At 33.6% G+C, this 57,671-nt stretch carries 52 protein-coding genes, 4 tRNA genes, 2 rRNA genes and 1 pseudogene (2 of these 59 only partly in view); 33 read left to right on the top strand and 26 right to left on the bottom strand.

Going from position 1 to position 57,671, the window contains the following annotated elements; genetic code table 11:
- On the top strand, window positions 1-245 hold the end of the coding sequence (locus tag SPB_RS10160; protein WP_003103158.1) for a DUF1700 domain-containing protein. 337 nt of this gene lie to the left of the window's left edge; 245 of the gene's 582 nt are visible here — the last part of the coding sequence; the start codon falls outside the window, past its left edge; the stop codon is at window positions 243-245.
- Window positions 242-1,153 carry a DUF4097 family beta strand repeat-containing protein gene (locus SPB_RS10155; RefSeq protein ID WP_003102484.1) on the top strand — a complete coding sequence of 304 codons (912 nt, stop codon included), beginning with the start codon at window positions 242-244 and terminating at the stop codon, window positions 1,151-1,153. The genes SPB_RS10160 and SPB_RS10155 overlap by 4 nt, the downstream gene beginning before the upstream one ends.
- Window positions 1,154-1,179: 26 nt before the next feature.
- On the opposite strand, the gene SPB_RS10150 is transcribed toward SPB_RS10155, so the two are convergent.
- Window positions 1,180-1,539: a DUF1304 domain-containing protein gene (locus SPB_RS10150; protein ID WP_003105391.1), complete on the bottom strand. Its 360-nt coding sequence runs from the start codon at window positions 1,537-1,539 to the stop codon at window positions 1,180-1,182.
- A gap of 166 nt (window positions 1,540-1,705) precedes the next feature.
- On the opposite strand from SPB_RS10150, the gene SPB_RS10145 reads away from it, so the two are divergent.
- A complete protein-coding gene (locus SPB_RS10145; protein ID WP_003104678.1) occupies window positions 1,706-2,242 on the top strand; it encodes a TetR/AcrR family transcriptional regulator in 537 nt (178 codons plus the stop codon).
- A 32-nt stretch (window positions 2,243-2,274) separates the two neighbouring features.
- Here SPB_RS10145 and SPB_RS10140 read toward each other — a convergent pair whose 3' ends face one another.
- The 12 genes and pseudogenes from SPB_RS10140 to mnmA all read right to left on the bottom strand — a co-directional run bounded on the left by SPB_RS10140 (window position 2,275) and on the right by mnmA (window position 12,812).
- The gene (locus SPB_RS10140; protein WP_003103499.1) at window positions 2,275-2,541 is read right to left on the bottom strand and encodes a DUF4298 domain-containing protein; all 267 of its coding nucleotides are present in this window, start codon (window positions 2,539-2,541) and stop codon (window positions 2,275-2,277) included.
- A 76-nt stretch (window positions 2,542-2,617) separates the two neighbouring features.
- Window positions 2,618-3,245: pseudogene (locus tag SPB_RS11150) on the bottom strand (NUDIX hydrolase N-terminal domain-containing protein).
- A gap of 112 nt (window positions 3,246-3,357) precedes the next feature.
- On the bottom strand, window positions 3,358-3,564 hold the full coding sequence (locus tag SPB_RS10125; protein WP_003104918.1) for a TM2 domain-containing protein: 207 nt from the start codon (window positions 3,562-3,564) through the stop codon (window positions 3,358-3,360).
- Between the two features lie 111 nt (window positions 3,565-3,675).
- Window positions 3,676-3,840, bottom strand: coding sequence for a CsbD family protein (locus SPB_RS10120; protein WP_003104062.1), 165 nt, complete (start codon window positions 3,838-3,840; stop codon window positions 3,676-3,678).
- Window positions 3,841-4,001: 161 nt separating this feature from the next.
- On the bottom strand, window positions 4,002-4,613 hold the full coding sequence (gene rpsD, locus SPB_RS10115) for a 30S ribosomal protein S4 (protein WP_003105882.1): 612 nt from the start codon (window positions 4,611-4,613) through the stop codon (window positions 4,002-4,004).
- A 232-nt stretch (window positions 4,614-4,845) separates the two neighbouring features.
- Window positions 4,846-5,118, bottom strand: a complete 273-nt coding sequence (locus tag SPB_RS10110; protein WP_003104380.1) for a Veg family protein — start codon at window positions 5,116-5,118, stop codon at window positions 4,846-4,848.
- A gap of 17 nt (window positions 5,119-5,135) precedes the next feature.
- Window positions 5,136-6,494 (bottom strand): replicative DNA helicase, encoded by a 1,359-nt coding sequence (dnaB, locus tag SPB_RS10105; RefSeq protein WP_003103546.1) that lies wholly within the window; start codon window positions 6,492-6,494, stop codon window positions 5,136-5,138.
- Window positions 6,495-6,528: 34 nt separating this feature from the next.
- A complete protein-coding gene (gene rplI, locus SPB_RS10100) occupies window positions 6,529-6,981 on the bottom strand; it encodes a 50S ribosomal protein L9 (protein WP_003102592.1) in 453 nt (150 codons plus the stop codon).
- Complete coding sequence (locus tag SPB_RS10095; RefSeq protein WP_003105670.1) at window positions 6,982-8,955, bottom strand: DHH family phosphoesterase; 1,974 nt, start codon at window positions 8,953-8,955, stop codon at window positions 6,982-6,984.
- A gap of 90 nt (window positions 8,956-9,045) precedes the next feature.
- Entirely contained in the window at window positions 9,046-10,944 is a 1,899-nt protein-coding gene (mnmG, locus tag SPB_RS10090) for a tRNA uridine-5-carboxymethylaminomethyl(34) synthesis enzyme MnmG (RefSeq protein ID WP_003105852.1), read from the bottom strand.
- A 232-nt stretch (window positions 10,945-11,176) separates the two neighbouring features.
- Window positions 11,177-11,326, bottom strand: a complete 150-nt coding sequence (locus tag SPB_RS11400) for an NUDIX hydrolase (RefSeq protein WP_003104968.1) — start codon at window positions 11,324-11,326, stop codon at window positions 11,177-11,179.
- A 331-nt stretch (window positions 11,327-11,657) separates the two neighbouring features.
- Window positions 11,658-12,812, bottom strand: coding sequence for a tRNA 2-thiouridine(34) synthase MnmA (gene mnmA, locus SPB_RS10080; RefSeq protein WP_257865982.1), 1,155 nt, complete (start codon window positions 12,810-12,812; stop codon window positions 11,658-11,660).
- A gap of 212 nt (window positions 12,813-13,024) precedes the next feature.
- Between mnmA and sdaAB the strand changes: the two genes are divergently transcribed.
- Genes sdaAB through SPB_RS10065 form a run of 3 tightly spaced genes read left to right on the top strand, consistent with a single transcriptional unit; the run spans window position 13,025 to window position 15,237 of the window.
- Window positions 13,025-13,696 carry an L-serine ammonia-lyase, iron-sulfur-dependent subunit beta gene (gene sdaAB, locus SPB_RS10075; protein ID WP_003105469.1) on the top strand — a complete coding sequence of 224 codons (672 nt, stop codon included), beginning with the start codon at window positions 13,025-13,027 and terminating at the stop codon, window positions 13,694-13,696.
- A gap of 11 nt (window positions 13,697-13,707) precedes the next feature.
- Complete coding sequence (sdaAA, locus tag SPB_RS10070) at window positions 13,708-14,580, top strand: L-serine ammonia-lyase, iron-sulfur-dependent, subunit alpha (protein WP_003105129.1); 873 nt, start codon at window positions 13,708-13,710, stop codon at window positions 14,578-14,580.
- Between the two features lie 24 nt (window positions 14,581-14,604).
- Window positions 14,605-15,237: an HAD hydrolase-like protein gene (locus SPB_RS10065; protein WP_003104487.1), complete on the top strand. Its 633-nt coding sequence runs from the start codon at window positions 14,605-14,607 to the stop codon at window positions 15,235-15,237.
- 44 nt (window positions 15,238-15,281) lie between these two features.
- On the opposite strand, the gene SPB_RS10060 is transcribed toward SPB_RS10065, so the two are convergent.
- The 8 genes from SPB_RS10060 to yfmF all read right to left on the bottom strand — a co-directional run bounded on the left by SPB_RS10060 (window position 15,282) and on the right by yfmF (window position 22,608).
- The gene (locus tag SPB_RS10060) at window positions 15,282-15,917 is read right to left on the bottom strand and encodes a transglycosylase SLT domain-containing protein (protein ID WP_003105347.1); all 636 of its coding nucleotides are present in this window, start codon (window positions 15,915-15,917) and stop codon (window positions 15,282-15,284) included.
- A gap of 125 nt (window positions 15,918-16,042) precedes the next feature.
- On the bottom strand, window positions 16,043-16,849 hold the full coding sequence (locus SPB_RS10055) for an energy-coupling factor transporter transmembrane component T family protein (protein ID WP_003102771.1): 807 nt from the start codon (window positions 16,847-16,849) through the stop codon (window positions 16,043-16,045).
- Complete coding sequence (locus SPB_RS10050) at window positions 16,842-17,684, bottom strand: energy-coupling factor transporter ATPase (RefSeq protein WP_003103733.1); 843 nt, start codon at window positions 17,682-17,684, stop codon at window positions 16,842-16,844. Before SPB_RS10050 ends, SPB_RS10055 begins: the two co-directional genes overlap by 8 nt.
- Entirely contained in the window at window positions 17,660-18,499 is an 840-nt protein-coding gene (locus tag SPB_RS10045) for an energy-coupling factor ABC transporter ATP-binding protein (protein WP_003104392.1), read from the bottom strand. The genes SPB_RS10050 and SPB_RS10045 overlap by 25 nt, the downstream gene beginning before the upstream one ends.
- Window positions 18,500-18,501: 2 nt before the next feature.
- Window positions 18,502-19,044 carry a CDP-diacylglycerol--glycerol-3-phosphate 3-phosphatidyltransferase gene (pgsA, locus tag SPB_RS10040; protein WP_003105484.1) on the bottom strand — a complete coding sequence of 181 codons (543 nt, stop codon included), beginning with the start codon at window positions 19,042-19,044 and terminating at the stop codon, window positions 18,502-18,504.
- Between the two features lie 12 nt (window positions 19,045-19,056).
- Window positions 19,057-20,034: a helix-turn-helix domain-containing protein gene (locus SPB_RS10035; RefSeq protein WP_003103025.1), complete on the bottom strand. Its 978-nt coding sequence runs from the start codon at window positions 20,032-20,034 to the stop codon at window positions 19,057-19,059.
- 49 nt (window positions 20,035-20,083) lie between these two features.
- Complete coding sequence (gene yfmH / locus SPB_RS10030) at window positions 20,084-21,364, bottom strand: EF-P 5-aminopentanol modification-associated protein YfmH (protein WP_003103837.1); 1,281 nt, start codon at window positions 21,362-21,364, stop codon at window positions 20,084-20,086.
- Window positions 21,364-22,608: an EF-P 5-aminopentanol modification-associated protein YfmF gene (gene yfmF, locus SPB_RS10025; RefSeq protein ID WP_003105281.1), complete on the bottom strand. Its 1,245-nt coding sequence runs from the start codon at window positions 22,606-22,608 to the stop codon at window positions 21,364-21,366. The genes yfmH and yfmF overlap by 1 nt, the downstream gene beginning before the upstream one ends.
- A 376-nt stretch (window positions 22,609-22,984) precedes the next feature.
- Between yfmF and yaaA the strand changes: the two genes are divergently transcribed.
- Together yaaA and recF are read left to right on the top strand one after the other, a co-directional pair.
- Window positions 22,985-23,389 carry a S4 domain-containing protein YaaA gene (gene yaaA, locus SPB_RS10020; protein ID WP_003103342.1) on the top strand — a complete coding sequence of 135 codons (405 nt, stop codon included), beginning with the start codon at window positions 22,985-22,987 and terminating at the stop codon, window positions 23,387-23,389.
- Between the two features lie 2 nt (window positions 23,390-23,391).
- Complete coding sequence (gene recF / locus SPB_RS10015; RefSeq protein WP_003105355.1) at window positions 23,392-24,486, top strand: DNA replication/repair protein RecF; 1,095 nt, start codon at window positions 23,392-23,394, stop codon at window positions 24,484-24,486.
- A gap of 187 nt (window positions 24,487-24,673) precedes the next feature.
- Here recF and guaB read toward each other — a convergent pair whose 3' ends face one another.
- Window positions 24,674-26,155, bottom strand: coding sequence for an IMP dehydrogenase (gene guaB / locus SPB_RS10010; RefSeq protein ID WP_003104758.1), 1,482 nt, complete (start codon window positions 26,153-26,155; stop codon window positions 24,674-24,676).
- Window positions 26,156-26,397: 242 nt separating this feature from the next.
- On the bottom strand, window positions 26,398-27,420 hold the full coding sequence (gene trpS / locus SPB_RS10005) for a tryptophan--tRNA ligase (protein ID WP_003103593.1): 1,023 nt from the start codon (window positions 27,418-27,420) through the stop codon (window positions 26,398-26,400).
- A gap of 395 nt (window positions 27,421-27,815) precedes the next feature.
- Between trpS and SPB_RS10000 the strand changes: the two genes are divergently transcribed.
- From SPB_RS10000 to SPB_RS09990, 3 genes are all read left to right on the top strand, one after another.
- Window positions 27,816-28,688, top strand: a complete 873-nt coding sequence (locus SPB_RS10000) for a YitT family protein (protein ID WP_003104058.1) — start codon at window positions 27,816-27,818, stop codon at window positions 28,686-28,688.
- Window positions 28,689-28,769: 81 nt separating this feature from the next.
- Window positions 28,770-30,389 (top strand): ATP-binding cassette domain-containing protein, encoded by a 1,620-nt coding sequence (locus SPB_RS09995; protein WP_003105751.1) that lies wholly within the window; start codon window positions 28,770-28,772, stop codon window positions 30,387-30,389.
- Window positions 30,390-30,444: 55 nt separating this feature from the next.
- On the top strand, window positions 30,445-33,024 hold the full coding sequence (locus tag SPB_RS09990; protein WP_003106083.1) for a YfhO family protein: 2,580 nt from the start codon (window positions 30,445-30,447) through the stop codon (window positions 33,022-33,024).
- 21 nt (window positions 33,025-33,045) lie between these two features.
- Here SPB_RS09990 and SPB_RS09985 read toward each other — a convergent pair.
- Window positions 33,046-33,119: transfer RNA gene (locus tag SPB_RS09985), tRNA-Asn, on the bottom strand.
- A gap of 33 nt (window positions 33,120-33,152) precedes the next feature.
- Window positions 33,153-33,224 (bottom strand) — tRNA-Glu (locus SPB_RS09980).
- A 200-nt stretch (window positions 33,225-33,424) separates the two neighbouring features.
- On the opposite strand from SPB_RS09980, the gene SPB_RS09975 reads away from it, so the two are divergent.
- Window positions 33,425-33,498, top strand: a tRNA-Arg gene (locus SPB_RS09975).
- A gap of 53 nt (window positions 33,499-33,551) precedes the next feature.
- Here SPB_RS09975 and rlmH read toward each other — a convergent pair.
- Window positions 33,552-34,031, bottom strand: coding sequence for a 23S rRNA (pseudouridine(1915)-N(3))-methyltransferase RlmH (rlmH, locus tag SPB_RS09970; RefSeq protein WP_013794545.1), 480 nt, complete (start codon window positions 34,029-34,031; stop codon window positions 33,552-33,554).
- Between the two features lie 203 nt (window positions 34,032-34,234).
- Here rlmH and SPB_RS09965 point away from each other — a divergent pair, with 203 nt between their 5' ends.
- From SPB_RS09965 to SPB_RS09870, 21 genes are all read left to right on the top strand, one after another.
- Window positions 34,235-35,443 carry a S1C family serine protease gene (locus tag SPB_RS09965; RefSeq protein WP_003108843.1) on the top strand — a complete coding sequence of 403 codons (1,209 nt, stop codon included), beginning with the start codon at window positions 34,235-34,237 and terminating at the stop codon, window positions 35,441-35,443.
- A gap of 75 nt (window positions 35,444-35,518) precedes the next feature.
- On the top strand, window positions 35,519-36,292 hold the full coding sequence (locus SPB_RS09960) for a ParB/RepB/Spo0J family partition protein (protein WP_003102468.1): 774 nt from the start codon (window positions 35,519-35,521) through the stop codon (window positions 36,290-36,292).
- 236 nt (window positions 36,293-36,528) lie between these two features.
- The gene (dnaA, locus tag SPB_RS09955; RefSeq protein WP_003103926.1) at window positions 36,529-37,890 is read left to right on the top strand and encodes a chromosomal replication initiator protein DnaA; all 1,362 of its coding nucleotides are present in this window, start codon (window positions 36,529-36,531) and stop codon (window positions 37,888-37,890) included.
- 155 nt (window positions 37,891-38,045) lie between these two features.
- A complete protein-coding gene (dnaN, locus tag SPB_RS09950) occupies window positions 38,046-39,182 on the top strand; it encodes a DNA polymerase III subunit beta (protein ID WP_003103000.1) in 1,137 nt (378 codons plus the stop codon).
- A gap of 70 nt (window positions 39,183-39,252) precedes the next feature.
- A complete protein-coding gene (locus SPB_RS09945; protein ID WP_003104619.1) occupies window positions 39,253-39,450 on the top strand; it encodes a DUF951 domain-containing protein in 198 nt (65 codons plus the stop codon).
- Between the two features lie 120 nt (window positions 39,451-39,570).
- Complete coding sequence (locus SPB_RS09940; RefSeq protein ID WP_003103744.1) at window positions 39,571-39,939, top strand: helix-turn-helix domain-containing protein; 369 nt, start codon at window positions 39,571-39,573, stop codon at window positions 39,937-39,939.
- 104 nt (window positions 39,940-40,043) lie between these two features.
- A complete protein-coding gene (ychF, locus tag SPB_RS09935; RefSeq protein WP_003103347.1) occupies window positions 40,044-41,159 on the top strand; it encodes a redox-regulated ATPase YchF in 1,116 nt (371 codons plus the stop codon).
- Between the two features lie 71 nt (window positions 41,160-41,230).
- The gene (gene pth / locus SPB_RS09930) at window positions 41,231-41,800 is read left to right on the top strand and encodes an aminoacyl-tRNA hydrolase (RefSeq protein WP_003105422.1); all 570 of its coding nucleotides are present in this window, start codon (window positions 41,231-41,233) and stop codon (window positions 41,798-41,800) included.
- A gap of 2 nt (window positions 41,801-41,802) precedes the next feature.
- The gene (mfd, locus tag SPB_RS09925) at window positions 41,803-45,306 is read left to right on the top strand and encodes a transcription-repair coupling factor (RefSeq protein WP_003105125.1); all 3,504 of its coding nucleotides are present in this window, start codon (window positions 41,803-41,805) and stop codon (window positions 45,304-45,306) included.
- Window positions 45,266-46,777, top strand: coding sequence for an oligosaccharide flippase family protein (locus SPB_RS09920; protein ID WP_003104276.1), 1,512 nt, complete (start codon window positions 45,266-45,268; stop codon window positions 46,775-46,777). The genes mfd and SPB_RS09920 overlap by 41 nt, the downstream gene beginning before the upstream one ends.
- A 28-nt stretch (window positions 46,778-46,805) precedes the next feature.
- A complete protein-coding gene (locus SPB_RS09915) occupies window positions 46,806-47,078 on the top strand; it encodes an RNA-binding S4 domain-containing protein (protein WP_003105662.1) in 273 nt (90 codons plus the stop codon).
- Complete coding sequence (locus SPB_RS09910) at window positions 47,065-47,436, top strand: FtsB family cell division protein (protein ID WP_003105764.1); 372 nt, start codon at window positions 47,065-47,067, stop codon at window positions 47,434-47,436. The genes SPB_RS09915 and SPB_RS09910 overlap by 14 nt, the downstream gene beginning before the upstream one ends.
- Before the next feature lies 1 nt (window position 47,437).
- A complete protein-coding gene (locus SPB_RS11550) occupies window positions 47,438-47,554 on the top strand; it encodes an SP_0009 family protein (RefSeq protein WP_003103229.1) in 117 nt (38 codons plus the stop codon).
- A gap of 15 nt (window positions 47,555-47,569) precedes the next feature.
- Window positions 47,570-48,856, top strand: coding sequence for a serine hydrolase (locus tag SPB_RS09905; protein WP_003104314.1), 1,287 nt, complete (start codon window positions 47,570-47,572; stop codon window positions 48,854-48,856).
- A complete protein-coding gene (tilS, locus tag SPB_RS09900) occupies window positions 48,853-50,136 on the top strand; it encodes a tRNA lysidine(34) synthetase TilS (protein ID WP_003105008.1) in 1,284 nt (427 codons plus the stop codon). The genes SPB_RS09905 and tilS overlap by 4 nt, the downstream gene beginning before the upstream one ends.
- Window positions 50,137-50,140: 4 nt before the next feature.
- Window positions 50,141-50,683 carry a hypoxanthine phosphoribosyltransferase gene (gene hpt / locus SPB_RS09895; RefSeq protein WP_003105926.1) on the top strand — a complete coding sequence of 181 codons (543 nt, stop codon included), beginning with the start codon at window positions 50,141-50,143 and terminating at the stop codon, window positions 50,681-50,683.
- Window positions 50,684-50,704: 21 nt separating this feature from the next.
- A complete protein-coding gene (ftsH, locus tag SPB_RS09890; RefSeq protein WP_003103251.1) occupies window positions 50,705-52,711 on the top strand; it encodes an ATP-dependent zinc metalloprotease FtsH in 2,007 nt (668 codons plus the stop codon).
- A gap of 116 nt (window positions 52,712-52,827) precedes the next feature.
- Window positions 52,828-54,219 carry an APC family permease gene (locus tag SPB_RS09885; protein ID WP_003104347.1) on the top strand — a complete coding sequence of 464 codons (1,392 nt, stop codon included), beginning with the start codon at window positions 52,828-52,830 and terminating at the stop codon, window positions 54,217-54,219.
- Between the two features lie 351 nt (window positions 54,220-54,570).
- Window positions 54,571-56,119 (top strand): 16S ribosomal RNA (locus SPB_RS09880).
- A 108-nt stretch (window positions 56,120-56,227) separates the two neighbouring features.
- Window positions 56,228-56,300 (top strand) — tRNA-Ala (locus SPB_RS09875).
- 239 nt (window positions 56,301-56,539) lie between these two features.
- Window positions 56,540-57,671: ribosomal RNA gene (locus SPB_RS09870) — 23S ribosomal RNA — on the top strand (it continues 1,773 nt past the right edge of the window).
- Together the 16S and 23S rRNA genes with 1 tRNA gene alongside form the textbook arrangement of a ribosomal RNA operon.

Here is a 57,671-nt window from a genome sequence, read left to right as displayed (position 1 = left end):
CAGCACTCATCTTTACCTTGATTGCATTAGGATTAACTTTCCTTATCAATGGAGGATACATGATTATGGATAGCTTTTCATATCTGTCTACCTCTTTATCAAGCACATTGTTAAGCTTTGGAATTGGCCTAGCCTTGGTAGGAGGATCTTTTCTTTCTATTATGTTAGGTTTTGATGCAGTAAGGGAAGTTATTCAAGCTAGCGCACGCGTAATTAACTGGTTGATTAAGAGAGGTAGAAGATGATGAAAACTTGGAAAAAAGTAGTATATGGTTCTTCACTTGTATGTCTTATTTCAGGAATAGCATTAGGTACATATGGCTATCAAACTGGGGGGATGGATCATGTTGCACAATCAAAAATTGAAAAAAGCAATATAAAAGAAAAATTTAAAACATTGGATAGTGTCAACCAGATTGACATCACAGCAAATGTTTCTAGTGTGAAAATTGTAGAGACTAATGAAAAGAAACCGAGTGTTCTATATTATTCTGATAAAAAGGTCCCAGTTGAAGTTACCAATACTGATGGCACTTTATTAGTTAAAGAAACATCTAAATTAAAACATTTCAAAGGAAAATTTAACTTCATCAACTTGAGAGATATTGCTAACTTTACAGGAGAGTTTACAATTGGGATGGACAGTCCTTATCACATTACCGTAAAAATTCCCAAAGATACAAAATTAAAATCATTAAAAACAAAAATTGCATTAGGCGAACTTTACCTGAAAAATATAAGAAGTCAAGTAAATAGTCTCAGTTTAAATGTTGGTGAATTAACTCTTACTAATTGTATACTTACAAATGGTGATGTTGATCTTAAAGTAGGAGATGTCAATGTAAATGACTGTCAACTAACAGACTTAAACTTTACACAACAAACTGGTGGCGCTTCAATTTCCGATTCCCAATTGGATAATACCACCTATAAACTCCAAATGGGCGATTTTGATGGTAGTGCATTAACTTATCTCAATAAAAATAGTCTAAAATCTCAAACCGGAGATATTTTCATTGCATTAGACAAACTTGATTTGACTGTAAATCTAACCAATACAGTCGGTGATACAAGTATAACCCCTAGCTTGAAAGATAGTTCAATTAACAAACTTGATATTAAAGCACAAGTAGGGGATGTTGAAGTCCAATAAAAAACAAGGAATAATTTCCTTGTTTTTTACAATATTAGTAAACTAATTAATGCTAGTATTGCAAATCCACCCTGTTTAACGAGTATCTTATAGTCTACAGTGATAGCACCATAAATAGCTGCTAGAATAACATTTATCAAAAATAGTGCAACAATTTCACCACTATGAGCAAAAAACAAACCATATAAAATAAATGCTCCTATGATGCCATTGTAGATTCCCTGGTTCATAAAAAGTGAAACTACTGTTTCATTAGCAATTTCTTTCTCAGATAAATTAAAAACTCTTTGTGTAGCTTTTGACTGCGTAGCAAACGTTTCGATATACATAATATATAATTGCTCAACAGCAGCAAGACTTGCTAAAATAATTGTTATAGTTGACACTATATTTCCTCTTCCTAAATTATCTTTACCATTTCAATAAAATTAAGAAAAAAGAAAAGACAATAGATATGGTAAAATATATTATACTAGGAAGTTAAAAGATAGCAAGTAAATTGCATTAAAAAGACAACTAACCACAGTATTAACAAGTTTAAAGGAGATTCCCTTGTCAAATAGAAAAGAAAATACAAAAAAAGCACTACTTGATGCGATGGTTGAATTACTCTCAAAAGAAAGTTTCGATGACATTACTACTAAACGACTTGCTGAAACTGCTGGTATAAGTCGATCAAGTTTTTATACACATTATAAAGACAAATATGAAATGATTGATTCCTATCAACAAATGCTTAGTCATAAATTGGAGTTTGTTTTTGAGAAAGACTATGGTAATAGAGAGCAGATATTCCTTGAAATATTTAAATTTTTAGCGAGAGAAAAGTTATTATCTGCACTAGTATCTGCAAATGGAACTAGGGAGTTGCAAAGTTTTATCATTAATCGTGTAAGATTGCTAATAAAAACCGATTTACAAGAAAAGATTACCAACCATAATATGACCGAACAAGAAAAGGATTATCAAAGTATATATCTGGCTTATGCATTCTTTGGAACCTGTCAAGCATGGGTTGCAAAAGGAAAAAAAGAAAGTCCGGAAGAAATGACACAATTTGTATTAAAAATGTTATCTATAACTGATTAAAAGGTTGACAGTTTACAATTCTGTCAACCTTTTTAGATTTCTTTATACATCGTAGCAGATAATTCAAGTAAGTCCCCTAAACAGTCATTGTGTTGACCAATCAAATCGAATAATTGATTTTCATCTAAAACATCAAGTCGATTGTTCTCGGTTGTTTCTTTGTAAAGAGATTGCCATTCGACACTATCATAAAAAGTACGCAACTCTCTATAATCTTCATATACTGCCTGTAAACCTTCGATACTCTTCATCAATTTTTCAATTTTTTTTACTATGTTTATGTTTTTTTTATAAATCATTCATTTCTGATTTATTATATAGTTTCATCCAGAACTCCTTTACAACCTTAGATAGAAGGTATTGTTTACAGTCTTGTCAATCAAAATAGACTTCCCAATTAATATTATTTTTAGTTTTGAAGCATAATTCAATTTGTTTAAAAGTATTTTTTTCCGTAGCTAATTTTGGTAACTGATTTATAGTAAAATATTCAGATTCAGTCGTTTCACTATTAGATGTAAATTTACCGCCAAGAACTTGACTCTCCACAAAGACTTTTGTAACTCCATATGGGTATAAAGGTTGGTTATGTTTAGCACGATCCATTATAGCGATAATTCTATCAGCTTGGACATCCATCTAGTCCTGCTTCTTCTTTAACTTCCTTAATTGTACTTTCCATAATGGATAAATCTACATCTACCCAGCCACCTTACAAAGACCAAGTTCCATTATTTTCTTTAACCAGAAGAATTTTATCCCCTTCAAAAATAACTGCTCGTGTATCAAGCTTTGGAGTTTGGTAGCCAATCTCATTACAGAATAAATCGGAAACTTTTTCAGGTGATAAATCGGTTTGATTTACAATCATATCTCTTGCTATATCTCTAATAGCTTGATAGCGTTCCAAATCAAATTCTTCCTTACTATAATATAAGCCCGCTTGTGCGATACTCTGTAATGAAATGGCCCAATCTACCCATCTATTTTTTTCCTCAGTCATATACTTCACTCCAAGAGAAATTATCCGATACTGTCAACTTGACAGCAAAAAAACTAATTTAATGGCATTAATAGGTTTACAGTTTACAAATTGACATAAGACTCTTAATTAATTATACGTAAAAATTACCATCTGAATCGGCTGGTTGCAAAATAGCCATTATTCCCTCAATAAACCCAATAATACCAGGTATTGCTGTCCAGCAGAAGATTAAGTATAATATTCCAGTTGATGTTTTTCCAGCATAAAATTTGTGAAGCCCAAATTCTCCTAAAAATAAGGCTAATAAGACATAAATAACTTTATTTACTTTTCTCATAGTAATCTCCTTTAGTTTGTTATATTAGTTCTTCAATTGACCTTATTATACAACAAAACAATCAAATTTCCTTAAATAAAAATTCCACAAAAATTAGTGGAATTTTTATTTTTATAGTTTATTTTTCAAATCTTCCACAGGTTCTTTTTCTTTACCAAGTTCTTTTTCAATTAGACCTTCGACTTCTAATTTTTTATCACCAAGAACTTTACCAGCTGCTTCTTTAGCTTCCCCTTTGACTTCTCCAAACTTAGCTTGTTTTTTATCTTCAGTCATACAAAATCCTCCTTTTTCTATATATTAACACCATATTTAGGAGTAGACAAATATTAAACACAATTTATAGAGGCTTTTTTTTATTTTTAAAAAGCTGATATTGTATTATATAAAACAAAAAAAGCCTATTAAATAGACTTTTAAAGTGTTTAATGTAAGAATTAAAGAATTTTGTTGTAGAATTCAACGACAAGTGCTTCATTGATTTCTGGATTGATTTCATCACGTTCTGGAAGGCGAGTTAATGAGCCTTCAAGTTTTTCAGTATCGAATGAAACGAATGCTGGACGTCCAAGAGTAGCTTCAACAGCTTCAAGGATAGCAGGTACTTTCATTGATTTTTCGCGAACAGAGATCACTTGACCTGGATCAACGCGATATGAAGGAATATCAACACGTTTACCGTCAACAAGGATATGACCATGGTTAACGAATTGACGTGCTTGTCGACGAGTAGTTGCTAAACCTAAACGGTAAACAACATTATCAAGACGACGTTCTAAAAGAACCATAAAGTTGAAACCTAGAGTTCCTTCTTTAATTTTTATTGCCTGAACGAATAAGTTACGGAATTGTTTTTCACCTAAACCGTATGAGAAACGTAATTTTTGTTTCTCAGCAAGTTGCAAACCATATTCAGAAAGTTTGCTACGGTTGTTAGGACCGTGTTGACCAGGTACGTAGTTACGACGTGCCAATTCTTTACCTGTGCCTGTAAGTGACAAGCCAAGGCGACGTGATTGTTTCCATGATGGACCAGTATAACGTGACATATTTAATGTCCTCCTCTAAATTTTTGAGGAAATAACTGTTTAAAAAATCCTGATTCGTGCAGGGGGTTTTCGCCTAAACAGCAAAGGTTACTTGATTAGATAACCACCTGTTGACGAGCTTCATATTTTTCTGCTGTTATTTCGCACAAAGAATATTATAACATAGTATTTTTACTTTGTAAATGTAATATTTGATTAAACGATAAAAGTAAGCTGTGTTTACTTTTATCGTTTAATCAAAATAGCGGATTAATGTTTTTTCAGTTAATATATCTGAATATGTATAAGATTCTACATATGAATTACTAATTGCTCCTGGTTGATCCGCCCTGTCATTGTATTGGATGATAAATAATGAAGGATAAACTTCGATTAGACGACCAATCTTAGTTTTTTCACGTTTTCTACCATTTTCTAGAGTCAATTCAACTAATTGACCTTCATGAGATTTAATATCTTGTTTAATTTTCTTCATTTTTGCTACGTCTGCAAATGCATCACTCATTATTTATACTCTCCTATTTATCCTTCATCAAATTGTGCAATTGTTGAGAATTTATTATATTCTTTTTGAAACATTAATTTAACTGTTCCACGGGCACCCGACCGGTTTTTTTCTAAAATTACTTCAATTGTATTATCTTCTACAGCATCCTCTGGATCTTCACCTTCTTTACGGTAGTAATCATCCCTATATAAGAAAGCAACAATATCAGCATCCTGTTCAATTGATCCTGATTCGCGAATATCTGAAAGAACTGGTCTTTTATCCTGACGTTGTTCAACACCACGTGAAAGCTGACTGAGGGCTATCACAGGCACCTTCAACTCTTTCGCTAAAATTTTTAATTGTCTTGAAATATCTGAAACTTCCTGTTGTCGATTTTCAGGCTTTGTACCAGTTATCAATTGGAGATAGTCAATTACAATCAAACCAAGTCCATCAACTTCTTGAGCTAATTTTCTTGAGCGTGATCGGATTTCGGTAATTTTTATACCAGGTGTATCATCAATATAAATTGGGGCTTCTGCCAAAGCACCTTGAGCAATGGTCACATTATTCCAATCTTGTTCGGTTAATTGACCAGTTCTTAAACTATGAGAATCAACCATTCCTTCAGCTGCTAACATCCGGTCAACTAAACTTTCAGCTCCCATTTCTAAAGAGAAAACAGCTACTGGTTTCTTTTGTTTAGTTCCAACATTCTGAGCTATATTTAAAACAAAAGCAGTTTTACCAACAGCTGGTCTGGCTGCAAGAATAATTAACTGATCAGGGTGTAAACCTGTTGTAATTTTATCAAGATCTCTAAATCCTGTCGGTAAACCAGTTACATCACTTGTTTGTTTTGAACGAACTTCTAGATTTTCATAGTTAACTTTTAGAACATCTGAGATTTTTCTGAAACCACTACGATTACTATGTTCATTAATCTCAATCAAAGATCGTTCTGCACCAGCTAAGATATCCTCGGAATCATTTGCACCTTCATATGCTAAGTTGACAGACTCTGTCAACCTAGAAATGATATTTCGAAGCATAGCTTTTTCGCCAACAATCTTAGCGTAATACTCAGCATTGGCACTAGTTGGCACACTGTTGACAAGTTCGACAATGTAAGATAAACCACCGATGTTTTGTAAGTCACCTTGGTCATCTAATATAGTTCGAACAGTTGTTGCATCAATTGCATCATTTCGGTCACTGAGGGTAATCATTGCCCGAAAAATAATTTTGTGAGAATACTTATAAAAATCATCTGGGCCAATAAATTCTCTGACCGTGATCAGTTTATCAGGGGAAATAAAGATTGACCCTAGAACAGATTGTTCGGCAAGTAAATCTTGGGGTTGAACGCGTAGTTCTGGAACTTCAGGCAAGTTTAACACCTCCTTTATCATTTAATATATACGATTAGGCTTGATCAATTTTTAATTTTATTTCAGCAGTGACTTCTTTGTGTAATTTTACAGGAACCTCAATTAACCCAATTGCTCTAATTGGGTGATCAAGAACAATATGTCTTTTATCAACTGTAATTCCAAATTGTTTCTTCAATTCTTCTGAGATTTTCTTAGCAGTAATTGATCCAAAAGTACGACCGTCTGGTCCAACTTTTTCTGTAAATAAAACACGAGTTTTTTCTTCGTCTAATACTTTTTTTGTTGCTTTAGCATCAGCTAAGATTTCTGCCTGCGCTTTTTCTTCAGCTTTTTGTTTACCTTTTAATTCACCAATTGTTTGAGTCGTTGCTTCTTTAGCTAGATTTTTTTTCAATAGGAAGTTTTGAGCATAACCAGTTGGTACTTCTTTAACCTCGCCTTTTTTTCCTTTTCCTTTAACATCTTGTAAAAAAATTACACGCATTTATTCTACCTCACTTGTTTCTTTCATTGTATTTTCGATTGTTTCAATTAACATTTCTTTTACATCAAGTAAACTATCATTGTCAATTTGACATGCAGCTAAATTAAAGTGTCCACCACCGCCAAGTTTTTCCATAATACGTTGAACATTGATTTTACTTCTACTTCTTGCTGAAATAATCACTTTATTTTGTTTTGTTTTGACAATAGCAAAGCTAGCTTCCACGCCTGCCATCAATAACATGGTATCTGCAGCTTTACTAGCAATGACATTTGTGTAAAGTGAATTGTCAAGTCCAGTTGCTACCATGATAGTATCATGTAGACGATTTGCTCGCAAAATAATTTCATTAATTTGACGATACTCATCAAAGTCAGTAGCTGAAATTTGTTGAATTTCAACACTGTCACTACCTTTATTGCGCAAATAACTTGCCACATCAAAGGTACGACTAGTAACCCGAGTTGAGAAATTTTTTGTATCTAACATGATACCAGCCATCAAGATACTTGCTTGAATTTTACTCAAACGTTTCTTAGAATTTTGGAACTGAATTAATTCTGTTACTAACTCGGCAGCGCTACTTGCTCCACTTTCAATAAAAGTTAAGATAGCATTTTCTGGGAAATCATCATCACGTCTGTGATGGTCGACGATTATAACATCCTTAAACATTTTGTAAAACTCTTCTGATAATGTTAAAGAAATTTTTGAGTGATCAACTAAAACTAAAATCGATTTAGAAGTTACTAATCTCATTGCATGATGAACACTAATTAAACGAGTTTTCCCATCTGCTTGTAATCGCTCAATGGCACGTTCAATATCTGGTCCTAGTTCATCTGGGTCATAGACAACATAAGAATTTTCAATAATATTTGAAGCAAAGAACTGCATACCAACAGCTGAACCTAAAGCATCCATATCTAACTTCTTATGTCCCATAATAAAGATATTATCAACAACTTTTATTCTATCTGAAATAGCGGTCATCATGGCACGTGTTCTTGTCCGTGATCGTTTTACTGTTGATACCGAACCTCCACCGAAGTATACGGGATTTTTATTCTCATCGTTTTCACGAATTACAACTTGGTCACCACCTCGTACTAAAGCAATATTAAGGTTTTCAAGAGCAACTTGTCCAATTTCATTATGATTTTTTAAACCATATGAAATCCCCATACTTAAAGTTAAGCGCAATTGTTTTTCTTGAGCTTGAGTTCTGAATCCTTCTAAAAAGGCAAACTTATCATCCATCAAATCTTTCAGAGTGTGAAAATCGGTAAAGAAATAATAACGATCCATATTAACTCGTCTATAGAAGATATGCTTAGATTCCATGAAATCAGCAATGAAATTGGCTACAAAACTATTAATAGCTGATACATCTGCGTCTGTTAAATTATCTGTAATGTCATCATAATTATCAATTGAGATAATCCCAACCACTGGTCGCAACATGCTTGAATCAACAGTTTGGCGATTGCCTACGTAAACATCAAAAAAGTAAAATATTCCATTGGCTTCATCAATATAAGAAGAATAACGATTCCCCGATATTTCGAAAGTTTGTGAAATGTTACCTTCAAGCTTTTCATCAATTATATTTTCAATAATATGATTATCGAAATTGCCATTTTCATCTGTAAATATTAATTCCGAATAAGGATTATACCAAAGGATTGCTTTAGTTTCTTGGTCGTATTGAATAACCCCAACAGGCATTTTATCTAACAAAGTTTTAAGATTATTTTCTGTTTGTTCATTCAAAATTTCTATGTGATCAAAATCTGACAATTCATAAACTTGTTTTTGATACCAAAGTAAGGCAACAATAAATAAGAGTACCAGAAAAATAGCTACTAAAATTAGTACCTTTGATTCCATTATTCTTACACAAAGGGCGAGTAAGCCAAATAATATTAATCCCATCATAATTAAATGAATGGTTTCAAAACGAAATCTTTTCATCTTTTAACCTCTTAAGCAATTATTATACCACAAAACAGCCCTGAAAAACAGAGCTGCATTGTCCTATTGAGGTTACATTTTCATGACCTTTTAGATTTTTCTTCTAGCTTTGCCATTTCCCTCAATGTAGACCATTAAGATTGAAATATCAGCTGGATTGACACCAGAAATTCGACTGGCTTGACCAATTGTTTCTGGATTAATTTTTTTGAATTTTTGACGAGCTTCTGTTGCAATTGAATCAATAGCATCCCAATCAATATTTTTAGGAATTCGTTTTTCTTCCATGCGTTTCATCTTAGCAACTTGATCCAAGGCCTTATTGATATATCCCTCGTATTTAATTTCCGTTTCTAACATATCAATGATTTTTGGATTTAAATTTTCTGCAGCAGGACCGACGAAAGAAACAGCTGTTTGATATGAAATTTCAGGCCTTCTCATGAACTCTTTAGCCGTCATTGCATCAGTCAAAGGTTTAAACCCTAAAGCCTGAACTTTTTCGTTTGTTTCCTTGATAGGTTTCAGCTTAATACTATCTAAACGTTTTAATTCATTTTCAAATTGATTTTTTTTAATTTGGAAATTATCCCAACGAATATCATCAACTAAACCGATTTCGCGTCCAATCTCTGTTAAACGCATATCTGCATTATCGTGACGTAAAATTAAACGATACTCTGCTCTCGAAGTTAACAAGCGATAAGGCTCTAATGTCCCTTTAGTCACTAAATCATCAATCATCACACCGATATAGGCGTCACTTCTCTTCAAAATTAGCTCTGGTTTTCCTTGTACTTTTAAGGCTGCATTAATCCCAGCGACTATTCCTTGTCCAGCAGCTTCTTCATAACCAGAAGTTCCGTTTGTTTGACCTGCGGTAAATAACCCTGAGATAAGCTTAGTCTCAAGTGTTGCCCTTAATTGATGTGGTAAAACAATATCATATTCGATGGCATAGCCTGTCCGCATCATTTCTGCATTTTCCAAGCCTTTGATTGAATGAATTAAATCCTTCTGAACATCCTCTGGTAAACTCGTTGACAAACCTTGAACATAAACTTCTTCAGTATCTCTACCTTCGGGTTCTAGGAATAATTGATGTCTTTCTTTATCAGCAAAGCGCACAATTTTATCCTCAATCGATGGACAATATCTTGGTCCAACGCCTTTGACAATACCTGAAAACATTGGTGCCCTGTAGAGATTTTTATTGATAATATCATGACTGGTACTGTTTGTATATGTCAACCAACATGGAATTTGATCCTGTAAATAATCTTCATCTTTACTTAGGAAAGAAAAATGGTTTGGAGCTTGATCACCGGGTTGAATTTCTGTTTGATCATAATCAATCGAAGAAGCCTTAACACGAGGTGGTGTTCCAGTTTTAAAACGACCAATTTCAAGTCCTAATTTTTTTAAATTATCTGCTAAGGTAACGGAAGCTAAACTGTTATTTGGTCCAGATGAATATTTTAATTCACCTAGAATGATTTCTCCGCGAAGAGCTGTACCAGTTGTAACAACTACAGACTTAGCAGAAAATTTTTGTTTTGTGGCAGTTAAAACACCTACAACTTGACCATCCTCGACAAGAATATCATCAATAATAGCTTGACGGAGTGTTAAATTTTCTTGTTTTTCTACAGTATGTTTCATCTCACGAGAATACAAGTTCTTATCTGCTTGAGCTCTTAAGGCACGAACAGCTGGTCCTTTACCTGTATTCAACATTTTCATCTGGATGTATGTTTTATCAATGTTTTTGGCCATTTCTCCGCCTAAAGCATCAATTTCCCTTACCACTATCCCCTTAGCTGATCCACCAATTGATGGATTACAAGGCATAAATGCTAACATATCCAAACTAATTGTCGCAAGTAATGTGTTACACCCCATACGACTAGCCGCCAAAGCTGCTTCAACACCAGCATGACCGGCCCCAATGACAATTACATCATAGACCTCAGTAAATTCATGTTTCATCTTATATTTCCCTTTTCCTATTTAATTTCTTTATTAATTATATGCTTAAACTGTCTATCCCAAATAGGAAGCTCCTGCTTCAAAAACTCGGGAAATAAATTAATATTCTTTCATGCATCAAAAGTTACCCATTTACATTGTCGTACTTCACCTGATTCATTCATTTGTAATGAGGGTTCTTCAGTAGTATTTACAATATAATGAAATTCAATATTATGCCATTTTTGCCAATTTATACTAAAATGTTTTCCACAATGAATGCTAACTGCAGATTAAAGACATCGATTCCAATTTCTTCCCTTGTTTCACGTGAAACAGTCTCAATAGATGTTTCACCAAATAGCAAAGCCCCACCAATAGTATAGAAATTTTCGTCTTGCACAACTAAAACTATTTCTCAATCCCTAACGAGTAATACAGAACTTCTAACTTCCATTGCATAATTAGAATTCACAGTCCGAAAATCTGGTGTCATATTAATCCCCTAAGATAGAAAAAAGTCAAAACCCGAGGAAAGTGTACGTCAAAAAGACCTACAATCTCCATGAGCTTTGACCATCATGATATTGTTAAATTAATTCTATCAAAAATATTATGCTTGTCAATATCAATTGTACTGACTCGTGTCAACTATAGTAAAGATGTTGTAAACAAAATTGACAATATCTTTACTGAATCAGCCTATTAAGGCCATATATTCAATGAGATGTCAATTAAATATATTGACAAGGTTGACCGTTTTTGAAAGCCATATCGATAATCCCACCACCAAGACATTCTTGTCCATCATAGAAGACTACGGCTTGACCAGGAGTAATTGCTCTTTGTTCCTCGTCAAAAATTACTTCTGCTTTATCACCTTTTACATGTACTGTAACTTTCGAATCTGGTTGACGATAGCGAAACTTAGCTGTACATTCCATTGTAAATTCTTCTGGCATTTCCTTTGTAAAATGAATAGTTGATGCATCAAGGCTTGTTGACATTAATGATTCATGATAAAATCCTTGACCAACATATAGAATGTTTTGTGATAAATCTTTACCAACTACAAACCAAGGTTGGTTATCTCCACCATGTTGACCACCAATACCAAGTCCACCACGTTGGCCAATTGTATAGTACATTAAACCTGCATGTTCACCCATATCACGCCCATCAACTGTTAACATGCGTCCTTTTTGAGCCGGTAAATATTGACTTAGAAATTGTTTAAAGTTTTTTTCACCAATAAAACATATTCCTGTAGAATCTTTTTTCTTTGCTGTTGCCAAGCCTGCTTTTTCAGCAATCGCTCTCACTTCAGGCTTTTGCAAATGTCCGAGCGGAAAAAGTGTTTTTTGTAATTGCTTTTGAGATAATTGACTTAAAAAGTAAGTTTGGTCCTTACCATTATCAACTCCACGTAACATATGGACTGTGCCATATTGATCACGTTCAATCTGAGCATAGTGTCCTGTTGCTACATAATCTGCTCCTAAAGTCATAGCATAATCTAGAAAGGCTTTAAACTTAATTTCTTTATTACACATGACATCTGGGTTTGGGGTGCGTCCTGCCTTGTATTCAGCAAGAAAGTACTCAAAAACACGATCCCAATATTCTTTTTCAAAGTTTACAGAATAGTAAGGAATTCCAATTTGATCAGCTACAGCTGCTACATCCTTGTAGTCCTCAGTTGCAGTACATACACCAAGTTCATCGGTATCATCCCAGTTTTTCATGAAAACACCGATGACATCATAACCTTGCTCTTTTAAAAGCAACGCTGTTACGGAGGAGTCAACTCCTCCACTCATTCCAACCACAACGCGTGTGTTTGAATTGTCCATAATTAATTTCTCCCATCTTTTTGTTAAACGTACAATTTGAAGGTCGTCGTTTTATCAAAAGTCGATTTGAAGGTCGATTTTGAAATGCATTTTTAATGCTCACCTATTATAACAATTTCTCTATAAATTGCCAATAAATTCAATGTGACGATAAATTTTTATCATTGCAATAATTTTTTATCTTTTTTTACTGACATTTGACATTTTTCTGTTATAATAAACTTATATTATAAAAATTGGAGTTGCATATGAAAACACAAAAATTTCAATCTGTGTTCGATATTATCGGACCTGTGATGATTGGTCCATCTAGTAGTCATACGGCAGGAGCTGTTAGAATTGGAAGAGTGGTCCATTCCATTTTTGGGATAATCCCTGATGAAGTGACTTTCCATCTCTATAATTCATTTGCAAAAACTTATCAAGGTCACGGGACAGATAAGGCTCTTGTTGCAGGAATTATGGGCATGGATACAGATAATCCAGATATTAAAAATTCTCTTGAAATTGCTCATCAAAAAGGAATTAAAATCTATTGGGATATTTTGAAAGACAGTAACGCTCCACATCCTAATACTGTAAAAATTTCTGTAAAGAAAGATGACAAAGAGATGAGTATCACTGGTATTTCTATTGGTGGTGGAAATATTCAAGTTACTGAACTTAATGGTTTCTCAGTTTCGCTATCAATGAATACACCAACAATTATTATCGTCCATCAAGATATTCCGGGTATGATTGCACATGTAACTGATATTCTTTCAGACTTTGATATTAATATTGCGCAAATGAATGTAACACGTGAAGCCGCTGGTGAAAAAGCAATCATGATTATTGAAGTTGATTCACGCGACTGTCAAGCAGCAATTCAACTTATTGAAAAAATTCCACATTTACACAATGTCAACTTCTTTGACTAGAAAGAGAATTTATGTTTTATACTATAGAAGAGTTAGTACAACAAGCTGAAGAACAACACTATGGAAATGTAGCAGAATTAATGATTGCTACTGAAATTGAAATGACTGGCCGTTCGCGTGAAGATATTGTTAGTATCATGGAACGTAATTTACAGGTCATGAGAGAGTCTGTTGTCAATGGATTGACGCCATCAAAATCTATTAGTGGATTGACCGGTGGGGATGCACTCCGAATGGATAACTATATTCAAGCGGGGAAAACTATTGGTGATACAACAGTCTTAACTGCTGTTCGAAATGCTATGGCTGTAAACGAGCTTAATGCTAAAATGGGATTAGTTTGTGCAACACCAACCGCAGGAAGTGCTGGCTGCTTACCTGCTGTATTGGCGACAGCCATAGATAAATTAAATCTCAATAAAGAGCAACAACTAAATTTCCTATTTACTGCTGGTGCATTCGGTCTGGTTATTGGTAATAATGCCTCCATTTCAGGAGCTGAGGGTGGTTGTCAAGCAGAAGTAGGTTCAGCCTCAGCAATGAGTGCGGCTGCACTAGTTAAAGCTGCTGGTGGAACAGCCTATCAAGCAAGTCAAGCTATTGCTTTTGTTATCAAAAATATGTTAGGATTAATATGTGATCCTGTTGCAGGTCTAGTCGAAGTACCATGTGTAAAACGCAATGCTCTTGGCGCAAGTTTTGCTATTGTAGCTGCAGATATGGCTCTGGCTGGCATTGAGTCTCAAATTCCAGTTGATGAAGTTGTAGATGCAATGTATCAAGTTGGCTCTGCTTTACCTACTGCTTTTAAAGAAACAGCAGAAGGTGGCTTAGCTGCAACACCAACAGGTCAAAAGTATATGAAACAAATTTTTGGAGAATAAACTCCAAAAATTTTTGGAGGAAAGATGACAGCTATATTATTTGATCTAGACGGAACATTGGTAGATTCAAGTCAAGGAATTGTAAATGCCTTTACACATACTTTTACAACCTTAAATATCACACCACCAGACATTACTACACTGTCAACCTATATCGGTCCACCATTAGAAACAACATTTTTAGACTATTTTCAAGAAGCTAGTGAAGTAGAAGAAGCTATTAATCATTTTAGAGCTTATTATAAAACGAATGGTGTTTATCAAGTTCACCTTTACAAGGGTATCAAAGATTTATTAAATGAACTGATTAATTTAAATTATGATTTGTATGTTACAACTAGTAAACACCAACCCATGGCAGAAGTTATGTTAAAAGAATTAGACATCTATTCTTCTTTTAAAGTAGTTTATGGTTCTGAGAAAAACCGTTTCCTAAAAGTAGATGTTATCAAGGCCTGTTTAAAAGAAAATAATATTTCCTTAGATCAAGCTATCATTATCGGAGATACAAAGTTTGATATGATAGGTGGTAAAGGTGCGGGTATAGATACTCTAGGTGTTACTTGGGGTTTTGGTAGCAAAGAAGACTTACTATTAAATGGTGCTAACTTAATTGCTGATACACCCAAAGAAATAATTAAGCTATTATCAAAATAAAGACAAAAAAGAAAAGAGCTAATAAAAGCTCTTTTCTTTTTTGATTAATAACCCCAAGCAGACATCCCTTGGGTATTGTATGCTTTAATTGCTGAATTAACTTGATCTTGTACTGTTGCTGTCGAACCCCAACCTGGCATTGTTTGGAATAGTCCTGATGCACCAGATGCATTTGCTACATTTGGATTACCATTAGATTCACGTGCAATGATTGTTTCCCATGTTGCTTGTGGGACACCAGTTGCTGCTGCCATTTGAGCTGCTGCTTGACTTCCAACAACACCAGCTGTGTTACCGTTTGATGGGTAAGCTGGAGTAGAAGCGTATTGTTGTACTTGTGTAGCTTGAGCAGCAGGTGCAGCTTGAACTTGTTCAGCTGGAACAGTTTCTTCAGTAGCTGGTGCTACCTCTGCTGGAGTTGCAGCAGTGACTTCAATTGAAGAAGATTGTTCTGTTTGACTTGAACTTGCTTCAGGTTTCTTTTTTTCAGAAGAAGATGATGACTTTTCAACTTTTGATTTAGTAACTTTTTTCACGACTTTTGTTTCAGATTTTTTAGCAAATGATTCAGTATCTACATTTTTACTTGAAAATGTAAATACTAAAGCTAACAATCCAATTGCAAATGCTAGAACCCCAAAACTAACATAACTTTTTTTCAAATTTTTAATTCTATACATAAAAATACCTCTTTTTCTCTAACTAACATATTAACCTAAGTATATTACCTAAATATATAAGTTATATTAAAAATGTTACAGAGATATTTTATTTTATAAGAAATTCTGAAATTATTAGTCTATATCTAGTTGATATCTGGATTTTTTAACAAAAATAACACTATACCTAGGATGAGAACTAATAATATTGCAATTGTATCCATTGTTTTCCACTTCAAAAGACGGAATTTAGTTCTGCCGTCACCACCTCGATAACCACGAGATTCCATTGCTATGGCTAAAGCGTCAGCTCTTTTAAAGCTTGATGCAAACAAAGGAATCAAAATTGGTATAATCGATTTTACTTTTTGCAGAAGATTCCCTTCCCCAAAATCAACCCCTCTAGCCTTTTGGGCGTTCATAATGCGAGTGGTATCATCCATTAAGGTTGGAACAAAACGTAAGCTAAGGGACAACATTAGTCCAATTTCATGTGCTGGAATTTTGAGAGGCTCAAATGGTTTCAAAAGAGACTCAACGGCATCAGATAAACTGAGTGGAGTAGTAGTTAAAGTTAGTAGGGTTGAAAAGAAAATAATCAACACAAATCTCATGAAGATTAATAAGGCTTGGCTTAAACCAAAATCTGTTATCTTAATAATCCAAAATTGAGCCAATACATTTCCGGATTGAGTAAAAAACATTTGAAATAGTGTCGTAAATAGAATGATTCCAATCATTGGTTTCACACCATTTAAAAAAAATGAAAAGTTGATTTTTGAAAGGAAGACAATTGCTAATGTAAAAGTTAGCATAGTCAGATTTGTCACTAGATTATTAGCCCAAAAAATAATAATGATGTAAACAATCATAGCCAATAATTTGCTACGAGGATCTAATCGATGAATGATTGAATCTCCAGGAATATAGCGTCCAAGAATTAGTTTATCCATGATTAATTACCTCCCTTAACTCATTTAGAGTAATTGGTAGATAAGGTAAATCTAATCCTTTTTCAACCAAATTTTGAGCAAATTTTGTTACTTTTGGAACACCTAATTGTTTTTCTTCAAGTAATTTGACATCTTGAAAAATATTTTTGGGCAATCCACTTGTAATGATTTTACCAGACTCTAAAATATATACAAAGTCAGCAAAATTTGCCACATCATCCATTAAATGAGTAACTAAGACAATTGTCATTCCTGAATGATGAAGTTTTTTAAAGAGTGACATTAATTCACGTCTTCCTTTAGGGTCTAACCCTGCTGTTGGTTCATCTAAGACTAACACTTTAGGCTCCATGGCTAGGATACCAGCAATGGCAACTCGTCTCATTTGCCCCCCCGATAGTTCAAATGGATTTTTTTCAAATAATTCTTCTGAAATACCAACCATTGTTAGTTTTTCACGCGCGAGTTGTTCAGCTTCCTCTTTAGATACTCCAAAATTTTGAGGTCCAAACGCTACATCCTTCAGAACAGTTTCTTCAAAAAGTTGACTTTCTGGAAATTGAAATACTAAACCTACATGCTTTCTAACCATTTTGATATCTTTATTTTTGGATTGATGTGTAATTTCTTGACCATCTACAATTACTGTTCCTCTACTTGGAACTAATAAACCATTTAACAATTGCATTATTGTTGATTTTCCAGATCCAGTATGACCAATAAAAGCAGTATAAGAACCATCAGTTATCTCAAGGTTAACGTCAAAAAGAGCACGCCCTTCAAATGGTGTCCCTTCCTGGTAAGTATAGCTTACATTTTGGAAATTAATTGCCATAACTGATTTTCTAATTCCTTTTCTGAAAGATAATCGCCTTCAATGGGATAATTTTCTTCTTTTAATAATTTAATTACAGAATTTGAAAATGGAACATCAAGTCCTAAATTCAATAAATCTTCACCACGAGAAAATAATTCCTCTGGACTTGAACTGGACTCAATCTGACCATTTTTCATAACCAATACTCTATCACTCAAAGCAACTTCATCTAAATCATGCGTAATCGAAATTACAGTAAGATCATATTCATGTCTAATTGATTGGATTGTTTTAATGAGTTCTAGACGACCTTTTGGATCCAACATACTAGTTGCTTCATCTAAGACAATTATCATTGGCCTTAGAGCAACAGCTCCCGCTATGGCAACTCTTTGTTTTTGTCCACCAGATAAGCGAGCAGGCTCACGGTCTTTAAACTGACTCATGCCTACTAAATCTAATGCTTCTTGAACCCTAACAACCATCTCAGCATGATTGACACCCTTATTCTCTAGACCAAAGGCGACATCGTCTTCGACAGTAGCTCCAACAAATTGATTATCAGGATTTTGAAAGACCATTCCAATCTTTTGACGAATTTCCCAAACGTTTTTTTCAGATAGTAGGTCACCGTCAACCACAATTGTACCAGATTCAGCTTCTAAAATACCATTTAAAAGTCTGACAGAAGTTGATTTACCTGAACCATTATGTCCAATAATAGATAACCATTCTCCACGTTTCACGTGAAACGAAATATCATTTAAAGTGTAATATTCCTGTTCCTCATGGTATTTAAATTTAATATGTGATACTTCAATAATATTTGTCATGATTACTTAAAGGTGTCTTTGAATAAGAAACCAGCTCCTTTAAAGTAGTCATATCCTGAATAAATCGTAAAGAATAAGGCGATATATAATAGAATATTGCCAATAAGCGTTAAATGACAGAAAAGAAAAATGATAGAGAACATTTGTGACATGGTCTTGATTTTTCCAGGCATAGCAGCAGCAAGAACTGTACCACCAGATTCAACTAGAAGCAAGCGTAAACCTGTCACTGCTAATTCACGACAGATAATGATTGCAACAATCCACGCTGGTGCTAATTCTGCACCGACTAACATAATGAAAGCACTCATAACAAGCATTTTATCTGCTAAAGGATCGGCAAATTTACCAAAATTAGTAACTACTTCCCACTTTCTAGCTAAATAACCATCCAAGTAGTCTGTCAAACTGGCTATAGCAAAAATAACTGCAGCAACAATGTGCCATGTTAAAGACTGCGATAAACTTGTAATAAGCAAGAAAATTGGAATCATGATAATTCTAATTAGGGTTAATAAATTTGGTATATTTTCTTTTTTTGTCATTTTTATTCCTTACTATTGAAATTTCAAAGTGATATAACTTGTATCTGTAACAGTGATAGGACTTAAATCAAGTGGTTCCCCATCGATAGAAACAGATAAGCCTTTGGTTATTCCTAGCGTTAATAATGCTTCGCTTACATCTTTATCAAGTGTTGCCGTGTAAGTTGGGGTTTCTTTAGTTAGTGTAGTCCCAGCTTCGCCAATATCTGAATTTGTAAGAGAAATCCAAGCACTTTCAGCATCCGTTAAAGTGATGGTCACATCAACCGATTCATTTGCCTTTTTAACAGTTGCTTCTAAATAATTATCTTGTCCTTGACTTGTAATTTCTGTTTTTGGCTGACTGCTACTTGAAGTATTTGTCTTACTTTTAGAAGTTGTTTTGTTAACTTGACTTGTTTGGACTTCTTTTGCTTTATTTTCTTTGTTCATCTGTTTCCAAACAGCAAAAAACATAAAGACAAAAATTAATAGAGCAATAAAGGTTAATAAGACAATGATGAAAATAGATTTTGATCTTTTTTCATTATGACTCAGACGACTATGTCTCGAACTTTCAAAATAAAACTCATCATCTTCATCTTTCGAATTATCAACTAAAAAATTAGCTTGAGTATTTTTTTTAGTTGAAGTATTCTTTTCTTCTTCATCGAATGATTTAGCTTGTCTTGAAAAATTAACTTTATCTTCAACACGATGACTTAATTTATTTTCAACAATTTGAGTTACACTTGGATTTTTATTTTCCATTTTTGTAGACATTTGTTGATTATATTTATTTTTCAAATAATGAAATTCTAAACCAACAATCTCGCCATATTGTTTCAAAAACTGATCAATCTTATGCTCTGGAATAATTTTATATTGATCTAATTCCATTGCTAATAAATAATGCGAAGATATACCACTTTTAGTTTCAATATAATCTAATGTAATATTCTTCTCTATGCGGGATTCACGTAAAATCTCACCAAGACTTTTATCTCTCATACAGGTACCTCGAATTTAATGTAATAAATCAATTATAGCAAACTTTTAACTATTTTGGAAAGACAGTAAAATCTGATTCTTCAGCTTGTTTAAAAAAGTTATCCGCAATAGATAAAACTTCTACTAACTGAATTTTTTCTAGAATATCGGGAATATCATAGTAAGTATCTTGATCAGTTAGAAATAGATTGAATTGACTAGCAACCTGTTCCACATTATCCAAACTTTGTAAAAAATCTCCATACATTTCTCTTTTTAAAATAGAAAAATGTTCTTGGTTAAAATCATCAGAATTGCTACAGTTTTTGATTTTTTTTCTGATTTCACTTGACATCCCAATTGGTTGATTTGTATCTAAACTTATAAGAACAAAAGAGAAGTTGGAATTAATTTCAATTTCAATATCAAAGGAATCATCAATCTTTCCTTGTTCATACCAAGATTGATATGTTCTTGATGTCCAACCTAATAACATTGACATAGCAAGTCGTAAAGCAATTTTGATTTTTAATAAAGAAATATCATTCTTAATCTTTTGCCCTCTGTATCCAACTACTAATTTAGAATTTGTGACTTCCATGCTTTTTGAACTAGATTTAACTACGGGATTGTATGAAATGTCATCAATTCTTTCAACTTGCTTACGAGCACGGTATTTTTTTTGATACTTTTCAATAACTGTAAAAGTTTCACCTATGTCGACATCACCAACAATAATTAAACTCATGTTGTTGGGTTTATAAAAATAACTATAATTACGCTTTAGTATTTTTGGAGTAATTTGATTGATTGAGCCCTTACTACCAGCAATATCATCAGCTAGACTTGTATCTGCAAACAGATTCTGTAATATTCCAATATAAGCTTGATAGTCTGCATCATCAGCATACATATCAATTTCTTGTCCAATAATTTTCTTTTCTTTATTGACCGAATCTTCAGTAAAGCTAGATGACATAACTAAATCTTGTAACAATATTAAACTTTCCACAAAATTTTCTGATGTTGAAAAGTAATAAGATGTTTTGTCAAAAGTTGTAAAGGCATTTACATCAGAACCTAATTCTGTAAATTTAAGTGAAGCATCTTGTCCTAAATCATCTTCGAAAAGTTTATGTTCAAGAAAGTGGGCTATGCCTTCAGGGTTATCCCATAGACGATTTCTTTCTGTAAACTTTTTGTCAATCGAACCAAAATCAACTGTCAACATAGCTGTTTTTTCTTTAAATCCTGACTTAGGTATTATAAAAATATCTAAACCATTTTTTAGACGAGAATAATGAATTTCTTCATCAAATTTATTAAAAGAAATTTTTGTTAATGGAGTCATTATTTTCCCTCCAAGAAGTAAAGTGCTTGTAATTTCAATAAGTTTGCCGCCTTGACAATATCTCGTTTCGTTACTTTGTCAATAGTGTCAAGCCATTCAGTTAAATGGTAATTTTCATTAACATAGTCGACAATATACAACCTGTCAATCATTGCTTTACAATTATCTTGTGATTGATTTACAGTGTTTATGATCATTGATTTTGTTTTTTTAATTAAACTACTTGGAAATCTGCCCATTTTTATGTCATTCATTTCTTTGATAATGAGCTGTAAAGTCTTTTTACGGTCATTATTATCAATTCCAGCAAATATATCTAAATATCCAGTATATATGTCCATTCTACTCCCAATACTGTAAGCAATGCCTTCTTCCTCACGAATTTTGGTAAATAACCGAGAATGGGAAAAAGAACCCAATAAACCATTAAGAACGATTAATGCATAATGGTCCTTTGTTCCAAAATCAACATTAAAATGATAAACCATTTCTAAAATTGACTGATTGACATCTTTTACTTCTTTTTTATCTTTTACAATATTGACATAATCTTGTTTATAATTGAATATCAAAAACTTTTCTCTATCAACAAATGGATATTGATGTAATTGTTGGACAACTCGGTACTCTTCGAAATCACCAACCAAATAAATGTCAATCAAATCTTCCATCAACATATGATGAAATTCTTGATAGCTTGTGTAGGCTGTTTCTTTTTCAACAAGATCAACCGTACCATATTTTGAAATTTGAAGATTTTCATCACTAAAAAATATTTCTTTAGCTTTTAAAGAACTATAATAAAACGAGTCTTCTTTATCAGTCTCTAAATATGTAATTAAGTTTGCTTTTTCAATTTCAAATACCTTAGGTTGATATTGCGCAACAGAAAGAAGAGGAGAAAATAGGATTCCCCTCAAAAATTGAATAATCTCATCAAGAACACTTTCCCCATTGAAAGCATATTTATCTTGAATAAAACTTACATCAATATCAACTATGTGTACTTGCCCTTTATTAGAAACAGTAGTGGATAAACTCGCACCATATAATTGAGCTAGTTTTTCCCTAAATGCTTTTGCTGTAGGGTATTCTTCATTTGCTGTTGCTAACATTTGAGCAACTAGAACACGTTTAGCTACTGTTTTCTGATTTAAATCACCAGAAAATCTAAATGTGATATGATTCGATTTAAATTGCTTCGTTTTAATAAAGTGAAGTTGAACTCCTTCAACAATTTTCATAGTACATCCTTATATAAATATATGTTTCTCTAAATTATACCATTTTTAGCTGCGTTATCTGTTATATTGACTTAAATATTAAAAATTTTAGTTAGTAAAAAAAGTCGAGTATACTCAACTTATTTTTATATAATCCTTTTTTACAAAAAGGAAAACATTCACTAATCAGCGAGGTCATGGATGTTAGAGTTATCATTGATTTTATCAATGGTAACTCAAGTTCATTATACACTCTTTTATAAACATGTCAAAAAAATGAGGGGTTATTAAATAACAAATTACATTTAGATTTTTAGTAAAGTTCAAATTTCTAGATAATAATTATTATTTTCAAAATATGCTATAATAATGTGACTTGAAAAATGGAGAAATACTTATGGAATACAAATTATTTAGTGAATTTATAACTTTACAAGCCTTACTTAAAGAACTTGGAATCATTCAAAGTGGTGGTGCAATTAAAGGATTCTTAGTAGAACACACTGTGTTATTTAATGGTGAGGACGAAAAAAGAAGAGGTAAAAAGATTAGAATTGGTGATATCGTAACTCTACCAGAGCAAGATTTATCAATAACTATTGCTGAACCTAGCCAAGAGGAACTTCTGGAATATAACCTTGCAGAAGAAGAGAAGCAACGTGTAGCTAAAATAGTTAAAGAAATGAATCAATCACTAAAAAAGCCAGCAAAACAAACTCCTAAAAAAACAAAGAATAGTAAATTTAACACTAGACCAAGAAAATCTGGTAAAGGTCCAGCAGTTAAATTTCCTGGTACATAATAATGTGGTTAAAGGAATTAACACTAAATCACTTTAGAAATTATAATGACTTAAATATAAATTTTTCAGAGGGACTAAACATCTTTATAGGAAACAATGCCCAAGGAAAAACGAACATCTTAGAAGCTATCTATTTTATTGCCTTAACTAGAAGTCATCGCACAAGAAGTGATAAAGAATTAATCCAGTTTTCAACTGATCGTTTATCTATTGAAGGAAAATTAAATCGCCTCTCAGGTAATATCAGTTTAGAAATTAATTTATCTGATAAAGGTCGAATAACAAAGATTAATTCATTAAAACAAGCAAAACTTTCTGAATATATAGGTACAATGATGGTAGTACTCTTTGCTCCTGAAGATTTACAATTAGTTAAAGGCGCTCCTAGTCTTCGAAGAAAGTTTATTGATATTGATTTAGGTCAAATTAAACCTGTTTATCTATCTGACTTATCGAATTATAACCATATTTTAAAACAAAGAAACGCATATTTAAAAGCTGCTAGAACAATTGATTTTGACTTTCTAGTAGTTTTGGATCAACAATTATCATATTATGGTAGCCGTGTTATTCAGCAAAGAATTCAATTCATTGCTGATCTTGAAAAAGAAGCAGATGCTCATCATCAGGCAATATCAAATGAACTAGAAAGTTTACAAATTAAATATATTTCTAGCATTGATACAAGTCAAAGTCAACTTATTCAAGAAAAATTCATGGAGCAACTTGAAAGAAATCGTCAACGTGATATTTTTAGAAAGAATACGAGTATTGGCCCACATAGAGATGACATTGAATTTTATATAAATAATATGAATGCAAATTTTGCAAGCCAAGGTCAACATCGAAGCTTAATTTTATCCATAAAGATGGCTGAAGTGAGTTTAATGAAAATCTTGACTGGAGATAATCCAATACTACTGTTAGATGATGTTATGAGTGAATTAGACAATACAAGACAAACAAAATTAATTGAGACTGTCATTCAAGAAAATGTTCAAACTTTTATTACTACTACTAGTTTGGAACACCTCTCGCAACTTCCAAAAACTTTAAAAACTTTTCATGTAACTAGTGGAACCATTAAGGCAGACTGAGTCTGCTTTTTACTTTACAACTAACTTTACAATAAATTGACATTATGTGTTTGACAATTACTTAAATTATAGTGTTTATATAATTTTTTTACACAAATATCAAATTATTTTTACACTTACTTTACACTTGTTTATAAAATAGTAAAGCAAAAAAGAGATAGGTAATCCTAACTCTTTTTTATTATTATTAATGAACTGAATAGTTTGGTGCTTCATTTGTAATTTGAACATCATGTGGGTGACTTTCAATTAAACCAGCACCTGACATCTCAATAAACTGTGCTTTATTGTGAAGATCATCGATGGTAGCTGCTCCAACATAGCCCATACCAGAGCGGATACCACCAAGCATTTGAAAGACAATATCAGAAGCGGCACCTTTATAGGCTACACGACCTTCAATTCCTTCTGGAACGAGTTTATTTGCTTCATTAACTGAACCTTGGAAGTAACGATCACTTGACCCTTTTTTCATTGCTGCAATTGACCCCATACCACGGTATGTTTTAAATTTACGACCTTGGAAAATTTCAGTTTCACCGGGCGCTTCATCAGTTCCTGCAAACATTGAACCAAGCATTACTGCATTTCCACCTGCAGCAAGAGCTTTTACAATATCACCAGAGTATTTAATACCACCATCAGCAATAATTGTTTTGCCATATTCACGCGCAACAGCGGCAGCGTCATATATTGCTGTAATCTGTGGAACACCTACACCAGCTACAACACGAGTTGTACAGATTGAACCTGGTCCAATACCAACTTTAACAACATCTACACCAGCATCATACAAAGCGCGTGCTCCTTCAGAAGTAGCAATATTACCAGCAATCAGAGTTTTATCTGGGAATTGAGAACGAATTTCAGCAATTTTTCTCAAAACACCTGCGGAATGACCATGGGCTGTATCAATAACAATAGCATCTGCTCCAGCTTCAAATAGAGCACCAGCACGATCAAAGGTGTCAGAAGTAACACCAACAGCTGCCGCTACTAATAAACGGCCAAAATCATCTTTAGCAGCGTTTGGAAATTCAATTACTTTTTCAATATCTTTAATTGTAATAAGTCCTGACAAACGACCATTATCATCAACTAATGGAAGTTTTTCAATACGGTGTTCATGGAGAATTCTTTCAGCTGTTTCTAAATCAGTACCAACTGGTGCAGTAACTAATTTTTCACTTGTCATATGCTCAGAAATCAGTGAGTCGTAATCACTAATAAAACGCATATCACGGTTTGTAATAATTCCAACGAGTTTACGATTATTCATTGTTTCAACAACTGGAACTCCAGAAATACGATAGCGTTGCATTAATTCTTCAGCTTCAGCAACCTTATGATTTGGTGTTAGGAAGAAAGGATCAATAATTACCCCATTTTCTGAACGTTTAACTTTACGAACCTCCTCAGCTTGTTCAGCAATTGACATATTTTTATGAACAACACCAAGTCCACCAGCACGCGCAATTGCAATGGCCATTTTACTATCAGTAACAGTATCCATTGCTGCAGTAATAATAGGAATATTTAATGTTAAATTTTTAGCTAGCTTTGTTTGCATGTTTACTTCATTTGGTAGTACATGACTTTCAGCTGGAATAAGTAAAACATCATCAAAGGTATAACCTTTTTTCAAAAATTTTGTTTCCCAATTTGACATTAAAATGATCCTCTTTTCTTTATTGTAATAGGGAATAGTAACCCAGTCTATTTTTTTATTGTTACTATCATATCATGCTAAACAAATTTGTCAATAAATTAAAAATTATTTTCTATTTTTGCCTTATAAATACAAATAATGTTCGTAATTATATAATTATTTTATAAAATCATCTGATATTTCAGAATAATGTTCGCAAATAAAGGGAACTTCAATAATTATTGAAGTTCCCTTATCTATTATTAAAAGTAATTTATTCCCATAGCGCTTTTTACTTCTGAAAGAGTCTGAGCAGCAACAGCTTGTGCACTTTGACTTCCTTTTTCCAACATGCGGAATACTTCACCCATATCGCTAGCATATTCTAAGCGTTTTTGACGAATTGGAGCCAACTCACGTTCTAAGATTTCTAGGAGATAACGTTTTGTTTTGACATCTCCTAATCCACCCTTTTGGTAGTGTTCCTTCATGGCTTGAATATCTGCTTTATCACCATCTTGACCAAAAATATCTAGATAATGGAAGACCATATTCCCTTCAATTTGGCCAGGATCTTCAACACGAATATGATTCGGATCAGTATACATACTCATTACTTTTTTTTGAACTGTGTCTGCATCATCAGATAAATAAATACCATTTCCTAAAGACTTAGACATCTTTGCATTTCCATCTAGACCTGGTAAACGACCTGCACCTTCGTTTTCTGGATAAAGGCCTTCTGGTTCCACTAAACAATCGGTATTGTAAGCATTGTTAAAACTTCTCACAATTTCTCTTGTTTGTTCAATCATAGGTTTTTGATCGTTTCCAACTGGAACTAAATTAGCCTTGAATGCTGTAATGTCAGCAGCTTGAGAGACAGGATAAACTAAGAATCCACTTGGAATACTTTCACCAAATCCTTTTTGTGCAATTTCTGTTTTAACTGTTGGATTGCGTTCTAAGCGAGCTAGTGAAACAAGGTTCATGTAGTACATTGTTAATTCAGCAAGTTCAGGAATTTGACTTTGGATAAAAATAGTTGATTTATTAGGGTCTAATCCTACAGACAAATAGTCTAAAGCTACATTTCCAATGGAATCGCGAATTAATTCAGACTCTTTAGCATGATCTGTTAAAGCTTGCTGATCTGCTAAGAAAACAAACATTTTAAATTTATCTTGATTTTGCAAGATAACACGATTTTTCAAAGAACCAACATAATGGCCTAAATGTAGTTTTCCTGTTGGTCGATCTCCTGTTAAAATAATTGGTTTTGTCATTTCTTTCTCCTTATTTATAAAGAAAAACCCTCACGCAATATGCGTGAGGGCGTTATTACAATTGAATACGCGGTACCACCTCAATTAATACCTCTATCTTGGTATTATCTCATCTTCTCTATTAAATAAGAAGTTGCACGATAAGGGGTGCCAATCCTGAGATGTATTGTTTGATCCCATTTTATACATTAGTCCATTCATCTATTAATTTTGTTAGTTTACAGCCCCACTAACTCTCTGAAAAAATTAAATAAATTACTCTTCTAATTAGCTTTCATTCTATGAAATTTTCACAAATTTGTCAAGTTTAGCAAAATATAGGAAAAAGTTCTTGACACAAGACTAATTCATAGTAGATAATGGTATTATTTTCACGATAAGGAGTATAAATAAGGATGACGAATAGATTAAAAGATATGGTATTTGTAACCGTTGGAACATTTATTACAGCTATAGGTTTTAATACTATGTTTGTTGATAATCATATTGCTGCTGGTGGTATGGTCGGTATTGCAGTGGTAATGAAAGTTCTATTTGGTATTAGCCCATCTTTATTTTTAATGCTTAGTAATATTCCACTTCTTTTATTATGTTATTTTTTCCTAGGTAGACAAAATTTTGTTAAAACTTTGTATGGTTCTTGGATTTATCCAATAGCAATTAGAATGACTAATTTTTTACCTAGTATAACGCATAACCAATTATTAGCTGCTATTTTTGGTGGAATAATTGTGGGAATTGGTATTGGTATGGTTTTTTGGGGTAATTCATCAACTGGTGGAACAGGTATTCTAACTCAAATCTTACACAAGTATTCTCCTTTAAGTTTAGGTATTGCAATGACTATTATTGACGGTATTAGTGTTGCAATGGGATTTTTAGCTTTATCTGCTGATGATGTTATGTACTCCACAATCTGTTTATTAACTATTGGGTATGTTATTGCTATTATGGAAACTGGCTTTAATTCATCGAAGAATGTCATGATTATTTCAAAAGAATATATTCAAATCAAAGAATATATTCATAAAGTTATGGATCGTGGTGTTACTAAAATTCCTATTAGAGGTGGATATACAACTAAAGAAAATGTTATGTTAATGGCTGTTATTTCAACTTATGAATTTCCATCTTTACAAGAAAAAATTAATGAGCTTGATGATACTGCTTTTGTTGTAGTTATGCCAGCTGCCCATGTTATTGGTCGTGGTTTCAGTTTAACCAAACAATATAAGCGAGAAGATGAAGATGTCTTGCTACCAATGTAAAAAGTATAACCCCTTTTCTGATTGAAAAAAGGGGCTTTTTCATGTACAATGAAAAATAGATAAATAATATGAGGTGAAAAATTGCTTACTGTTTCTGACATATCGTTACGTTTTAGCGATAGAAAACTTTTTGACGAAGTTAACATTAAATTTACTGCTGGTAATACCTATGGCCTAATTGGTGCAAATGGTGCTGGTAAATCAACATTTTTAAAAATTCTTGCAGGGGATATCGAACCAACAACTGGTCATATCTCATTAGGTACTGATGAACGCCTTTCAGTATTGCGACAAAACCATTTTGACTACGAAGAAGAACGTGCTATTGATGTAGTCATCATGGGAAATGAACAATTATTTAACATCATGAAAGAAAAAGATGCTATCTATATGAAAGAAGATTTTTCTGAAGAAGATGGTGTTCGTGCTGCAGAACTTGAAGGTACATTTGCTGAATTAGGTGGATGGGAAGCAGAGAGTGAAGCATCACAATTACTTCAAAATTTAAATATCCCAGAGAGTCTTCATTTCCAATCAATGAGTGAATTAGCAAATGGAGATAAAGTGAAAGTTCTCCTTGCTAAAGCATTATTTGGTAAGCCTGATGTGCTATTGCTTGACGAACCTACCAATGGATTAGATATTCAATCAATTGCCTGGTTAGAAAATTTCTTAATAGAATTTGAAAACACTGTTATTGTTGTTTCCCATGACCGTCACTTTTTAAATAAAGTATGTACTCACATGGCTGACTTGGACTTTGGAAAAATTAAACTTTACGTTGGTAACTATGATTTTTGGAAACAATCTTCAGAATTAGCTTTGCGTTTACAATCAGACCGTAATGCTAAAGCAGAAGAAAAAATCAAACAATTACAAGAATTCGTTGCACGTTTCTCAGCTAATGCCTCTAAATCAAAACAAGCAACATCTCGTAAGAAAATGCTTGATAAAATTGAATTAGAAGATATTGTACCTTCTAGTCGTAAATATCCATTTATCAATTTTAAAGCAGAACGTGAAATGGGAAATGACCTATTAACAGTTGAAAACCTTTCAGTTACTATTGATGGTGAAAAAATCATTGATAATATTAGTTTCATCCTACGTCCAGGGGATAAAGCAGCCATCATTGGCCAAAATGATATTCAAACTACTGCACTAATGCGTGCTTTAGCAGATGACATTGATTATGAAGGAACAATTAAATGGGGAGTGACAACTAGTCGCTCGTACCTTCCTAAAGACAACAGTAAAGATTTTGACACTGATGAATCTATCTTAGAATGGCTTCGCCAATTCGCCGAAAAAGGAGAAGACGATGATACTTTCTTAAGAGGTTTCTTGGGACGTATGTTGTTCTCTGGTGATGAAGTTAAAAAATCTGTTAATGTCTTATCAGGTGGTGAAAAAGTTCGTGTAATGCTATCTAAATTAATGCTATTAAAATCAAATGTTTTAATTTTAGATGACCCAACTAATCACTTAGACTTAGAATCAATTTCAAGTTTGAATGATGGTATCAAAGATTATAAAGAATCAGTTATTTTTGCCAGTCATGACCATGAATTCATTCAAACAATTGCTAACCACATTGTTGTCATTTCAAAAAATGGGGTTATTGATCGTATTGATGAAACCTACGATGAATTCCTTGAAAATGCAGAAGTTCAAGCTAAAGTTGAACAACTTTGGAAATAAAAAAGATAAGGCGGAAACGCCTTATTCTTTTTTTCAAAATAGAAAGAATAAGCATATGTCCGCAAAAAAAATAAACTTATCTCTTATATATTATATTCTTAGTTTTTTTATTCCATTCTTTATTATGTTTTTTGTTCTATATTCAAAAGACATTTATTACGGTGGTCCTAAAACTATTTTAGCAAGCGATGGTTTCCATCAATATGTTATTTTTGCCCAAAATTTGAGAAATATTTTACATGGAAAAGATAGTCTCTTTTATACATTTACAAGTGGATTAGGTTTAAATTTTTATGCACTCATTAGTTATTATTTAGGAAGTTTTTTATCACCTTTATATTATTTCTTTTCTCTTAATAATATGCCAGATGCTGTCTATATCTTTACACTCTGTAAATTTGGATTGATTGGACTATCTTCATATTTTTCATTCAAAAGAATTTATCCTAAAGTCCAGTCTTTTTTCATTCTTTCCTTATCAATTTCCTTTTCACTTATGAGTTTTTTGACAAGTCAATTAGAAATAAATACTTGGCTAGATGTCTTTTTGCTTGTTCCACTGATTTTATTAGGTTTACACTCTCTAATTAACAATGGAAAATTTTTACTTTACTATATAACATTAACTATCCTATTTATCCAAAATTATTATTTTGGTTACATGATGTCAATTTTTCTTTTACTTTATTTTATTGTACTATTGATTGAACTTGACAGTTGGAAAGAAAGATTTTATCCTACAGTAAATTTTATTTTTATCTCTTTACTTGCTGCTTTATCAAGTATGGTAATGATTCTTCCTGCTGTAAAAGACTTGTCAAGTCATGGCGAACAATTAACACAAGTAGTCAAATTATTTACAGCTAATACAGACTCTCTAGACCTGTTTGCTAAAAGCTTAATTGGTACTTATGACACCACTAAGTTTAATTCGATTCCAATGATTTACAGTAGTTTACTTCCTCTTTTATTAGCAATTCTTTACTTTACATTGTCAAGTGTAAAATTGCAAAGTAAAGTAGCTCATGGATTATTAATGATAATAATCCTGACTAGTTATTATATACAACCAATAGATTTATTTTGGCAAGGGATGCATGCTCCTAATATGTTTTTATATCGATATGCATGGACATTTCCTTTGTTATTAATCTTAATTTCAGGAAAAACCTTAACCTTATTTGAAAAAATAAAACCAATAACAATTGGAATTATATTTGTTATTTTAAGTAGCTTATTAAGCCTTCCTTATTTTATTACTAATAAATATGAATTTATTACAATTCCATTATTACTTTTAACTTTAATATTTGTGACAGCATATACTTTATTATTTGTTAGTCATAAAGAAACTAAATTATCCCTTATCTACATCGTCATCTTTACACTATTATTTACATGTGTAGAAAGTACTGTCAATACATACTACATGATTTCTGGATTAGAGAAAGAATGGGGTTTTCCTTTAAGAGAAGGTTATAGTAGAAATTTAAATGAGGTTGACACCCTTGTCAAGAAAACTGATTCATTGTCAACTGACTTTTTTAGATCTGAACGGATACTTCCACAGACTGGTAATGATAGTATGAAGTTCAATTACAATGGTATTTCTCAATTTTCTTCAATTAGAAATACTACTTCTAGTAAAGTTCTTGATCGACTTGGTTATAAATCAAACGGAACTAATTTAAATTTACGTTATCAAAATAATACCATTATTATGGATAGTATTATGGGTGTCAAGTATAATTTTTCTCAGACACCAATTCATAAATTTGGATTTGAATCCTATGCTAATAATGGCCAAACTAAGCTCTATCAAAATAATTTTGCATTAGGCCTAGGAATATTAACAAATACAAAATATAGGAATTTACCATTTACAGTAAATACCCTTGATAATCAGAAATTATTATTAAATCAGTTAAGTGGTTTACAATATAATTATTTTAAGGAAGTCCCTTATCAGGTTGAGGAAAATACTACACATCTTAATCAACGTGTTAATGCGAAAGCTAAAAATGAATCTCTCGACACAATAGTGACTTATCATATTCAAGTTCCAAGCCATACTCAACTTTATATCAGTATGCCAAATATTGTATTTTCAAACGAAAATTCAAAATCAGTAATTTCTAGTATTGGAAATGTTAGGCAAGAATATACAACAGACAATACTTTTACCTTTTTTGATTTAGGGTATTACCAAAAGCAACAACAACTAACTATTGATTTTATTTTTCCAAAAAATAAAAGTATATCTTATCAACAACCCCATTTTTATCAATTAGATACTCTTGCTTTCCATAGGGCAATAGCAGAGCTTAAAGATGATGATATTAGTACAAAAACCAAGGGAAATAAAGTTTATAGTAAATTTAATGCTAAAGCCGATGCTTCTGTTTTTTATACCATACCATATGACAAAGGTTGGTCTGCTAGAATAAATGGCAAAAAAGCCAAGCTGAAACAAGCTCAAAATGGCTTTATGACTGTTGATGTTAAAAAGGGATCTGGTAATATTGTTCTCACCTTTATTCCAAATGGATTAATAGAAGGGGTGATAATATCTGCTTTGGGTGTAACATTGTTTATTTGTTATTTCTTTATTAAACAAAATAAAAAGCCTGTCTAAAATAGACAAGGCTTTTTTGTACTCCGGCAGTAGGACTCGAACCTACGACATCATGATTAACAGTCATGCGCTACTACCAACTGAGCTATGCCGGATAAAAAAAATTGCCAATAAATGACAATTCATTATAGTCCGTACGGGATTCGAACCCGTGTTACCGCCGTGAAAAGGCGGTGTCTTAACCCCTTGACCAACGGACCAGAAGCTGTTTTGGAGTAATATCTCCGTAACACTCTTATTATTATATCAGAAGATTTTAGTTTGTCTACACTTTTTTTTGAAAAAATATAAATTTTTTTATTTTGATGTTTAAGTCAGACTACATACTGCTTGAAAGCAAGTCATTGACTAAAAAGGGATTGACAAAAACCCTTTATTTCTGATAGAATAATGGAGTTAAGGTCTCATAGCTCAGCTGGATAGAGCATTCGCCTTCTAAGCGAACGGTCGCAGGTTCGAATCCTGCTGGGATCAAAATAAAAAGCCAAAGATAATCTTTGGCTTTTTTTGTTCCACGTGAAACTCTTTTATTTATGATATGGACTACCTTCTTGAATCATAAATGCTCGATAGACCTGTTCAATTAAAACAAGGCGCATTAACTGATGAGGCAATGTTAATAAGCCAAAACTAATCAACAAATCTGCTCGTTTCTTGATTTCATCAGATAATCCAAGGCTACCTCCAATTATAAAGGTGATGTCTGAGTAACCATTTAAAGTCGTTTGGGCTAAGGTTTGGCTGAATTTTTCTGATGGTAATTGTTTTCCTTCAATAGCTAAGGCAATAACAAAATCTCGTTGACCAATTTTTTTAGAAATTCGTTCTGCTTCTTTCTGCATAATTTTTACATTTTCTGCATAACTTGCTTTATCAGGTGTCTTTTCATCAGGTAATTCAGTCATTTCAAACTGACAAAATCGACCTAGTCTTTTTTGATATTCAGCAATACCATCTTTTAAATACTTTTCTTTTAGTTTTCCAACTGCAATAATTTTTACTTTCATATTCATATTGTAACATGATTTTTTCTTATCTTCTTGACAAGATATAGATATCTTTATTATTCTCGAAAAAGCTTTGATAATATTGATTTATCAATAGTTTGAGACTGTTTTCCACAAGTTGTGAATTTCTTTTCTTTTTCTATATTTTAAGGTATAATTAAGCAGAGTTTTATAAGATAATGAAAAAGGTTGGAGGTAAGCTTGTGTCAAAATTAAAAAGTGTTCTGAAAGTATTTCTTTATTTATTAGCTGGATTTATAGGGGGAGTAATGGCGTTCTTTATCATGAATTCTATTAAACCAACGCAACAATCAGATAATGATAATGTTTCAAAAACAACCAGCACAAGTAAAGTTACCTATAATAATACGACAAGTACTACTAAAGCAGTTAAGAAAGTTCAAGATGCAGTTGTTTCTGTTATCAACTATCAAAAGATAGATACTGCTTCATCTGATAACTACAATAGTCTTTTTGGAGATAGTAGTGAATCTAAACAAACTGATGATGGTTTAGCAATTTTCAGTGAAGGATCTGGAGTTATCTACAAAAAAGATGGTAAAGATGCTTATATCGTTACCAATAATCACGTTATTGATGGTGCAAAACGGATTGAAATTTTACTTGCAGATGGCTCTAAAATCGTAGGTACACTCATCGGTTCAGATACTTATTCAGATTTAGCAGTTGTAAAAGTGTCTTCAGAAAAAATCAAATCAGTTGCTAAATTTGCTGACTCAACAAAAATTAATATTGGAGAAGTTGCCATTGCAATTGGTAGCCCTCTTGGAACAGAATATGCAAACTCAGTTACTGAGGGGATTGTTTCAAGTTTAAGTCGTACTGTTACCTTGAAAAATGAAGAAGGTAAAACCGTTTCAACAAATGCTATCCAAACGGACGCAGCTATTAACCCAGGTAATTCTGGAGGAGCACTTATTAATGTTGAAGGACAAGTAATTGGAATTAACTCAAGTAAAATTTCATCAACAAATGAAGCTGGTGGAGCAGTTGAAGGTATGGGATTTGCAATTCCTTCTAATGATGTTGTCAAAATTATTAATCAACTTGAAGAAAAAGGTGAAGTTATTAGACCAGCCCTTGGTATCTCAATGGTAAATCTTGGTGATCTTTCTACAAGTGCTTTATCGCAATTAAATGTACCTAAAGAAGTTACAAGTGGTATCGTCGTAGCAACTGTTACTGAAGATATGCCTGCTACTGATAAACTTAAACAATATGATATCATTACAGCTATTGACGGTGAAGAAGTTAAAACAACAAGTGATTTACAAAGTGCTCTTTACGGCCATGATATCAATGATGAGGTAAAAATCACCTTCTATCGTGGTAATGAAAAGAAAACTGTTACTGTTAAATTAACTAAAACAACTAAAGATTTAGAAAAATAAGTATCAATCTTATTGACAAGCGATGTTAAATACCTTTACAATATTGTAAAGGTATTTTTCTTGTGAAAGGTAATTATGACTGAACATTTAAAAACAATTCCAATTGCTGATATTGTAGCTAATCCTTATCAACCTCGTTTAAGTTTTGATACTAAAGAATTAATGGAATTGGCTCATTCTATTAAAATGAATGGCTTAATACAACCTATTATAGTAAGAAAATCGGATATCTTTGGTTATGAGTTAATAGCAGGTGAAAGAAGACTGAGAGCTTCACAATTAGCTGGTCTAACTACCATTCCCGCAGTTATCAAAGATATTTCAAATAAAGATAGTATGCATCAAGCGATTGTTGAAAATTTACAACGGTCTAATTTGAATCCAATTGAAGAAGCAAAAGCTTTTCAAAATATACTTGAAAAAGAGGAAATGACCCATGATCAACTAGCGCAGTATATGGGCAAATCTCGTCCGTATATTAGTAATAGTCTAAGACTGCTACAATTACCAAAATCAATTAAGGAAGCCATTGAAAAACATCACATTTCCTCAGGGCATGCGCGTGCATTATTAGCTGTAACCAGTAAAAAAGAGCAAGAAAATTATTTTAAACAAATTATTAGTCAGAATTTGAGTGTTCGACAAACTGAAAATTTAGTAAAAAAGAAAACAAATAAAAAACTAAGTAAAATAGAAAAAGACATTTTTAATCAAGCTATTGAAAATGAGATAGCAAAAAGCCTTGGTTTACCAATCCAATTACATAAAAAAAACGATGGAACTGGTCACATCAAATTAACTTTTTCAAATACTGAAGAATTAAACAGAATTATCAACAAGCTAAAATAAGTTGTTGATAGTCTGTTTTTTTCTTACAGCTTTTTCCACAACTAAAAAGTATTTTAAAACCTTATTAATATTGATTTAATTTAAATATCCACAAGTTGTGGATAACTGTTAAACACATTGTTAATATATTATCCACAGCTTGTGGGTAACTTTAAAAATTAGCTGATAAGACTGTGGAAAACTATTCTATTTTGTGTTAGAATAGTCCTAGTATTTATGACTAGAAAGAAGCTACCATGACAGAAAATGAACAAATTTTTTGGAATCGAATCTTGGAATTAGCTCAAAGCCAATTAAAACAAGCAACATATGAATTTTTTGTTCTAGATGCACGCTTAATAAGTGTTGATAATCAAATTGCGACTATTTATTTAGAACGAATGAAAGAATTATTTTGGGAAAAAAATCTTAAAGATGTTATTCTCACCGCTGGCTTTGAAGTCTATAACCAACAGATATCAGTCCAATATGTTTTTGAAGACAGTTTAGAAAATGAAATTATAACTGAATTACCAGGAAGGATGACACCTAGTAGTCAAACAATATCTAGGTTACCTGCTATTAATCCTGATTTAAATCCCAAATATGGATTTGATAATTTCATTCAAGGTGATGAGAACCGTTGGGCAGTAGCAGCGTCAATTGCTGTTGCTAATACTCCTGGGTCTACTTATAACCCATTGTTTATTTGGGGAGGTCCTGGATTAGGTAAAACTCATTTGTTAAATGCTATTGGTAATTCTGTTTTGCAGGATAACCCGCATGCTCGAGTAAAGTACATATCAGCTGAAAACTTTATTAATGAATTCGTAACTCATATTAGACTTGATAAAATGGATGAATTAAAAGAAGTTTTTAGAAATTTAGACTTACTCCTTATTGATGATATTCAGTCACTTGCTAAAAAGACTTTAGCAGTTACCCAAGAAGAGTTCTTTAATACCTTCAATGCTCTTCATAACAATAATAAACAAATTGTATTAACTAGTGATAGAACTCCTGATCATCTTAATGACTTAGAAGAAAGATTAGTTACGCGTTTTAAATGGGGTTTAACTGTTAATATTACACCTCCTGATTTTGAAACACGGGTCGCTATCTTAACTAATAAAATTCAAGATTATAGTTTTACTTTTCCACAATCAACAATTGAATATTTGGCTGGTCAATTTGATTCGAGTGTTCGTGACCTAGAAGGGGCACTTAAAGACATTAGCTTGGTGGCCAATTTCAAACAAATTGATGTTATCTCTGTTGAGTTGGCTGCGGAAGCTATTCGGGCAAGAAAACAAGATAGTCCAAATAAAATTAGAGTCATTCCAATTGAAACCATTCAAGAGCAAGTTGGCAAGTTTTATGATGTCTCAGTTAAAGAAATTAAGGCTACAAAGCGGACTCAGGACATCGTTTTAGCCAGACAGGTAGCTATGTATCTGGCACGTGAAATGACAGATAATTCCTTACCGAAGATTGGTAAAGAATTTGGTGGTCGTGACCATTCAACTGTTCTTCATGCTTATAATAAAATCAAAAATATGATTGTCGATGATGAAAGTCTCCGGATTGAAATTGAAACAATTAAAAACAAGATTAAATAAGCTTGTGGATAAGTCACTGAAAAGTGACAGACTTATTAACAGTTTATGAACAGGCTTTAAGTCAAAGTATTTCTTATTTCAGCATAGTTTTCCACCTTATACACAAGACCTACTATTACTACTAACTATTATACTTAATAACTAAAGGAGTTTCCATGATTCAATTTTCTATTAATCGTTCCCTTTTTATCCAAGCATTAAATGCAACTAAAAGAGCTATTAGCAGTAAAAATGCTATTCCAATTCTTTCTACTATTAAGATTGAAGTTAACCAAGAAAATATTACATTAACTGGTTCTAACGGACAAATCTCTATTGAAAATACTATTCCTGTAAGTAATGAAAATGCTGGTTTATTAATTTCTTCTACTGGTTCTATTTTGTTAGAAGCAAATTTCTTCATCAATATCATTTCAAGTCTTCCTGATGTTTCTTTAGATTTTAAAGAAATCGAACAACATCAAGTTGTTTTAACTTCTGGTAAATCTGAAATTACCCTTAAAGGAAAGGATGTTGAACAATATCCTCGTTTGCAAGAAGTTTCAACAGATAATCCACTTGTATTAGAAACAAAATTATTAAAATCAATTATTTCTGAGACTGCTTTTGCTGCAAGTTTACAAGAAAGTCGTCCAATTCTGACAGGTGTCCACATTACTTTAAGTAATAACAAAGATTTCAAAGCGGTAGCTACAGATTCTCATCGGATGAGCCAACGTCTCTTATCACTTGAAAAATCAGCTAACAATTTTGACGTTGTCATTCCTAGTAAGTCATTAAGAGAGTTTTCTTCTGTTTTTGGTGATGACATTGAAACTGTAGAAATCTTCTTTTCACCAAGTCAAATTTTATTTAGAAGTGAACACATTTCTTTCTATACAAGACTTTTAGAAGGAAATTACCCTGATACTGATCGTCTTTTGATGAATCAATTTGAAACAGAAGTTGTTTTCAATACGCAATCTCTTCGTCATGCAATGGAACGTGCGCATTTGATTTCTAATGCTACTCAAAATGGAACAGTTAAACTTGAAATTGCAGCTAATGAAGTTACAGCACACGTAAATTCTCCAGAAGTTGGTAAAGTTAATGAAGAATTAGATACTGTTGAAAAATCAGGTAATGATTTAACGATTTCATTTAATCCAACTTATTTGATTGAATCTCTAAAAGCACTTAAAAGTGATACTGTTCGTATTCGTTTCATTTCGCCAGTAAGACCATTTACACTGACACCAGATGATAATCAAGAAGGCTTTATTCAATTAATTACCCCAGTTAGAACTAACTAAAGAAAAACTCCTACTAAGGAGTTTTTTTTGGTATGATAATTACAAAAGAAATCTTTACAAGGGAGTTAAGATGTATCAATTAAATTCTTTAGTAGAAATGAAAAAACCTCATGCATGTATTATTAAGGAAACAGGTAAGAAAGCTAATCTGTGGAAAATTATTCGCCTAGGAGCAGATATTAAGATTCAGTGTACAAATTGTGATCATATTGTTATGCTTAGTCGACATGATTTTGAACGAAAGTTAAAAAAAGTGATGCAACCATAAAAAGCTTGTTTAAATCACTGTTTAATAACGGTTTGCTACTTATGGTTGCTTAAAAAAGTGCTAGATTTTCAAGAGAATACTTATTATGATAGAGTTATCAACAGAAAGGAACATCTATCGATGAATAAGTTTTCAGAGCAGTTAAAACATTTTCGTCTTGAAAAAAATTTTTCACAAGATTATTTGGCAGATCAATTATTTATTTCTAGACAAGCTATTTCAAAATGGGAAAATAATGAAGCATATCCAGATATGACAAATTTAATTAAACTATCTACTATTTTTGAAGTCAGTTTAGATCAATTAATATTGGGGAAAAATCCAGAAAAAACTGTGGAGCGGATTGTTGAGAAGAAGACCCTTAATATTAAATCTCTTATCATAAATTTTTGGTTAATTTTTGGCAATTTATTAGTAGCCATATTTATATTACATGTGGTATATCTTTTTCTTGATTATTTAGGAATAGTTCCTCATTTCTTAGAATAATTATTTTGGTAATTGATAATTTAGTCTGTCATTTGACAGGCTTTTTCTTATATTTTTATGCTATAATAATACTGATTGAAATTTTGAACGGAGATTATTCATTTATGGCTTTAACAGCTGGAATTGTCGGTTTACCTAATGTTGGTAAATCAACTTTATTTAATGCAATTACAAAAGCAGGAGCAGAGGCTGCTAATTATCCTTTTGCAACGATTGATCCTAACGTTGGTATGGTTGAAGTACCTGATGAACGTTTAGATAAATTAACTGAACTGATTACACCTAAAAAAACAGTTCCAACAACTTTTGAATTCACAGATATTGCTGGTATTGTTAAAGGTGCCTCAAAAGGTGAAGGATTAGGTAATAAATTTTTAGCTAACATCCGTGAAGTAGACGCTATTGTTCACGTGGTTCGTGCTTTTGATGACGAAAATGTTATGCGTGAACAAGGTCGTGAGGATGCATTTGTGGATCCTCTTGCGGATATTGATACTATCAATCTAGAACTTATTTTAGCAGATTTAGATTCAATCAATAAACGGTATGCGCGTGTTGAGAAAATGGCCCGTACTCAAAAAGATAAAGAGTCACTTGCTGAATTTAATGTTTTACAAAAAATTAAACCAGTCCTTGAAGATGGTAAATCAGCTCGTACAATTGAATTTAATGAAGAAGAAGCAAAAGTTGTAAAAGGTCTATTCTTATTAACAACTAAACCAGTTCTTTATGTAGCTAATGTGGATGAAAATCGAGTTGCTGATCCAGATGATATTGATTATGTTAAACAAATTCGTGAATTTGCTGAGACTGAAAATGCAGAAGTGGTGGTTATTTCCGCACGCGCAGAGGAAGAGATTTCAGAACTTGATGATGAGGATAAGGCAGAATTTTTAGAAGCTATTGGTCTTACAGAATCGGGTGTGGATAAATTAACACGCGCAGCTTATCATCTATTAGGCTTAGGAACTTACTTTACAGCTGGTGAGAAGGAAGTTCGTGCATGGACATTTAAACGTGGTATTAAAGCTCCACAAGCTGCGGGTATTATTCACTCTGACTTTGAGCGAGGATTTATTCGTGCAGTAACAATGAGTTATGATGATTTAATGGCTTATGGTAGTGAAAAAGCTGTTAAAGAGGCAGGTCGTCTACGTGAAGAAGGAAAAGAATATATTGTTCAAGATGGCGATATTATGGAATTCCGTTTCAATGTGTAATTGATAAAGAAATAAGTCAGAAGGTTGGAAGTTAATTCCAGCCCTTTTGCTATTTATAGAAAGAGTATATTATGGTAAAAATGATTGTTGGTCTAGGAAATATTGGATCAAAATATGATATGACAAAACATAATGTTGGGTTTATGGCAATTGATAGAATTGTTAAAGATTTAAATATTAATTTTTCTGAAGATAAAAATTTTAAAGCTTTAATTGGTTCAAGCTTTCTTAATCAGGAAAAAGTCTATTTTGTTAAACCAACAACTTTTATGAATAATAGTGGTATTGCTGTCAAAGCTCTCCTAACTTATTACAATATTGCCATTGATGATTTAATAGTAATCTATGATGATTTGGATATGGAAGTCGGCAAAATAAGATTCCGTCAAAGAGGATCAGCAGGCGGTCATAATGGGATTAAGTCAATTATTGCTCATATTGGTAGTCAAGAATTTGACCGTATAAAAATTGGAATTGGTCGTCCTCAAAATGGGATGACTGTTATTAATCATGTCTTAGGAAAATTTGATAAAGATGATGCCATTACCATCGACTTAACACTAGATAAAGTTACTGATGCTGTTGATTTCTATTTGAAAGAAGCAGACTTTGAAAAAACTATGCAGAAATATAATGGGTAGCAATGAATATATTAGAATTAGTAAGTAAAAATAAAGCCATTCAATCATGGTTTTCTGGAACTAGAAGTTTAGGTCGACAATTAGTAATGGGCTTATCTGGTTCCAGTAAAGCTCTAGCTATTGCAGCCAATTTTATTGATCAACCAGAAAAAATTGTTATTGTGACAGCAAGTCAAAATGAGAGTGAAAAATTGAGTAGTGATTTAGCTGCCCTTTTGGGAGAAGAAAATATTTTTCAATTTTTTTCTGATGACGCTGCTGCAGCTGAATTTGTTTTTTCTTCTTTGGATAGAGCTATTTCAAGAATTGAAGCAATCAATTTCTTAGTTAATCAAGAACAATCTGGTATTTTAGTAACTAATGTTATTGGATTACGAACTTTATTACCAAATCCAAAGGTCTATCAACATAGTCAATTAACATTTGAAGTAGGTATGGAATATAGCCTCGCTCAATTAGTTAAACAATTGACTAATATTGGTTATCAAAAAGTTTCGCAAGTGATTAATCCAGGTGAATTTAGTCGCCGTGGAGATATTCTTGATATCTATGAAATCACCGAAGAAAACCCCTACCGGATTGAATTTTTTGGTGATGAAGTAGATGGCATTCGACAATTTGATAGTGAGAATCAAAAGTCTATTCTGCAAAAAGAATTAATCACGATTATTCCTGCAAGTGATGTCATTCTTGAGGAAAAAGATTATGCGCGTGGTATTGAAAAGTTAGAAGCTGCAATAAAATTAGTTAATGAAGAAACAAAATCGTATCTCCATGATCTAATTTCTGTTTCAAAAGATGGATACCGTCACAAAGATCTTCGACAATTTTTATCTGTTTTTTATGAAAAGGAATGGACTCTTTTAGATTATATACCAAAAGGGACCCCACTCTTTTTCGATGATTTTCAAAAGATATTAGATAAAAATGCTAAATTTGATTTAGAAGTAGCCAATCTTTTAACTGATCATTTACAACAAGGTAAAGCAATTCCTAGTTTAAATTATTTTGCTGATAACTATCGTGATTTTCGAAATTACAAACCAGCGACATTTTTCTCTAATTTTCATAAAGGTCTTGGAAATATAAAATTTGACAAATTGCATCAGTTGACACAATATGCGATGCAAGAATTCTATAATCAATTCCCACTTTTGGTTGATGAAATAAAAAGGTATCAAAAAGCACAGGCTACTGTACTTGTTCAAGTAGAGTCACAACAAGCCTATGAAAAATTACTAAAAAATCTAGAAGATTATGATTTTACTTTACCTTTAGTTGACATTAATGCTATTGAAACTAAGCAGGTTCAAATGGTTATTGGTCAAATTTCAAGTGGCTTTTATTTTGCTGATGAAAAAATCGCTTTAATTACAGAACATGAAATTTATCATAAACGGATTAAACGTCGTGTTCGTAAATCCAATATTAGTAATGCCGAACGTCTAAAAGATTATAATGAATTAGCTATAGGTGATTATGTTGTTCATAATGTTCATGGGATTGGTAAATTTTTAGGGATTGAAACCATTGAAATTCATGGTGTCCATCGAGATTATGTAACTATTCAATATCAAAATTCAGATCGTATTTCTTTACCAGTCGAACAAATTGAGAGTTTATCAAAATATGTTTCTGCTGATGGCAAAGAACCTAAAATTAATAAACTCAATGATGGTCGTTTTCAAAAAACCAAACAAAAAGTTACTAAACAGGTCGAAGAAATTGCTGATGATTTATTGAAATTATATGCTGAACGAAGTCAGTTAAAAGGCTACCAATTTTCACCAGATGATGAATTACAGGCATCTTTTGAAGATAATTTTGCTTTTGTTGAGACGGATGATCAAATCAGATCAAGTAAAGAAATTAAAAGGGACATGGAAAGTAGTCATCCTATGGACCGCTTACTTGTTGGTGATGTTGGCTTTGGTAAAACTGAGGTTGCCATGCGTGCGGCTTTTAAAGCAGTCAATGATCATAAGCAAGTAGCAATCCTAGTGCCAACTACTGTACTTGCTCAACAACATTATGAAAATTTTAAAGAGCGTTTCGAAGATTATCCAGTTGAAGTTGATGTTTTAAGTCGTTTTAGAAGTAAAAAAGAACAAACAGCAACTTTAGATAGATTAGCTAAAGGGCGTGTGGATATTATTATTGGGACACACCGTCTCCTATCAAAAGATGTTATCTTTTCTGATTTAGGCTTGATCGTCATTGACGAAGAGCAACGTTTTGGTGTTAAACATAAAGAAAAATTAAAAGAGTTAAAAACTAAAGTCGATGTATTAACCTTAACAGCAACGCCTATTCCAAGAACTTTACACATGTCTATGCTTGGTATCCGGGATTTGTCAGTTATTGAGACGCCTCCAACCAATCGTTATCCTGTCCAGACTTATGTGATGGAAACTAATCCTGGGATTGTCCGCGAAGCAATTATTCGAGAAATGGACCGTGGGGGACAAGTTTTCTATGTTTACAATAAGGTTGACACCATCGATAAGAAAGTTGCACAGCTGCAAGAGTTGGTTCCAGAAGCAACAATTGGTTTTGTGCATGGACAAATGAGTGAAATCCAATTGGAAAACACCTTGATTGACTTTATAAGCGGTGATTATGATGTTTTAGTGGCGACGACAATCATTGAGACAGGGGTTGATATTTCAAATGTAAATACTCTCTTTGTCGAAAATGCCGACCATATGGGGCTTTCCACTCTTTATCAGTTGCGTGGTCGCGTTGGCCGTTCCAACAGAATTGCTTACGCTTATTTGATGTATCGTCCAGATAAAGTATTAAGTGAAATTTCAGAGAAACGACTTGAGGCGATTAAAGGCTTTACGGAATTGGGGTCCGGCTTCAAAATTGCCATGCGTGACTTGTCCATTCGAGGAGCAGGTAATATCTTAGGTGCTTCGCAGAGCGGCTTCATTGATTCCGTAGGGTTTGAAATGTACTCACAACTTTTAGAAGATGCTATTGCTAATAGGCAGGGCAAAACAAGTGTTCGTAAAAAAGGGAATGCGGAGATTAATCTACAAATTGATGCCTATTTACCACTTGAATACCTCAGCGATGAGCGTCAAAAAATTGAAATCTATAAACGGATTCGAGAAATTGATAATCGTCAAGATTATACAGAATTACAAGAAGAATTAATTGACCGATTTGGTGAATATCCAGATCAAGTTGCCTATTTATTAGAAATTGGTCTCTTAAAAGCTTTTATGGATCAGGCTTTTGCTGAATTAGTCGAAAGAAAAGATAATCAAGTGACAGTCCGTTTTGAAAAAGCATCACTCAAATACTATATGACACAGGATTATTTTGAAGCTTTATCAAAAACAAGCTTAAAAGCAAGAATCAGTGAAAATAATGGTAAAATTGATATAATTTTTAATGTCAAAAATGTGAAAGATTACAGCATTTTAGAAGAAATGATGTTATTTGGAGAAATGTTAAGTGAAATTAAAAATCGAAAAGAGTCAAAATCTGACCAGTAAATCAAGCTTAGCAATTACCATCAGTGGTTTTTTAGCTAAAATCCTTGCGGCTATTTACCGAGTACCCTATCAAAACCTAGTTGGTGATAGGGGCTTTTATGCTTATCAACAAGTTTATCCTATCTTAGCAATCATAAGTGCTTTAAGTTTGACAGCTTTTCCAAATGTGATTGCTAGTATTTATCAAAAAAGTAAAAAAACAGATTTATATCTGTTATTTAAATTTCAAGTACTATCAAGTCTGATTTTAGCTAGTCTTTTGTTACTTGCTAATCAGACTTTAGCTAGAATTATTGGCAGTATTGAATTGGCACCGAGTATTATCCTAACTGCTTTTGTTTTGTTAACAGTTCCATTCATGTCTTTTTACAGAGGTTTAGCTCAAGCACATGGTGATATGATACCAACTGCCGTTAGTCAGGTGTTGGAACAGAGTGTTCGTGTTATTATCATTATTTTAGCTGCTTTTGCTTATTACCTTTTTGATTGGAATGTCTATTTTACAGCAAATGTAGCAGCTTCAGGTAATTTATTGGCCAGTCTAGCTATATTAGCTTACTTTGTCTGGAAGTCACCAACATCCCTCTTATTCCTCTTCAAAAAGCATAAAACCTCATTTAAGAATTTAGGACAAATTGGTTGGGCTGCGACAGTTTTTATTTTTTTCACCGTCTATCTCTTAATCTTTCAATTTCTTGATGCGTTATTTGTGAAGCAATCATTGCAATCCAGTGGCTTAACATCAATTCAGGCAGAAATTACCAAAGGTATTTATGATCGTGGACAGCCTTTACTACAATTTGGATTGATATTCTCGAGCGCCTTTTTCACTACTTATTTACCTAAATTGTCAAAAAGTTATCATCAAAAAGATGCTAATTATGAAGAAGATAGTCAGACATTCTTTGATTTTATTACTTATCTCAATCTGACTTTAACAGCTGGCTTTATCTTAATTCTTCCGGCGATGAACATGGTTTTATTTGAAGATAAAAAGGGTAGCGTAGCTTTGGAAGTATACTTGCTGATGATTTTATTAGCTAGTCTCATCCAGTATTGCCACCAAAAATTCTTTATTGAAAATCATCAAAAGAGATCTTTCATCATCCTTATGTGTGGTTTGATACTGAAACTGCTTTTAACGCCTATCATGACCTTCCATTTTGGCATCATTGGCGCGTCCTTGTCAGGGGTTATTCCACTTTTTATCATTCTCCTTTTATATATCAAAGTAAGTCGTGTAAGAATTAGAAGTTTAAAAAATATCAGATATTTTCTTGCTTTAAGCTTAATGCTTATTGTTGTGGCAATCAGCCAAGGCTACTTACCACAAGAAGAACGATTAGATAGTCTGTTAAATATCTTTATTTCGACAGGCCTAGGGCTTCTTGTCTTTATTCTGTCCAGTATTAAGCTAAAGGCCTTCAGTCAGAATTTATGGTCCTATCTACCATTTAAGAAAGAAAAGTGATAGAATAAAATGGACTGTGAGGTAAATTATGAGATTAGATAAATATTTAAAAGTATCCCGTATCATCAAACGCCGTCCTGTTGCAAAAGAAGTTGCAGACAAAGGAAGAATTAAGGTTAATGGTGTACTAGCAAAAAGTTCAACAGATTTAAAAATAAATGACCAAGTTGAAATTAGATTTGGTAATAAAATATTAACTGTCCGTGTCTTAGAAATGAAGGATAGCACTAAAAAAGAAGACGCTACCAAAATGTATGACATTATTAAAGAAACAAGGGTAGAAAGCAATGAAGAAGCCTAGTATTGTTCAATTAAATAATCAATACATCCATAGTGAAAAGTTAAAAAAACGTTTTGAAGAAGAAGAAGACAAAAAACGCAATCGATTTATTGGTTGGATTTTAGTGGTAATGATTTTTCTTTTTATTCTTCCAACATTTAATTTGGTAAAAAGTTATGTTGGTTTGGAACAACAAAATCAACAAATTATCAAATTGAAAAAAGAATATAAAGCTTTGGAAAAAAGTACCAAAAAAGAACAAAGTTTTGCAAAGCAATTAAAAGATGACGATTACGTCAGAAAATATGCGCGTGCAAAGTATTATCTATCTAGGGAAGGGGAAAAAATTTATCCTATTCCAGGATTATTACCAAAATAATATGGATGATATGATTAAAAAAATCGAAACATTTTTAGCCTATTCTGATCAAAAATTAGAAGAGTTACATGCTGAAAATCAAAAACTAAAAGAAGATACCTATCAGGAAAATAAATAAGGGAAAGGAGATAAAATGAAGAAATTACTAGCTATTTTTGTAATATTTTTTTTCATGTCTCCAATTCCAATTATTTCTACTGAGAAGACGCTTCACTTAAGTAAAGAAAAAATTTTTCAATTAGGTCAGTCAGTGATTACCAAGGTCACTTATTTTAATTCAATACCTAGTAATCCTAATGTTTTCTCGGAAGTAAATAGTTACAAAGATTTAGAATTAAGTCAATTTGCTAAAGCAATTGTTCCCAATGAAGATTTCAAAATTACAGATTTACTGATTAATGCTAACGGGAAACCCGTCTTTCATTTAACTGATGGTAATTACATTGAAGCTAATAAGCAATTGATTTTTGATGACACCTTAATCAATCAACTAGAAGTCAATCAAGATTTTTGGACACAACCAAATCTTACAGTATATGATCAACCTTATGTTAAGGGAATTCCAGCTTCTAAAAAGACAATTGACAGTTATCAGAAAGTCCATGCTAGTAAGCTAGCACAAACACAACAAGGTAATTATTATTATATTGATGATAAAGGTTGGGTTTCTGCTAGTGGCTTGTCGACCTCAGATAACCGGATGATTAAAGTTCAAGAAATGCTTTCTGAAAAATATAATAAAGATAATTACTCTGTTTTTGTGAAACAGATTAATACACAAGCAAGTGCAGGAATTAATGCTGACAAACAAATGTATGCAGCTAGTATTGCTAAATTAGGAACTTTATATTTTGTTCAGGAAAGAGTCAATAATGGACAATTAAGACTTGATAGCAAATTTAAGTATGTCGATCAAGTCAATCATTTTAATGGTGACTATGATCCTTCAGGTTCCGGTCAAATTAGTAAAAAAGCTGACAATAAAGAATATAGTGTAGATAACTTATTACAAGGTGTTTCCCAGCATTCAGACAATGTGGCTACTAATATTTTAGGATATTATGGTGCTGATAAATATACTTCAAATTTTTCTACCCAAATGCAAGCTTTATCTGGAGCACCATGGGATATGGAAAAACGCAATTTATCTTCACGACAAGCAGCTAGTGTAATGGAAGCTATCTATTATCAAAATGGCAAGATAGTATCTTACTTATCCCATACTGATTTTGATGATCAACGTATTTCTAAAAACATCAAAGTTCCAGTAGCTCATAAAATTGGAGATGCTTATGATTATAAGCATGATGTCGCCATTGTTTATGCTGATTCTCCATTTATCCTTTCTATTTTTACTGATAAGTCAGATTATGATGATTTAAGTAAAATTGCCGATGACGTATACTCTATATTAAAATGACATATCAAAAAATTTATAATTATATCAAAAATAAAGGCTTATTCGACCAACATCAACGGGTATTAATAGCAGTATCTGGTGGAGTAGATTCAATGAATTTACTGCACTTTTTGCATGTTAACCAGAAAAATTTGGAGATTAATATTGCAATTGCACATGTCAATCACAAACAACGTTTGGAATCTGATCAAGAAGAAGCCTATCTCGAATCTTGGGCAAAAAAAAATAATATTCCTTTTTATCAAACAGCTTTTTCAGGTCATTTTAGTGAAAGCAAAGCCCGTGATTTTCGTTATGCTTTTTTTAAGAAAATCATGGAAACTGAAAATTATTCTGCCTTGGTGACAGCTCATCATGCAGACGATCAAGTTGAAACAGTCTTTATGCGTCTGCTCAGAGGAACGAGATTAAGACACCTTTCTTCTATTAAAGAGTGTCAATCTTTTGGAAGTGGTCAACTAATCCGGCCTTTTCTAACCATAGCTAAAGCTGACTTGCCAGATATCTTTCACTTTGAAGATGCTTCTAATCAAACAAATGACTACTTAAGAAATCGGATTAGAAATCAGTATCTTCCGGAACTACGACAGGAAAATCCGCAGTTTGATTTTGCTTTGCGAGATTTAGCTCAAGAATCTCACTTGCTTGTTCAAGCTTTGAAAGATTTAATCTATGCTGATAAACTCAATCAATTTTCGTATTTTTTGGGGAATAGCAGAGCTGTTCAATTTTTTTGTTTTCAAGAATATCTCGAACGCTTTACTGATTTAGTGATCTCAAAAAGTCAATTTGAGGATTTGTTATCATTAGTTAGACGTAAAAAAATTGGGACATATCCGATAAATCAAAGTTATCAATTAGACATTCAAGAAAATCAATTTGTTATTGAAAAATTCAGTCCAAAGACGGAGGGAAATCTCAGTCATGTTCTGATAGAATATGGTACTAGTAATAAGTACAATAATTTTACTTTTACCTTTAGTCCCTTATCTCAAGAACAAGATAGTGTATTTCAAATACCAGTCTATCAGATGACACCAATTACTTTGCGTGGACGACAGGCTGGTGATAAAATTGATTTTGGTCAATTTTCAAAAAAAATCAGAAGACTCTTTATAGATGACAAATTCACTGCTAAAGAGCGAGAAAATGCTATAATTGGATTACAAGATGACCAGATTATATTTGTTATTATTGCTGATAAAACATATTTGAGAAAAGCATCTAAACATGATATAATGTTGGCTAAACTGTATGTTGAAAAATTAGAAAAAAGGTGACATCATGCTGGAGCAAGATATTAAAAGAATCCTCTATTCAGAAGAAGACATTATTAACAAAACAAAAGAACTAGGTCAAAAACTAACTGAAGATTATCAAGGGAAAAATCCTTTAATGGTTGGTGTTTTAAAAGGATCAGTTCCATTTATGGCTGAATTAATGAAGCACATTGATACTCATGTTGAAATTGATTTCATGGTCGTTTCTAGTTATCATGGCGGTACTACAAGTAGTGGTGAAGTTCAAATCTTAAAAGATGTGGACACAAATATTGAAGGTAGAGATATTATCTTTGTCGAAGATATTATTGATACTGGACGTACTTTGAAATATTTACGTGATATGTTTAAATACCGTCAAGCTAATTCAGTAAAAATTGTTACTTTGTTTGACAAACCTGAAGGTCGTGTTGTCGATATCGATGCGGACTATGTTTGTTATGATGTACCAAATGAATTTATTGTAGGATTTGGTTTAGATTACGCGGAAAACTATCGTAATCTACCGTACGTTGGAGTATTAAAAGAAGAAGTCTATACAAAATAGAAAAAGGTCAATTATCACTATATGAAAAATAATAAGAATAACGGATTTGTGAAAAATTCTTTTATTTATATTTTATTGATTGTTGTGGTTATCACAGGTTTTCAATATTATTTAAAAGGAACAAGTACACAAAGCCAACAGATTAGTTATTCAAAGCTAATCAAACAAGTTAAGGCTGGTGATGTTAAAAGCATAACTTATCAACCAAGTGGCAGTATCATCCAAGTTAAGGGTGAATATGATAAGCCAAAAAAAGTAAAATCTGATCCCAATATTTCCTTTTTTGGACCTGGTTCAGCTAGAGAAGTTTCTGAATTTAATGCTTTAGTATTACCTACAGATTCTACACTAAAAGAGGTTACGAGTGCAGCTGATAAATCTGGTACAATAATTACTGTTAAGCCAGAAAGTTCAAGCGGCACTTGGATTTCATTGCTGATGAGTTTCCTACCTATTGTCATTTTCGCTGGTTTTATGATTATGATGATGAATCAAGGTGGCGGTGGCGCTCGTGGTGCAATGAGTTTTGGTAAAAATAAAGCTAAATCACAAAATAAAGACGATGTTAAAGTTCGTTTTACTGATGTAGCAGGAGCAGAGGAAGAAAAACAAGAACTTGTTGAAGTTGTTGATTTTCTTAAAAATCCAAAAAAATATAAAGCTTTGGGTGCTCGTATTCCGTCTGGTGTTCTTTTAGAGGGGCCTCCCGGAACTGGTAAAACTTTACTTGCAAAAGCTGTTGCTGGTGAAGCAGCTGTTCCTTTCTTTAGTATTTCTGGTTCTGACTTCGTTGAAATGTTTGTTGGGGTCGGTGCTAGCCGTGTCCGTTCTCTTTTTGAGGATGCGAAGAAAGCTGAACGTGCAATTATCTTTATTGATGAAATCGATGCTGTTGGTCGTCGTCGCGGAGCTGGTATGGGTGGCGGTAACGATGAACGTGAACAAACTTTGAATCAACTATTGATTGAAATGGATGGATTTGAAGGTAATGAAAGCATCATCGTTATTGCAGCAACTAACCGTAGTGATGTATTAGACCCTGCACTGCTTAGACCAGGTCGTTTTGACAGAAAAGTCTTAGTTGGTCGCCCAGATGTTAAAGGACGCGAAGCAATTCTTAAAGTCCATGCAAAAAATAAACCACTTGATGAAGACGTTAATCTTAAAGTTGTTGCCCAACAAACCCCTGGTTTTGTGGGTGCAGATTTAGAAAACGTTCTGAATGAAGCTGCGCTTGTAGCTGCTCGTCGAAATAAGACGAAAATTGATGCTTCTGATATTGATGAGGCTGAAGATCGTGTTATTGCTGGACCTTCTAAGAAAGATCGTACGATTTCGAAACGCGAACGTGAAATGGTTGCATACCATGAGGCTGGGCATACAATTGTTGGTTTAACATTATCAAATGCGCGTGTTGTTCATAAAGTTACAATTGTTCCTCGTGGTCGTGCGGGTGGTTACATGATTGCCCTTCCTAAAGAAGATCAAATGTTACTATCTAAGGATGACTTAAATGAACAATTAGCTGGTCTTATGGGTGGACGTGTTGCTGAGGAAATTATCTTTAATGCCCAAACTACTGGTGCATCAAATGACTTTGAACAAGCAACTCAAATGGCCCGTGCTATGGTTACTGAATATGGTATGAGTGAAAAACTTGGACCAGTTCAATATGAAGGTAATCATGCTATGATGCCTGGTCAAATGACTACTGAAAAATCATATTCTGCTCAAACAGCACAAATGATTGATGATGAAGTAAGAGAATTATTAAATCAAGCTCGTAATAAAGCAGCCGACATTATTAATGAAAATAGAGAAACTCATAAGTTAATTGCAGAAGCATTATTAAAATATGAAACTCTTGATGCTGCTCAAATTAAATCTATCTATGAAACTGGTAAAATGCCAGAGGATAAAGATGGAGATAATGATGATGTTCATGCATTATCATATGAAGAAATTAAAGATAAAATGATTACTGAAGATGAAAATCCATCATCACAGGAACATTCAACAGAAGAATAGTGAAAAAAGCCATTAGAAAAAGTTTAAAATCCTATTTCAATGGCTTTTATTATGGAATTTACTTTCCTTGTGAGCTGTGATAAACTATTAGAAATCAAGTAAAGAAGGAAAAGAACATGACAATTTTTCGAAAAAAGAATAATAGTGTAAGTAAAACTGAAATGAGAAGGCATTTAAAAGTAAATGACTTGATATTTTTAGGCCTAGGTTCGATGGTTGGAACGGGTATATTTACAATAACAGGTATTGGTGCTGCACAGTATGCAGGACCAGCATTGATGATTTCAATTGTAATTTCAGCACTAGCCATAAGTATTTTAGCTTTATTTTATGCTGAATTTGCTTCTCGTATACCTGCAAATGGTGGAGCTTATAGTTATGTCTATGCAACTTTAGGAGAATTTCCTGCTTGGATAGTAGGCTGGTATATCATAATGGAATTTTTAACTGCAATTTCAAGTGTTGCAGTGGGATGGGGAAGTTATTTAAAAGGCCTTCTTAGTAGTTATGGAATAGTGATTCCTAAGGTGTTAAATGGGACTTTTAATCCCAGTCAAGGAACTTATATTGATATTCTTCCTGTACTTGTTATGCTCGCCGTAATGTCTGTTGTTTTAATGAATAGTAAAACTGCATTAAGATTCAACAGTTTATTAGTAATTCTAAAGTTTTCAGCATTGTTCTTGTTTATAATTGTTGGTATCTTCTTTATTAAACCTGAAAATTGGTCTAATTTTGCACCATTTGGTTTAGGAAAAATTTACGGTGGTCAGTCTGGTATTTTTGCAGGGGCATCAGTTATGTTTTTTGCCTTTTTAGGATTTGAATCAATTTCTATGACTGTTGATGAAGTTAAGGATCCACAAAAAACAATTCCAAAAGGAATTGCTCTATCTTTAATGATAGTAACTGTTCTCTATATAATTGTAACAATGATTTTAACAGGAATTGTTCATTACACCAAACTGAATGTTCCTGATGCAGTTTCGTTTGCTCTTAGAAGTATTGGAATAGGTTGGGCTGCTAACTATGTATCAATTGTTGCAGTTCTAACATTAATCACTGTTTGTATATCAATGACTTTCGCTCTTGCTAGGATTGTGTATTCAATTAGTCGTGATGGCCTCCTACCAAGAAGTCTTAGTAAGATTACAAAGAAAAGCTTTGTTCCAAAAAATGCGACAATTTTAGTTTGTATTTTAGCTATGGTATGTGCAGGTTTAGTTCCATTAGCAAGCTTGGCAGAATTTGTAAATATCTGTACCTTGGCATATTTGATTATAATGTCCATCGCAATTATTAAATTAAGAAAAGATATGGGAAATCCCAAAAAAGGAGAATTTAAAACACCGTTTGTACCTTTTCTTCCTATATTAGCAATTATTATTTGTTTGTCATTCATGAGTCAATATATGAAAGTAACATGGATTGCATTCATTACGACAACGGTTATTGGGACACTAATTTATATCATATACGGTTATAAAAATTCAACAGAAAATAAATAAAAATCCCGATAGGGATTTTTTTGTGAAATCGTTTTGTAAAAAAATGAAATATTAAGAAAAAAGTATTGACAAACTATTGAAATATAGCTATACTTATAAAGCTGTCAAAACAACTCCGAGTCATAGTTTTAAAACAAACAAAAGTAGTAAAAAACTATTGACAAAGGCATTGTGACCTGATAGAATATAATAGTTGTCTCGTAAGAGATAAGAAGACCTTTGAGAACTGAATAAGACAAAAACCAAACGTGCAGGGTGATATGTTTATGCATATTACCTGTCAATTAAGTAACAAAAAAACAATAAATCTGTCAGCGACAGATAAGAATGAGTTAAACATCAAATTAACATATAAATGAGAGTTTGATCCTGGCTCAGGACGAACGCTGGCGGCGTGCCTAATACATGCAAGTAGAACGCTGAAGACTGGTGCTTGCACTAGTCAGATGAGTTGCGAACGGGTGAGTAACGCGTAGGTAACCTACCTTATAGCGGGGGATAACTATTGGAAACGATAGCTAATACCGCATGACAATTAAGTACTCATGTACTAAATTTAAAAGGAGCAATTGCTTCACTATGAGATGGACCTGCGTTGTATTAGCTAGTTGGTGAGGTAACGGCTCACCAAGGCCACGATACATAGCCGACCTGAGAGGGTGATCGGCCACACTGGGACTGAGACACGGCCCAGACTCCTACGGGAGGCAGCAGTAGGGAATCTTCGGCAATGGGGGCAACCCTGACCGAGCAACGCCGCGTGAGTGAAGAAGGTTTTCGGATCGTAAAGCTCTGTTGTTAGAGAAGAACGGTAATGGGAGTGGAAAATCCATTACGTGACGGTAACTAACCAGAAAGGGACGGCTAACTACGTGCCAGCAGCCGCGGTAATACGTAGGTCTCGAGCGTTGTCCGGATTTATTGGGCGTAAAGCGAGCGCAGGCGGTTATTTAAGTCTGAAGTTAAAGGCCGTGGCTCAACCATGGTTCGCTTTGGAAACTGGATAACTTGAGTGCAGAAGGGGAGAGTGGAATTCCATGTGTAGCGGTGAAATGCGTAGATATATGGAGGAACACCGGTGGCGAAAGCGGCTCTCTGGTCTGTAACTGACGCTGAGGCTCGAAAGCGTGGGGAGCAAACAGGATTAGATACCCTGGTAGTCCACGCCGTAAACGATGAGTGCTAGGTGTTAGGCCCTTTCCGGGGCTTAGTGCCGCAGCTAACGCATTAAGCACTCCGCCTGGGGAGTACGACCGCAAGGTTGAAACTCAAAGGAATTGACGGGGGCCCGCACAAGCGGTGGAGCATGTGGTTTAATTCGAAGCAACGCGAAGAACCTTACCAGGTCTTGACATCCCTCTGACCGTCCTAGAGATAGGACTTTCCTTCGGGACAGAGGTGACAGGTGGTGCATGGTTGTCGTCAGCTCGTGTCGTGAGATGTTGGGTTAAGTCCCGCAACGAGCGCAACCCCTATTGTTAGTTGCCATCATTAAGTTGGGCACTCTAGCGAGACTGCCGGTAATAAACCGGAGGAAGGTGGGGATGACGTCAAATCATCATGCCCCTTATGACCTGGGCTACACACGTGCTACAATGGTTGGTACAACGAGTCGCAAGCCGGTGACGGCAAGCTAATCTCTTAAAGCCAATCTCAGTTCGGATTGTAGGCTGCAACTCGCCTACATGAAGTCGGAATCGCTAGTAATCGCGGATCAGCACGCCGCGGTGAATACGTTCCCGGGCCTTGTACACACCGCCCGTCACACCACGAGAGTTTGTAACACCCGAAGTCGGTGAGGTAACCTATTAGGAGCCAGCCGCCTAAGGTGGGATAGATGATTGGGGTGAAGTCGTAACAAGGTAGCCGTATCGGAAGGTGCGGCTGGATCACCTCCTTTCTAAGGAAATGGAAGCACGTTAGGAAAAGTCTTATTTAGTTTTGAGAGGTCTTATTAAAGTAATGAGATAGAAACACCACTAATAATGTAACAACCAGTTTATTAGTTGGGGCCTTAGCTCAGCTGGGAGAGCGCCTGCTTTGCACGCAGGAGGTCAGCGGTTCGATCCCGCTAGGCTCCATTATCTAGGATACAAAGAGATGTTCGGCTTGCCGAAATTTCTTAAGAAATTAATCTCGTGTTCAACTAGATAAGTAGGATAAAAATCCTAACATAGTCCATTGAAAATTGAATATCTATATCAAATTCCACAATTAAGAAATTAATTGTAGAAAAAAGTAACAAGAAATAAACCGAAAAAAAAGATAAACGCGAACATATTAAAAAAAATTAAAAGAAAGGTCGAAAGACTGGAAATAAGGTTAAGTTAATAAGGGCGCACGGTGGATGCCTTGGCACTAGAAGCCGATGAAGGACGTGACTAACGACGAAATGCTTTGGGGAGCTGTAAGTAAGCAAAGATCCAGAGATGTCCGAATGGGGGAACCCGGCATGTAATGCATGTCATCCATGACTGTTAAGGTCATGAGAAGGAAGACGCAGTGAACTGAAACATCTAAGTAGCTGCAGGAAGAGAAAGCAAACGCGATTGCCTTAGTAGCGGCGAGCGAAACGGCAGAAGGGCAAACCGAGGAGTTTACTCCTCGGGGTTGTAGGACTGCGACGTGGGATCAAATACTATAGAAGAATTACCTGGGAAGGTAAGCCAAAGAGAGTAATAGCCTCGTATTTAAAATAGTAAATGACTCTAGCAGTATCCTGAGTACGGCGAGACACGCGAAATCTCGTCGGAATCTGGGAGGACCATCTCCCAACCCTAAATACTCTCTAGTGACCGATAGTGAACCAGTACCGTGAGGGAAAGGTGAAAAGCACCCCGGAAGGGGAGTGAAATAGAACCTGAAACCGTGTGCCTACAACAAGTTCGAGCCCGTTAATGGGTGAGAGCGTGCCTTTTGTAGAATGAACCGGCGAGTTACGATATGATGCGAGGTTAAGTTGAAGAGACGGAGCCGTAGGGAAACCGAGTCTTAATAGGGCGACTTAGTATCATGTTGTAGACCCGAAACCATGTGACCTACCCATGAGCAGGTTGAAGGTGAGGTAAAACTCACTGGAGGACCGAACCAGGGCACGTTGAAAAGTGCTTGGATGACTTGTGGGTAGCGGAGAAATTCCAAACGAACTTGGAGATAGCTGGTTCTCTCCGAAATAGCTTTAGGGCTAGCGTCGATGTTAAGTCTCTTGGAGGTAGAGCACTGTTTGGGTGAGGGGTCCATCCCGGATTACCAATCTCAGATAAACTCCGAATGCCAACGAGATATAATCGGCAGTCAGACTGCGAGTGCTAAGATCCGTAGTCGAAAGGGAAACAGCCCAGACCACCAGCTAAGGTCCCAAAATAATTGTTAAGTGGAAAAGGATGTGGGGTTGCACAGACAACTAGGATGTTAGCTTAGAAGCAGCTATTCATTCAAAGAGTGCGTAATAG

This window comes from Streptococcus parauberis NCFD 2020 (genome assembly GCF_000187935.1).
GTDB classification, from domain to species: Bacteria; Bacillota; Bacilli; order Lactobacillales; family Streptococcaceae; genus Streptococcus; species Streptococcus parauberis.
The sequence above is the reverse complement of the archived record's forward strand: the minus strand, read 5'-3'. Positions and strand labels throughout refer to the sequence as shown.

Bases quoted from the DNA above. Each gene is read 5' to 3' on its own strand.
- SPB_RS10155 (WP_003102484.1), top strand. From the start codon at position 242: ATGATGAAAACTTGGAAAAAAGTAGTATATGGTTCTTCACTTGTATGT.
- SPB_RS10140 (WP_003103499.1), bottom strand. From the start codon at position 2,541: ATGATTTATAAAAAAAACATAAACATAGTAAAAAAAATTGAAAAATTG.
- SPB_RS10125 (WP_003104918.1), bottom strand. From the start codon at position 3,564: ATGAGAAAAGTAAATAAAGTTATTTATGTCTTATTAGCCTTATTTTTA.
- SPB_RS10120 (WP_003104062.1), bottom strand. From the start codon at position 3,840: ATGACTGAAGATAAAAAACAAGCTAAGTTTGGAGAAGTCAAAGGGGAA.
- rpsD (WP_003105882.1), bottom strand. From the start codon at position 4,613: ATGTCACGTTATACTGGTCCATCATGGAAACAATCACGTCGCCTTGGC.
- SPB_RS10110 (WP_003104380.1), bottom strand. From the start codon at position 5,118: ATGAGTGATGCATTTGCAGACGTAGCAAAAATGAAGAAAATTAAACAA.
- rplI (WP_003102592.1), bottom strand. From the start codon at position 6,981: ATGCGTGTAATTTTTTTACAAGATGTTAAAGGAAAAGGAAAAAAAGGC.
- SPB_RS10095 (WP_003105670.1), bottom strand. From the start codon at position 8,955: ATGAAAAGATTTCGTTTTGAAACCATTCATTTAATTATGATGGGATTA.
- mnmG (WP_003105852.1), bottom strand. From the start codon at position 10,944: ATGAAACATGAATTTACTGAGGTCTATGATGTAATTGTCATTGGGGCC.
- sdaAB (WP_003105469.1), top strand. From the start codon at position 13,025: ATGAAAACACAAAAATTTCAATCTGTGTTCGATATTATCGGACCTGTG.
- sdaAA (WP_003105129.1), top strand. From the start codon at position 13,708: ATGTTTTATACTATAGAAGAGTTAGTACAACAAGCTGAAGAACAACAC.
- SPB_RS10065 (WP_003104487.1), top strand. From the start codon at position 14,605: ATGACAGCTATATTATTTGATCTAGACGGAACATTGGTAGATTCAAGT.
- SPB_RS10060 (WP_003105347.1), bottom strand. From the start codon at position 15,917: ATGTATAGAATTAAAAATTTGAAAAAAAGTTATGTTAGTTTTGGGGTT.
- SPB_RS10055 (WP_003102771.1), bottom strand. From the start codon at position 16,849: ATGGATAAACTAATTCTTGGACGCTATATTCCTGGAGATTCAATCATT.
- SPB_RS10050 (WP_003103733.1), bottom strand. From the start codon at position 17,684: ATGGCAATTAATTTCCAAAATGTAAGCTATACTTACCAGGAAGGGACA.
- SPB_RS10045 (WP_003104392.1), bottom strand. From the start codon at position 18,499: ATGACAAATATTATTGAAGTATCACATATTAAATTTAAATACCATGAG.
- pgsA (WP_003105484.1), bottom strand. From the start codon at position 19,044: ATGACAAAAAAAGAAAATATACCAAATTTATTAACCCTAATTAGAATT.
- SPB_RS10035 (WP_003103025.1), bottom strand. From the start codon at position 20,034: ATGAGAGATAAAAGTCTTGGTGAGATTTTACGTGAATCCCGCATAGAG.
- yfmH (WP_003103837.1), bottom strand. From the start codon at position 21,364: ATGACTCCATTAACAAAAATTTCTTTTAATAAATTTGATGAAGAAATT.
- yfmF (WP_003105281.1), bottom strand. From the start codon at position 22,608: ATGAAAATTGTTGAAGGAGTTCAACTTCACTTTATTAAAACGAAGCAA.
- yaaA (WP_003103342.1), top strand. From the start codon at position 22,985: ATGGAATACAAATTATTTAGTGAATTTATAACTTTACAAGCCTTACTT.
- recF (WP_003105355.1), top strand. From the start codon at position 23,392: ATGTGGTTAAAGGAATTAACACTAAATCACTTTAGAAATTATAATGAC.
- guaB (WP_003104758.1), bottom strand. From the start codon at position 26,155: ATGTCAAATTGGGAAACAAAATTTTTGAAAAAAGGTTATACCTTTGAT.
- trpS (WP_003103593.1), bottom strand. From the start codon at position 27,420: ATGACAAAACCAATTATTTTAACAGGAGATCGACCAACAGGAAAACTA.
- SPB_RS10000 (WP_003104058.1), top strand. From the start codon at position 27,816: ATGACGAATAGATTAAAAGATATGGTATTTGTAACCGTTGGAACATTT.
- SPB_RS09990 (WP_003106083.1), top strand. From the start codon at position 30,445: ATGTCCGCAAAAAAAATAAACTTATCTCTTATATATTATATTCTTAGT.
- rlmH (WP_013794545.1), bottom strand. From the start codon at position 34,031: ATGAAAGTAAAAATTATTGCAGTTGGAAAACTAAAAGAAAAGTATTTA.
- SPB_RS09960 (WP_003102468.1), top strand. From the start codon at position 35,519: ATGACTGAACATTTAAAAACAATTCCAATTGCTGATATTGTAGCTAAT.
- dnaA (WP_003103926.1), top strand. From the start codon at position 36,529: ATGACAGAAAATGAACAAATTTTTTGGAATCGAATCTTGGAATTAGCT.
- dnaN (WP_003103000.1), top strand. From the start codon at position 38,046: ATGATTCAATTTTCTATTAATCGTTCCCTTTTTATCCAAGCATTAAAT.
- SPB_RS09945 (WP_003104619.1), top strand. From the start codon at position 39,253: ATGTATCAATTAAATTCTTTAGTAGAAATGAAAAAACCTCATGCATGT.
- SPB_RS09940 (WP_003103744.1), top strand. From the start codon at position 39,571: ATGAATAAGTTTTCAGAGCAGTTAAAACATTTTCGTCTTGAAAAAAAT.
- ychF (WP_003103347.1), top strand. From the start codon at position 40,044: ATGGCTTTAACAGCTGGAATTGTCGGTTTACCTAATGTTGGTAAATCA.
- pth (WP_003105422.1), top strand. From the start codon at position 41,231: ATGGTAAAAATGATTGTTGGTCTAGGAAATATTGGATCAAAATATGAT.
- mfd (WP_003105125.1), top strand. From the start codon at position 41,803: ATGAATATATTAGAATTAGTAAGTAAAAATAAAGCCATTCAATCATGG.
- SPB_RS09915 (WP_003105662.1), top strand. From the start codon at position 46,806: ATGAGATTAGATAAATATTTAAAAGTATCCCGTATCATCAAACGCCGT.
- SPB_RS09910 (WP_003105764.1), top strand. From the start codon at position 47,065: ATGAAGAAGCCTAGTATTGTTCAATTAAATAATCAATACATCCATAGT.
- SPB_RS11550 (WP_003103229.1), top strand. From the start codon at position 47,438: ATGGATGATATGATTAAAAAAATCGAAACATTTTTAGCCTATTCTGAT.
- SPB_RS09905 (WP_003104314.1), top strand. From the start codon at position 47,570: ATGAAGAAATTACTAGCTATTTTTGTAATATTTTTTTTCATGTCTCCA.
- tilS (WP_003105008.1), top strand. From the start codon at position 48,853: ATGACATATCAAAAAATTTATAATTATATCAAAAATAAAGGCTTATTC.
- hpt (WP_003105926.1), top strand. From the start codon at position 50,141: ATGCTGGAGCAAGATATTAAAAGAATCCTCTATTCAGAAGAAGACATT.
- ftsH (WP_003103251.1), top strand. From the start codon at position 50,705: ATGAAAAATAATAAGAATAACGGATTTGTGAAAAATTCTTTTATTTAT.
- SPB_RS09885 (WP_003104347.1), top strand. From the start codon at position 52,828: ATGACAATTTTTCGAAAAAAGAATAATAGTGTAAGTAAAACTGAAATG.